The following is a 57,671-nucleotide window of genomic DNA, read 5'->3' on the forward strand; positions in this document are numbered from 1 at the left end:
GATGCCGTTCATCCTGCGCCACGACCGCAAGGGCCGGCTGTGGCTGGGCAGCAGCCAGGGCCTGGACATGCTGGAAAACGGCCACTGGTCGCGGGCCACGCGCACCGAAGGCCTGTTGTGGGACGACATGTCGGCCAATGCATTCTTCGAGGACGTGGATGGCAGCATCTGGCTCGGCAGCAGTCGCGGCGCCACCCATCTGATCGATCCGTTGCGCGTGTTCGCCGCACCGCCATTGCGCGCGGACATCCTGCGCGTGCGGCGTGGCAACCAGGCGATCACTGCGGGGACACAGGTCGATTGGTCGCAGGTGCCGCTGGATGTGGACATCAGCGCACCCGGCGCCGAAGGCGGCCCGGACCGCATCGGCTTCCGCTACCGGGTGGAGGGCCACCAGGCGCGCTGGACCACGACCTCGCTCAGCCACCTCACCTATCCCCTGCTGCCACCCGGCGCCTACACGCTGGAAGTACAGGCGCTGGACGCCTACCAGCGCAGCGCCAGCCCGGTGGCGCGGCTGCCTTTCGTGCTGCGCCCACCGTGGTGGCGCGGCGCCCCGGCAATGGCCGGCTACGTGCTGCTGGGCATTGCGGCGGTGATTGCGTTGCTGCGCTGGCGCACGCGCAAGCTGCTGCGACGCAAGCGCGAGCTGGAGCAGCTGGTGGCCGAGCGCACCGCCGAGCTGGAGCAGGACAAGCGCGAGCTGGAAGCGGCGCGCGCCGAACTCGCGCTCAAGGCCACCCATGACGAATTGACCGGGCTGCTCAACCGCGCCGGCATCCTGCACGCGCTGCGCGGCATGCTGGCCCATGCCGATACCAGCGCGCAGCCGCTGGCGGTGGCGCTGATCGACCTGGACCACTTCAAGCTGGTCAACGACCTGCATGGCCACCTGGCCGGGGATGCGGTGCTGGCCGAGGTCGGCCGGCGCCTGGATACGCTGGTGCGCGGCGACGACCGCATCGGCCGCTACGGCGGCGAGGAATTGCTGGCGCTGCTGCCGGGGCTCGGTGCCGAGGCCAGCCATCGCCTGCAGGCGCTGCATCACGGCATCTGCGGCCACTACCCCATCGATGGCGGCGTCTTGCCGGTGACCTGTTCGGTGGGCGTGGCCTGGTTCCAGCCGGGCGAAACCCTGGAACAACTGCTGGCCCGGGCCGACGCCGCGCTCTATCGCGCCAAGCGCAGTGGACGCAACCGCATCGATTACGACCAGGTGACCTACCACGCGGCGGCCAACGGCTGAACCTGCATTGCCACGCAAGCTGAAAAGCAGTGCCAATGCTGGGATCTGCAAACCGGCCGGGGCACGCAGCGCGCCTTACCGACGCATCGCCGACAACGCCATGTCTGCTGCCCAATGGAGGCCTGGGCGCGAGCAGCACGCAGCCGTTGCGCAACCGGCATCAAGCAATCTGCGTGATGGCGCCTGCAGCGACAGTGCGCGGTTCGGGAACAACAGGCCACTTATATGGCGGTGCCCGCTGCGCAATCACGCCACCATGCCTGCTCACGCATTAAAGAAACACACGTGAACAGCCGCTAGTCGGTTTACTGCGGCCTACGATGGGGGCCGCCCATGGCAAGCGTGAGACACCCGCGCGAAGGGCGCGGGGCACGCAGGCCGACGCGTGGGAGAGTGCAACGCCCGTGGGGTCTGAGTACCGCCAATGCAGGTCGTCACACCGGTGTGCACCGTTGCTGGCGGTGCTGCTGCTGGGATTGCTGTTGCTGGCCGATCTGGCTGCCGCGCAGAGCGCGAGCATTCGTCGCTATGCCCACGACCAGGGCCTGCTCGGGCTTGCCGGCACCTGCCTGCTGCAGACCCGCACCACGCTGTTGTGGGTGTGCACCGAAAGCGGCCTGTATCGCTACAACGGGCGCAGCTTCCAGCAGGTCGAGCTGGATGGCCTGCGCAACGAACCGATTGCCTCGATGAGCGAAGCCGCCGACGGGCGGCTGTGGGTGGCCGGCTTCCAGGCGCTGTTTGTCGGCGACGAGCACGGCTTTCGCAAGCTGGCCCCCGATGAGGCCGAACATCTGCAGGAAGACATGCTGCTGGCCAGTCCCTCCTGGGGCACGGTGCTGGCCAATGGCGGCACGCTGGAGCGGTTGAGCGCACGCGGCAATGGCCGCTGGCATAGCGAACCGTTGCTGGACACCGCCACCCGGGTGCGCGTGCCCGAACTGGCCAAGGTGCTGAGCCTGTCGGTGGAAGGCGACACCTTGTGGGCCGGCTGCGCCAGGCGGCTGTGCGCCATCGATGCGCAGCGCAAGGTGCAGGTCTACGGGCCGGACCAGGGCGTGCCGGAAGATCGCTGGTACAGCGTGTTGCGCGACCATGACGGCGCACTGTGGGTGCGTGGCACCGGCAACCTGCTGTATCGCGCGCCGGGCGCAAGCAGATTCAGTGTGCGGCCGCTGCCATTGCTCGATGGCAGCACCATCGGGCGACAGGCGCCGTTGGTGCTGGACCGCGAAGGGCGCGTGCTGGTCCGCCGCAACGACGGTCTGGCGCGCTGGGAAAACGGCCGCTGGCGCAGCTTCGGTGCCGGCAACGGGCTGCCGCCCGGCAGTAGCGATGCGATCCTGGTGGACCGCGATGGCGATGTCTGGATGACCGTCGATGGCGAAGGCCTGGTGCGCTGGGCCGGCTACGAATGGATCGAGAACTGGGACGCCTCGCAAGGCATGCCGGCCGCCCCCACCTGGTCGATCGGCCGCGACGCGCAGGGGGCGCTGCTGGTGGGCAACGAACACGGTGCCGGCCGCCAGGCCGATCCCGGGGGGCGGTTCGTTCCGGCCTTGCCTGCCTCCGGGATCCAGATCATTGGCATGCAACGCAGTGCCGACGGCAGCCTGTGGACGCTCAATTCGGCCGGTTTCCTGCGCCGCACCTGGCCGGATGGCCGCAGTGCCCAGGTCGCCAAGCTGCCGCGTACCGCGCGCCGCCTGCTGATCGACCGGCAGGGGCGGATGTGGATGCTCAGCGCGGGCGGGCTGTTCGTGATCCGGCGCCCGCTGGAAGGCGGCACGATGGAAGCGGTCGCCGACATGCCCACGATCGCCTACACCGACATCCAGCAGACCGCCAACGGCACGCTGTGGGTGTCCACCGCCAACGGCCTGTTCCGCCTGCAGGGCGCGCGCTGGTCCAGGGTCGAGGTGCTGGTCAACGGCGGCACGTCCGACCCGTGGATCAGCAAATTCCACATCAGCGATGGCGGCGAGGTGTGGCTGGCGTTCTATCGGCCCGGTCTCTGGCACGGCATGCTGCTGGGCGACCGGCTGGATCTGCAGGCGATCAGCGACGAAGCGCTGCGCGAGGTCGGCGTCTACCTGATGCGTGGCGACAGCCTCGGCCGGGTCTGGGTGGGCCACGCACGCGGGGTGGAGGTCTACGACGGGGAGCGTTGGGCGCATCTGTCGCAGTCGCAGGGCCTGCTGTGGGACGACATCTCCGAAGCGGCCTTCGCCGAGGATCCGGATGGATCGGTCTGGATCGGCACCTCGCGCGGCGTGAGTCATCTGCTGGATCCGGCGCAGCTGTTCGATGCGCGCCAGCCCAGCGTGCGCATCGACAGCGTCAGCCGCGGCGGCGTACCGGTGCAGCAAGGCCAGTTGCTGGGCTGGAGCGACAAGCCGCTGCATATCGAGCTGTCCACGATGGAGGTGTACGACGACCCGAGCCGCCTGACGGTGCGTTACCGCCTGCGCGGCCTGCACGACGCATGGATCCAGAGCGAGGACCTGTCGATCGACCAACCGCCGCTGCCCTCCGGGCATTTCCGCCTGCAGGTGCAGGTCCTGGACCGCTACCGCCGCACGGCCTCGCCGATCGCCGAGCTGGCGTTTGCGGTGGCGCCGCTGTGGTGGCGCAGTCCGCCGGCGATCGCGTTGTATGTGCTGATCGGCAGCGCATTGCTGGCCGGCCTGTGGCGCTGGCGGCATCGCCATCTGGTTGCACGCGAGCGCATGCTCGCCGAACTGGTGGCCGAGCGCACCTACCAGCTGGAACACGAAAAACGCGACCTGGAAAGCGCGCGCGCAGCGCTGGCCCTGAAGGCCAGCCACGATGCCCTGACCGGCCTGCTCAACCGCTCCGGCGTGCTCGACGCCATGGCCGAAGAACTGCAGGCCTGCGCGCACGGCGGCCATCCGCTGGCGGTGGTGCTGATCGATCTGGACCACTTCAAGCTGGTCAACGACCAGCACGGGCACCTGGTCGGTGATGCGGTGCTGGCCAAGGTGGGTGCGCGCCTGACCAGCTGCCTGCGTGACTCGGACAGGGTGGGCCGTTATGGCGGCGAGGAACTGCTGTTGCTGCTGCCGGGCATGTCGCGGCACAGCCAGCACCGGCTGCGCGCCATCCACGAAAAGCTCAGCCTGGCACCGTACGAGGTCGGCACCACCCGGCCGCTGCAGGTGACCTGTTCGGTGGGCGTGGCCTGGTTCCGGAGCGGCGACAACGCCGCCACGCTGCTGGCGCGTGCCGACGAAGCGCTGTACCGCGCCAAGCGGCATGGCCGCAATCGCATCGAACCGGAAGAGCCCGAATCGTCGGTGGCATGAGCATGCGCGCCGCCGCTCGGGCGTAGGTCGGTTCGACACCCACGTACGGATCCTGCTTCCGATACACGGCACCCACGCGTGCAGTGACGCCGACCCGCCTGCCGATCACAGGTGCGGCAGCATCGTCGCCTTGCGCAGAAACTGCATGGCTGACGCGCCACATCACCGCATCGCCTGCCGCCCGCGCCAGGCCGATCAGCGCATGCGCGTTGGATCGCTTCTGGCTGCCCGCAGGCGCTCAAGAACTGGCGCCCGGGGTCGCTACGTGCTTGAGCAAGCGCGTCCTTCGGCGCTGGAAGTGGATGGGTGGTCGGAACCTACAACCCTGGCATGGTGATGCTGTCGCTGGTGGTGGCCGTGCTGGCCTCCTATACCGCGCTGCATCTGGCCGCACGTGTGACGGCCAGTCTTGGCAGCGATGCCGTGGCCTGGCTGATGGGCGGCGCGGTGGCGATGGGCATCGGCATCTGGTCGATGCACTTCGTCGGCATGCTGGCGTTTCGCCTGCCGATTCCGCTGGGCTACGACCTGGCGCTGACCACTTGGTCGATGCTGGCGGCGATTCTGGCCGCAGCCCTGGCGCTGTGGTTGACCTCGCGTGCGAACCTGCCGTGGCCGCGGCTGGGCCTGGGTGCGGTGCTGATGGGGCTGGGCATTGCGTTGATGCACTACATCGGCATGGGCGCGCTGCGCATGTCCCCGGCCATCAGCTACGACCCGCTGCTGTTCGGGCTGTCCATCCTCATCGCCATCGGCGCCTCGGCAGCGGCGTTGTGGATCGCCTTCCGGCTGCGCCACGGCGGCCGCCGCTACAGCCTGCGGCTGATCGCGGCGATGATCATGGGCGTGGCGATCGTGGGCATGCATTACACCGGCATGGCGGCCGCGCGGTTCGCGCCCGGCAGCCTCTGCGGTGCGGCGGCCGGTGCGCACCTGCCGCTGCCCTGGCTGGCGGCCGTGGTGGTGCTGGTCACGCTGGCGCTGCTGGCGCTGGCGTTGGTGATCTCGGTACTGTCGCGGCGGTTCCAGCAACGCACCGACGTGCTCTCCGCATCGTTGGCGCAGGCCAATGCCGAGCTGGTGCAGGCGGCCCTGTACGACCCGCTCACCCGCCTGCCCAACCGCGTGCTGCTGCACGAGCACGTGCTGCAGGGCATCGACCGCGCCCAACGCGACGGGCAACGCTTTGCGGTGATGCTGATCAACCTGGATGGATTCAAGGCGATCAACGATGGCTACGGCCACCCGTTCGGCGACCAGTTGCTGGTGGCGGTGGCCGAGCGCATGCGTGCACACCGGCGCGCCCACGGCAGCCTGGCGCGTCTGGGTGCCGACGAGTTCGTGCTGGTATCGGCCATCGCCGACCCCGAGGATGCCGCCGCGATCGCCGCGCATCTGCTGCAGGCACTGGCGGTGCCGTTCCTGGTCGCCAACCAGGAATTGCGCCTCAGCAGCAGCGTCGGCATTGCGCTGTATCCGGAGGATGCCGGCAGCGAGCATCAGTTGATGACCCATGCCGATGCGGCGATGCGTCACGCCAAGCAGGCCGGCCGCAACCGTTACAGCTTTTTCGAGCGCTCGATGACCGGCACCACCCGCGAACGCCTGCAGCTGCTGCAGGATCTGCCGCGTGCGCTGGAACTGGGCCAGTTCGTGCTGCATTACCAGCCCAAGTACTGCGCCGACGACGGCCGCCCGATCGGTGCCGAGGCGCTGATCCGCTGGCAGCACCCCGAGCGCGGCTTGGTGCCGCCGGACAGCTTCATCCCGCTGGCCGAGCGCAGCGGCATGATCGGCCCGCTCGGCAGCTGGGTCCTGCAGCAGGCCTGCCGGCAGATGCGTGACTGGCGCGAGGCCGGACATGGGCACTGGCGTGTGGCGGTCAACCTGTCGGCCACGCAACTGGCCTCGCCCAGCCTGCTGGACGAGGTGGCCACCACCCTGGCCGACTACGCGATCCCGCCGGCCCAGCTCACCCTGGAAATCACCGAGAGCATGGCCATGCGCGATGCCGAAGCCTGCCTGCGCACGCTCGGCCAGCTCAACACGCTGGGCGTGCGCATCGCCATCGACGACTTCGGCACCGGCTATTCCAACCTGATGTACCTGCGCAAGCTGCCCGCGCACGAACTCAAGATCGACCGCAGCTTCGTGCAGGCCCTGGACAACGGCCCGGAAGACATCGCCATCGTCGCCGCGGTGGTGGCGCTGGCGCACACCATGCGCCTGCAGGTGGTGGCCGAGGGCGTGGAGACCGCCGCCCAGCGCAACACCCTGGAACGGCTGGGCTGCGACCAGCTGCAGGGCTATCTGCTGGGCCGGCCGATGGACGCCGAGCACTTCATCGCGGTGGTGGTCGCCCAACGCGACGGCGCAACTCGCCCGACCCGTTAAGCGAAAGGCGTCAAAACGACCGCCGCCCCGGCATCTGCCATCACTCTCTGACCCGCCAACCAAGCCAAGCACCAGCCTGCACTGGTCCGCCGCCCCCCATTTCCTGCCTGCGGCCTCCCCCGCGCACGCGGCGACCTGCGCGCCTTCCAACTGCAACAGCCGTCGCAGGCGCGCAGGCGCGCAGGCGGGGCGATCTACCGCGATGGCAGCGCCATCCACAGAGCCCGGCGTGCGCTTGCTCACCACCAGCCACAACGCCCCGCCAGCGGCTCCACGCACGGCCGCTGCTCTTCCGATTCCCCAATCCCGATTCCCGATTCCCGGCCACCATCTGGAACGCAGCTTGCATGAGACCAGGCTGATCCCCCACCGGCATCTCCATGTCCGAGTCCGAAGACGGCGGCGAACGCACAGAGCTTCCCACCGAAAAACGCCTGCGCGAAGCCCGCGAGCAGGGCAACATCCCGCAATCGCGCGAGTTGTCCACCGCTGCGGTGTTCGGCGCCGGCGTGTTCGCGCTGATGGCCCTGGCCCGCGGCATCGGCGATGGCGCCAGCGTGTGGATGAAGACCGCGCTCAGCCCGGACCCGAAGATGCGTGAAAACCCGATGGCGCTTTTCGGCCATTTCGGCGACCTGCTGCTGCAACTGCTGTGGGTGATGCTGCCGCTGATCGGCATCTGCCTGGCCGCCGGCCTGGCCGGCCCGTTGCTGATGAGCGGGCTGCGGTTTTCCGGCAAGGCGATCATGCCCGACCTCACCAAGCTCAACCCGATGAACGGGATCAAGCGCATGTGGGGCAGCAACAGCCTGGCCGAGCTGGTCAAGTCGGTGCTGCGGCTGCTGTTCGTCGGCCTGGCCGCCAGCCTGTGCATCTCCAAGGGCCTGCACGGCCTGCGCTCGCTGGTGAACCAGCCGCTGGAACAGGCCGTGGGCAACGGCCTGGACTTCACCAAGAGCCTGCTGTTCTACACCGCAGGCGCGCTGGTTCTGCTGGCCGCCATCGACGCGCCGTACCAGAAGTGGAACTGGCTGCGGAAGCTCAAGATGACCCGCGAAGAGATCAAGCGCGAGATGAAGGAAAGCGAGGGCAGCCCGGAGGTCAAGGGCCGCATCCGCCAGATGCAGATGCAGATGTCGCAGCGCCAGATGATGGAAGCGGTGCCCAAGGCCGACGTGGTGCTGATGAATCCGACCCACTATGCGGTGGCGCTCAAGTACGAAGGCGGCAAGATGCGCGCCCCGATCGTGGTGGCCAAGGGCGTGGACGAAATGGCCTTCCGCATCCGCGAAGCCTGCGAACAGCACCGGGTGGCGATCGTCACCGCCCCGCCTTTGGCACGCGCCTTGTATAGAGAAGCGCAAATTGGCAAGGAAATTCCCGTGAGACTCTATTCGGTCGTGGCCCAGGTGCTGTCCTACGTCTACCAGCTGCGTGGCTGGAACGGCGGCCCGATGCCGGAATTGCCGTCGCTGGACGTGGATGAGTTCGGCAAGGGAGCCAGCGCATGAGCGCCCAACCCGCCCCGATGAACGCCCGGCGCATCATGGAGTTGCTGCGCAACGGCCTGGGCGCGCCACTGGCCCTGATGGCCATGCTGGCCATGCTGATGGTGCCGCTGGCCGCACCGGTGCTGGATGCCCTGTTCACCTTCAACATCGCCATCTCGCTGATGGTGCTGCTGGCGGTGGTGTACGTGCAGCGCCCGCTGGAATTCACCATTTTCCCGATCGTGTTGTTGATGACCACGATGCTGCGGCTGGCGCTGAATGTGGCCTCCAGCCGCGTGATCCTGATCAACGGCCAGGACGGCCATGCCGCGGCCGGCAAGGTGATCGAGGCGTTCGGCCAGTTCGTCATCGGCGGCAACTACGCCGTGGGCATCGTGGTGTTCGCGATCCTGACCATCATCAACTTCGTGGTCATCACCAAGGGTGCCGGGCGCGTGTCGGAAGTGACCGCCCGCTTCATCCTGGACGCCATGCCCGGCAAGCAGATGGCCATCGACGCCGACCTCAACGCCGGTTTGCTGACGCGCGAGGAAGCCAAGGCCCGCCGCGAGGAAGTCCGCGAGGAAGCCGACTTCTACGGTGCGATGGACGGTGCCAACAAGTTCATCCGCGGCGACGCCATCGCCGCCATCCTGATCCTGTTCATCAACCTGGTCGGCGGCATGGCCGTGGGCATGTTCCAGCACGGCATGAGCTTTGTGGATGCCGCCTCCACCTACACCCTGCTGTCGATCGGCGACGGCCTGGTGGCACAGCTGCCGGCCCTGCTGGTGTCGTCCTCGGTGGCCCTGCTGGTGACCCGCGCCTCGCGCGCGCAGGACATGCGCGGCGCCATGATCAGCCAGGTGTTCGGCCAGCACCGCGCCCTCGCGGTGGCTGCGGCCATCCTGGGCCTGGTCGGCCTGGTGCCGGGCATGCCCAACGTCGCGTTTTTGACGCTGGGCCTGATCCTGGGCGTGATCGCCTGGAAAATGTACAAGCGCAGCCTGGTCATCCCGCCGACCGGCGACCCGGCCACCGACCCCAAGGCCGCCGCGGCGGCCACCGCCGCCCAGGCCAGCTCCGAGCTGAGCTGGGACGAGCTGCGCCCGATCGACCCGCTGGGCCTGGAGGTGGGCTACCGGCTGATTCCGCTGGTGGACAAGAACCAGGGCGGCGAACTGATGGCGCGCATCAAGGGCGTGCGCCGCAAGCTCACCCAGGACATCGGCTTCCTGGTGCCGCCGGTGCATATCCGCGACAACCTGGAGCTGTCGGCCAACGCGTATCGGCTGCTGGTGCACGGCGTGCCGGTGGCCACCGCGGAAATCTATCCCGACCGCGAACTGGCGCTGGACCCGGGCGGTGCGCTCGGCCAGCTCGACGGCATTCCCGGCAAGGACCCGGCGTTCGGCCTGGATGCCACCTGGATCCAGCCGCATCAACGCGCCTATGCCGAATCGATGGGCTACACCGTGGTCGACCCGGCCACCGTGGTCGCCACCCATCTGTCGCACCTGATCCGCGAACACGCCCCGGAACTGCTCGGCCACGAGGAAGTGCAGCAGTTGCTGGCGACCCTGGCCAAGACCGCGCCGAAGATGGTCGAGGACCTCACGCCGAAGGCGCTGCCGCTGTCGGTGGTGGTGCGCGTGCTGCAGAACCTGCTGATCGAGCGCATCCCGGTGCGCCAGCTGCGCAAGATCGTCGAAGCGCTGGTCGAGCACGCCCCGCACAGCCAGGACCCGACCACGCTCACCGCCGCGGTACGCACCTCGCTGGGCCGCTTCATCGTGCAGGAGATCGCCGGCATGTCGGCCGAGCTGCCGGTCTACACGCTGGCCCCGCAGCTGGAGCGCGTGCTGCAGGAATCCACCCACGGCAACGGCGTGGCGCTGGAACCCGGCCTGGCCGAGCGCCTGCACCAGAGCCTGGCCGACTGCGTCGGCAAGCAGGAAGCCCGCAACGAACCGGCGGTGGTGCTGGTGCCCGGCCAGGTCCGCGCCGCGCTGGCCCGCCTGGTCCGCCACAGCGTCCCGAGCCTGTCGGTGCTGGCCTATAGCGAAGTGCCCGAAGACAAGCGCCTGAAGCTGGTCGGCACGATCAGCTGAGGCGTAGGAGCGCACCCGGGCGCGACGGGCTTTCCCAGGACAGCCCCATCGCGCCCAGGTGCGCTCCTACGACGCGCCGGGTATCCGACGGCACGCCGCAAACCAGGACACCCCTGTAGGAGCGCACCTGGGCGCGACGGGCCTTACCGGGACAGCCCCGTCGCGCCCGGGTGCGCTCCTACGACGCGCCGGGTAGCCGACGGCACGCCGCAAACCAGAACACCCCTGTAGGAGCGCACCTGGGCGCGACCGGCGTTACCGGGACAGCCCGTCGCGCCCGGGTGCGCTCCTACGAAATCGTCAGGCCGTTGTGCCTCCGCCACGCCGACCGGCAATGCGTTCAGACCGACCGCCACACCCGGCGTCGGAAAGCCGCCACCGGTCCGGCCATCCAGTCGATTGCACGCTGCCGGCCGTTTCGAGGCGTTCCGGGCACTGCAGTCCCGGCGCCCGCACCGCCAGCGCATCCGCCCGCACGGGCAATGCCAACACCGTGCCGGCCCGGAGAAAAGTCAATCAATCCATTGACTTGAACCTCCCAATCCGGACCAGACGCACAGCCGCCGCCCCACCCCGACCGACCAGGGTCCCCGCGCCGGAACCCTGGCACCACGTTTTGGCACACCACATGCATTAGCTCTGGCGAGACCGCAGCCAGCGTCACCGCTGCGGGGCGAGAGCAGCACTTGGAACAACCGAACGGGACAGGCACCTCATGACGCTGGCAACGCACCCACATTCATCGCGCACCCGTCCGGCGTCCGGCGGGTCCCGTTCCTGGAGGCACTTGGCATGAAAATCAAACGCTTCGTTGCCCCGGACATGCGCACCGCATTCCGCATGGTGCGTGAAGAACACGGCCCGGACGCCGTGATCCTGTCCAATCGCCGTACCGCCGAAGGCATCGAGATCGTCGCTGCCAGCAACTACGACGAAGAACTGGTGCAGCGCGCCCTGGAAACCGCCCGCTCCGAGACGCCGGCGGTTGCCGCCGCGCCGATCCCGTCGGCACCTGCCCAGCAGGCCCCGGCCCCGCAAGCCGCGGCCGCGCCGGTCCACGCACCGCTCGCGCCGGCTGCCGATGCCGGTACGAGCCAGCGCCAGCGCGTTGCCAGCGCCGCCGAAGACATGATCGCCGCGATGGCGCTGCGCCAGCCGGTCAACGTGCCGCGTCAGGCCCCGGTCGCCGCACCGGTCCGTACCGCCGCCGTCCCCTCGCCCGCCGCCCAGGCCCTGGCCCGCGCCGTTGCGGTGTCCGCCGCGCCGCGCCAGGAGCACGCGTTGTCGGCGGTGCCGGAACAACTGTTCGCCGACTTCCTGACCACCGCCCCGGTGCAGCGCGCCGCCGTGCAGGCCGCCCCGGTGCAGGCGCCGACGCCGATCATGGCCGCCGCCGCCGCCCCTGTGCAGGCCGGCTACGACCAGGACGAAGACGCGCTGGCTGACGACGCCGACTTCGACCTGGACGCGCTGCCGCAGATCCTGCCGCCGGCCGCGTTGCCGCCGCTGGTGGCCGCCCCGCCGGCGCTGGCCGCGGTGCCGGCCGCTGCCGTCCCGGCGCCGCAGAACGACGAAGAACTCAAGCAGTTGCGCGGCGAGCTGGCGCTGATGCGGCAGATGATCGAGCGCGAAATGAACCGCCTCACCGACGAGCGCCTGCGCGGCTCACCGGTGCGTGCGCAGGCCCTGGAGCTGATGGACGACTATGGCTTCGACGCCGGCCTGATCCGCGATGTGGCGCTGCAGATCCCGGCCGATACCGAATTGCACCGCGGCCGCGGGCTGATGCTGGGCCTGCTGTCCAAGCGCCTGCCGGTGGCCCCGGTCGACCCGCTGGAACGCGGCGGCGTGATCGCCCTGGTCGGCCCGACCGGTGCCGGCAAGACCACCACCATCGCCAAGCTGGCGCAGCGCTTCGCCGCCCAGCACGCCCCGCGCGACGTGGCCCTGGTCACCACCGACACCCAGCGCGTCGGCGGCCGCGAGCAGCTGCACAGCTACGGCCGTCAGCTCGGCATCGCCGTGCACGAGGCCGACAGCGCCGAGAGCCTGCTGGAACTGCTCGAGCGCCTGCGCGACTACAAGCTGGTGCTGATCGACACCGCCGGCATGGGCCAGCGCGACCGCGCCCTGGCCGCGCAGCTGAACTGGCTGCGCGCCGCGCACCAGGTCACCTCGCTGCTGGTGCTACCTGCCAACGCGCACTTTTCCGACCTCGACGAGGTCGTGCGCCGCTTCGCCCACGCCAAGCCCCAGGGCGTGGTGCTGACCAAACTTGACGAGACCGGCCGCTTCGGTAGTGCGCTGTCGGTCGTCGTCGATCACCAAATGCCCATCACCTGGGTGACTGACGGACAGCGGGTCCCCGACGACCTGCACCGCGCCAATGCCGCCAGTCTCGTTCTTCGCCTTGAAGATTTGCGGCGCGCTGCCGATAAGCCCTGTACTCCGGAGCACAACCATGCAGTCGCGTGAATACGCCAAGCTGACCAACGCCTTCCCCCTGTCGGCGACCCGTCCCGAGCCTTTGGGCCCGGTGCGCACCATTGCCGTGACCGGTGGCAAGGGCGGCGTGGGCAAAACCAACATCTCCGCCAACCTGGCCGTGGCGCTGGCCGACATGGGCAAGCGCACCCTGCTGCTGGACGCCGACCTGGGCCTGGCAAACCTGGACGTGGTGCTGGGCCTGTCGCCCAAGTACACCCTGGCCGACCTGATCGCCGGCCGCTGCACGCTGGACGAGGTGATCATCGAAGGCCCCGGCGGCGTGCTGGTGGTCCCGGCCGCCTCCGGTCGCCGCCACATGGCCGAACTGGCCCCGGCCCAGCACATCGGCCTGGTCAACGTGTTCTCCGAACTGGAGCGCGACCTGGACGTGATGGTCATCGACACCGCCGCCGGCATCACCGACAGCGTGCTGACCTTCTGCCAGGCCGCCCAGGACACCGTGGTGGTGGTCTGCGACGAGCCGGCCTCGATCACCGACGCCTACGCGCTGATCAAGGTGCTCTCGCGCGAACGCGGCGTAGACCGTCTGCAGATCATCGCCAACATGGTGCGCGACCCCAACGAAGGCCGCCTGCTGTACGACAAGCTGTCGCGGGTCTGCGAAAAATTCCTCGGCGACGTGTCGCTGAACTACCTCGGCCACGTGCCGCAGGACGACTGGTTGCGCCTGTCGGTACAGCGCCAGCAACCGGTCATCAAGGCCTACCCCGCCAGTCCGTCGGCGCAGGCCATTGCAGAAATCGCTCGCCGTACCTCGCGCTGGCAGGCCCCGACCGTGTCCCGCGGCAACGTCGAATTCTTCGTCGAACGCATCATCCAACGGGGAGTGGCCGCATGAGCACCGCTACCGCAACCACGGCCACCGCGCAGTACCGTGCCGTGCAGCGCAACAACGCCAATGACATCGTCACCCAGCACGCCGACCTGGTGCGCCGCATCGCCCACCATCTGGCCGCGCGCCTGCCGGCGAGCGTGGAAGTGGACGACCTGATCCAGGCCGGCATGATCGGCCTGATCGAAGCCTCGCGCAGCTACGATTCCGAGCAGGGCGCCTCGTTCGAGACCTACGCCTCGATCCGCATCCGCGGCTCGATGATCGACGAGATCCGCCGTGGCGACTGGGTACCGCGCTCGGTGCACCGCCGCGCACGCGATGCCGCCGCGGCCGTGCGCAAGATCGAGCAGCACACCGGCCGCGCCGCCGCCGCCACCGAGGTGGCCGCCGCGATGGAGATGCCGCTGCCGGACTACCTGCGTCTGATGGAAGATGCCGCCCGCGGCCAGGTGCTGAGCCTGGAGTCGCGGATCGAGGATCACGGCGAGCTGGACACCACCGCCAAGGGCGGCCCCAATCCGCAGCAGATGATGGAGCGCGGCGAGTTCGGCCGCGAGCTGGGCAAGGCCATCGGCCAGTTGCCCGAGCGCGAGCAGCTGGTGCTGTCGCTGTACTACGAACAGGAATTGAACCTGAAAGAAATCGGCGCCGTGCTCGGTGTCAGCGAATCGCGCGTGTGCCAGATCCATGGCCAGGCGGTGGTGCGTCTGCGCGGCCGCCTCAAGGTCTTCGAACTGGCCGATGCCGGTGTCGAAATCGACGAATGATTTTTTCGCGTATTTTTTAGTGTTAGGAGCTTGATGTGAACAAGAACATGCGGATTTTGATCGTGGACGACTTCTCGACGATGCGGCGCATCGTCAAGAATCTGTTGGGCGATCTTGGCTTCACCAATACCGCAGAGGCCGAAGACGGCAACAGCGCATTGGCAGCGTTGCGGGCCGGCCCGTTCGATTTCGTGGTCACCGACTGGAACATGCCCGGCATGACCGGCATCGACCTGCTGCGCAACATCCGCGCCGACGCCAAGCTCAAGCACCTGCCGGTGATGATGGTGACCGCCGAAGCCAAGCGCGAGCAGATCATCGAAGCGGCCCAGTGCGGCGTGAACGGCTACATCATCAAGCCGTTCACCGCGCAGACGCTGGAAGAGAAGCTGGGCAAGGTGTTCGAACGTCTGGCGGCGACCGCCTGATGAACGCCACCGTGGACACCAATGCCGAACGCGCCGCGTTGATCGACCGCCTGCAGGGCGCGCTCGATGCACTGGAAAGCGGTGACGAAGCTGCGTGGAAGCGCGAGGTCGACCACCTCGCCGCCCTGCGCACGCGCCCGATGATGCAGGGCCTGAGCCGGCTTGCACGCGAACTCGGCCAGGCGCTGGGCGAGTTGCCCACCGTGCCCGAGGAAGCCGGCGAGCTGGACGATGCGTGTTCGCGCCTGGACCACGTGGTGGAGATGACCGAGAAGGCCAGCCATCGCACGCTGGATCTGGTCGAGGAATGCCGCGAGCTGGCCAACCAGCTACGCGACGGTGGGCTCAATCAGGACCAGGGCGCGCTGATGGACAAGATGCGCCACAACCTGACCGAGCTGTCGCTGGCGCAGAGCTACCAGGACCTGAGCGGGCAGATCATCCGTCGCGTGGCCGGCATCGTCCGGCGCGTGCACGAGGGTTTCGGTGCGCTCGGCCTACCGCCGAAGAATCCAGAGCCGAAGAAAGACGACGGCGGTCTTGCCGGTCCTGCAGTCAAGGGCCTGGACCGTCACGCGGTGTCGCAGGACGACGCCGATGACCTGCTGTCCGGATTGGGGCTGTAACCATGAGTGCTGTTCCAGACGATATTGCTGCCGATTTCATCGTCGAGGCCCAGGAAATCCTGGATCGCCTCGGCGAACAGCTGGTGTCGCTGGAACAGGCACCTGACGAAGCCGACCAGCTGAACGCGGTGTTCCGTGGCTTCCACACGCTCAAGGGCGGCGCCGGCTTTCTGGCGATCAAGCCGATGGTCGAGCTCTGCCACGCCGCCGAGGAAACCCTGGGCATGGCGCGCTCCGGCCAGGCGGTGTTGCAGGCGCATCACTTCGATGCCGCGCAGCAGTCGCTGGATTACCTGCAGGCCATGCTGGATGCAATGGGCTCGGGCGAAGCCGTGCCGCATGCACCGGCCTCGCTGATTGCGCAGTTCGATGCCAAGAGCGGCCCGCCGGCGGTCAAGGCCGCGCCCAAGGCCGCCGCCGCAGCGCCCGCACCCGACGACGCACATGGCGCCGCTGCGCCCGGCGCCAAGGCCGCGCCCAAGGCGGCGGCCAAGGGAGCCGACGCCGAGCAGACCGTGCGCGTGGACACCAAGCGCCTGGATGCCATCGTCAACCTGATCGGCGAACTGGTGCTGTCGCGCAATCGCCTCAAGACCCTGCGCACCCGCCTGCGCGACGAGGAACTGGACCGCGCGGTCAGCACGCTGGACATCGCCACCGCACGCCTGCAGACCGCGGTGATGCGCACCCGCATGCAACCGGTCAGCAAGGTGTTCTCGCGCTTTCCCAAGGTGGCCCGCGATGTCGCGCGCACCTTGTCCAAGGAAGTGGAGCTGGAGCTGATCGGCGCCGAGACGGAACTGGACCGCAACCTGGTCGAGGCCCTGGCCGACCCGCTGGTGCACCTGGTGCGCAATGCGATCGACCACGGCATCGAATCGCCGGCCCTGCGCGAAGCCACCGGCAAGCCGCGTAGCGGCCATGTGCGGTTGTCCGCGCAGCAGGAAGGCGACTACGTCAGCATCGAGATCCAGGACGACGGCGCCGGCATCGACCCCGAGCGCCTGCGCGAGATCGCCCGCAACAAGGGCCTGATCGACGCCGAAGCAGCCGCCCGCCTGAGCACCGACGAGTGCCTGCATCTGATCTTCATGCCGGGCTTTTCGACCAAGGCCGAGGTCACCGACATCTCCGGCCGTGGCGTGGGCATGGACGTGGTGCAATCGCGCATCCGCGAACTCAGCGGGCAGATCCAGATCCAGTCCGAACTGGGCCGCGGCAGCCGCTTCATGATCCGCGTGCCGCTGACCCTGGCGATCCTGCCGACCCTGCTGGTGCAGGCCGGCGAAGCGGTCTATGCGCTGCCGCTGGCCCGCGTGGTCGAGGTGCTGCACGCACCGCAGACCTCGCTGGGCTGGTTCGACGGCCGCGCCGTGCTGGATCGCCGCTCGCACACCCTGCCGCTGATCGACCTGCGCCGCTGGCTGGGCGTGCCGGCCGAGCAACCGCCGCTGCTGACCGTGGTGCTGCTGCAGGCCGGCGAAACCCGCTTCGGCCTGGTGGTGGACCAGGTCCGCGGCCGCGAGGAAGTGGTGATCAAGCCCCTGCCCCGCGCCCTGCGCGGCCTGCCCGGCTACGCCGGCGCCACCCTGATCGGCGACGGCCGCATGGCGCTGATCCTGGATGTGGATGGGCTGCGTTCCAGCGATCATTGAAGTATCGCGGTAGTGCGGCCAACGCAGCCCAGGCCGACTGTGGAAGATTTAAACGACCAGCGTGTGCAAACAGGGCCACGATGGCCGAGCGCGCTGCCTTCAGACGTTTCGTCCGGGCCGCTCAGTCATCCATCCGGGAGTCAAGGGTACGGGTAAGCCCCATACCACCAACAGCTCCCGGATGGATGGTGTTTCCGTCACGTAAGCTCGGCATGCTTGACGCTCACGCTGATCCGCTGCCAATACGGACCGTCACTGCGCGAGCAAGACCACATCCGGAAGCTTGCTCATCAACAGCTCTCAGATCGGGGTATAAAGGCAAATTTGGCGTTCGAACTCAGGCAGGTAGCCATCCACCGTTTGGCCTGCCCCATTGAACGTGCATAAGGTAAACCTTCCCCACTTGCCAGAGAAATCCGACGCAGTGAAGTGTGGTGGACAGGCTGCGAACTGTCCGGCGACACGATAGGTTTTGGCCGAGATCATCTTGATCCGCCCCATTCGCTCACCGACCCAATTGGCGGCCCGGCCCTCAAAGCCATGATCCGGTTGACAGGTCACCGACTCGGACCGCTCGTGGCATGCCGACCAGCTTTTACCGCCCCCGCCGCTTAGGGAAAACGCGCCCCAGACCGGTGGAATGGGCGGCTCCCAACTTGCGCCGATGTTAAAGGACTGCTCCACACACTGGCTCGTACCCGAGGTTTCCTGCCCTTGGATGCATGCACCACCACCTCCTCTTGGGCAGGCGATGGCATTGGTGGACTTGTTGACATAGTAGGCCTTCTGCTGGTGCCCGAGCCATTGCTGAAAATTGTCTTTTATGGTCTGTGCCTGCGCAGAACCGATTGACACAAGTGACAGCGCCACAATCGCCAACATGTTTCGAAATCGTAGGCGCCGACCAGATTGGTGATGCTCAAACATAAATATGCTCCAAAAGAGGCGGAAGGATTGTTCTGAAATATCGCAAATCGCGCTGCGCGCCCAATTCAAACGCATGAGCGGAATAATTACTGCAATAATCACTTCAAAGGCAGATGCATCAGATGTAAAAATGTTTAAAACGCACTTCCCTGCCGATAACAAACCAATACCCCGGGACGCATCCGGCTATACGGACCCGCTCCACTGCATCGGCAACTCCGGAGTAGGACGCCGATTGTCGGTCATCGGTATTACCGGTTCGAACAGGTGATCAGGGTCCCTGCGAAACAACAGCGTTGTAGTGCGCCACTGCGGCTGCTGGAAGAGACCCTCGCGCGACGGCGGACGCAAGTGCTGACCTTAGTGCTGGCGTCAGCTCTACATCGCCGCTGGAGACCGAATAAAGCGTCTGATCGACCATCCACGGGTTGGCTCCATCTTTCCTGATGAAGCCGGCGGCGAGATTTGCGGCATCTTCGGGTGAGGAGAGTTGATAGATTTTTTGCGCTGCGATCCCGCGCACTGATTTATCCTGATCGTTGGATACAAGAGAACTCATTTGCGATACGGCTGCTTTGCGCAATTGCGCAGCGTCCAGCGAATCATCCTTTTCCAGCGTGCCGATGAGGTTCAACGATGCGACAGCAGTCCCGCTCCCAATGCCATGCGTACTGAGGCCGGCAATGGCATCGACGATAACCGGCTTGGGGGCCTGGCCCGGAAAGCCCGAATAGGTTTCGTACATGTGCTGGTATGACTCCTTGTCCTTGCTGTCCCATATCCGCTTGGCCTCGTCCAGCATGACTGCACGACCTACAGGCCCAACTGCGAGCATGTTCCGCATGATGTCGCGCCGCATCGCCTTGTCGGCCGGGATTTGACGGTAATACTCAGAGACCGCCTTGCGGGTGTTCTTATCGCTTTCGAGCGCCAATGCAAGCCGATAGGCAAATGCGTCCCGCTCTGCCAGCGTCATTGTCCGATCCGAGTAGAGCCTTGAAAAAAACCCATTGAGATGTGACACGACATTGCCCGCCGTGAAAGATTGATCGCTCGCTGAAAGTTCTGAAAAATCAGATGCATCCCATTGCCCATTGGCGTTGCCATTAGGAGAAATGCTTTTAACCATTGGACGATCCTCACCGGAGGATCTTGCAACTCCAGGCATGGTCGATCCGCTGGTTTGCGCGCCATGCGCAACATAGAGAGCAGCTGCGGCAAACAGCCCCGCAATGACAACCAAAATAAAGACCGACCTCGTTGAACCAGACATCAATTCACCCTCCTGCTCTCGATTCAAGACTGACTATGGACGCCAAATTCCACCAAGTCGCGATAATATACCTAGTTATCAATTCACTCGCACCAGCATCTATACACATGTAAATATCCAGATTTAGATCCAACCCCCTCCGGGCATTTAAGGTAAGCGACTGCCTTTAAGCTTTTATGTCGCGCGGTGACAAAAAAACAAAATCATTCCAAAATTATTTTGATAAAACAGGAAAATAATATTCCAAGTTTCTTGCCGGAACAGGCTATTGGCAAATCGAATTGCCCGCCCTGCGGGATGCCACTAACAGGCGGTGTTCGCCTGTCCGCGCGGCAGGAATGCGACTACGTCAGTATCAAAATCTAGGACGACGGCGCCGGCGTCGATCCCGAGCGTCTGCGCGAGATCGCCCGCAACAAGGGCTTGATCGACGCCGAGGCCGCCGCCTGAGCACCGACGAGTGCCTGCATCTGATCTTCATGCCGGGCTTCTCGACCAAGGCGGAGGTCACCGACATCTCCGGCCGTGGCGTGGGCATGGACGTGGTGCAATCGCGCATCCGCGAACTCAGCGGGCAGATCCAGATCCAGTCCGAACTGGGCCGCGGCAGCCGCTTAATGATCCGCGTGCCGCTGACCCTGGCGATCCTGCCGACCCTGCTGGTGCAGGCCGGCGAAGCGGTCTATGCGCTGCCGCTGGCGCGCGTGGTCGAGGTGCTGCACGCCCCGCAGACCTCGCTGGGCTGGTTCGACGGCCGCGCCGTGCTGGACCGCCGCTCGCACACATTGCCGCTGATCGACCTGCGTCGCTGGCTGGGCGTGCCCGCCGAACAACCGCCGCTGCTGACGGTGGTTGTTGCTGCAGGCCGGCGAAACCCGCTTCGGCCTGGTGGTGGACCAGGTGCGCGGCCGCGAGGAAGTGGTGATCAAGCCCCTGCCCCGTGCCCTGCGCGGCCTGCCCGGCTACGCCGGCGCCACCCTGATCGGCGATGGCCGCATGGCGCTGATCCTGGATGTGGATGGATTGCGCTCCAGCGATCATTGACGTTGGGGATTCGGGATTCGGGATTGGGAGAATCGGGAATCGGGAATCGGGAATCGTCAAGACGATCCTGGTTGCCTGATCTAACGACAACGGCCGCGTACTGCGGCCGTTGTCGTTATCTCGTTGCGAAACACTCAGCGCGTCATCGACGGACCAGCCTGGCTGACGGATTGCTGGGACTGCTCCAGCGCCTGCTGCTGTTCGCGCGCCTGAGCCTGAGTCTGGTTGATTACCTGCAGGCGATCGAACGACTGGGTCTCTGGTGTCTGCACGGCGTCCATGGTCGACATATGGGCACGCTGGTGAGCCGGGTCGTTGAGGGCGCCCTGAACGACGAAGACCTTCTCGCCGCCCGCCAGCTGAGCCGTTGGGTTGTTGAGCACCACATGATCCACCCGCGACAACCCTTCCTCTTTTGCCAGCGACAGCAAGCTGGCCGTCATGCGCTGGCTCGATGCATCCCACTCCCTGCCATGCTGGGCATCGAGCTTTTGCACCCCATCCCTAATTTGCTGGTAAAGCGAGTGATCCGCGTGGCCAGGGTCTGATGGAAGGAGCTGAGCTGATGAGCCTGGCAGCTGGGGATCGCGTTCCCGCAGTTCCTGTTCCAGTTCGCGTGCAGTGATGGGCGAGACGTGCAGGTGCGTATTCTTGCTGTGCTGGAACAAGCCGGGCGTCGGTGGCTGCGTGCTGCTGTCGAGGTAAGGCATGGGGCGGGTATTGCTGCCCAGGTCGATGCCGTTGCGCTCCAGGATCTCTTCCTTCAATCCCAAGCGCTGCATGTCCAGGATCATCGGCTGTTCCGGGTCTCCTGGCTTTGGCTTGTTGTAGTGGCGCTCGTAGATGGCAGCCGTTCCAACCACCCACGGGCCGTAGTGGTTGGCGTAGTCGGACTGACCCGTATAGCCGATGCGAGTGCTCTTGGCATCCTTGTCGAAGAAGTTTGCACCCATTGCCTCGACGTTGGCAGGAGTGACGGGCATCGTCATATCTGCGTTCAAGGTAAGGTTGGACTTGAGGGCGTAATTGAATCGCGGCATTCCGCCAGTTCGATCAATGAAGTCGTGCATACGGCCGGGTGCTTCCCGAAAGATATCTTCCAGGGAGGCATCCGGCTTTGCTTGCTTTACCCTACTGACGGTTGCATTCCAGCCTGCAATTTCTGCGCTTGCTTCATCTACACGGTTGCTTGATAAAACCTTCTCCGCTGCGTCCGAATAATCGTGCGTTGTCTTGGCTATCTGCACCGCTGCGGTTTCGAACGCCTTACGGGAAGCAGCTGCAGTTGGGCTGTACATGGCGTGCTGTAGTTCATGCCCCAGCACAAACGTCATGTCACCGGAATCAAGCAACTTTCCGCCAGGCCCATTGGAAAGCCTGGACAGCGGCAGCCGGATGGAATTCTCATCCGGCGTAAACGTCCCGCCTGCATTCGGATCAGTCAGAGGTTTTAGACTGAGTACGCTTTGCTTGGCAACCGCATCATTGAATTGGTCAAGCAGAACCGGCGATGCGGCAAGCACACCCTGTAGATTGATGACATGTTCGGGGGTGACGCCTAGCTGGCGGCCGAAGTCATCAACAATGGCTTGCGCCTGTGGACTCAAAGGCATGGCCGTTCCTTGGGTTAACGGATGTAGATCCATTCAACGCAGTGGTGCTCCACCCGCTCCTGCGGTGCATCGGCCTCACCTCGTGGAAACACCTCCACCCGCATGCCTGGGCGGCTGAAGAAGTCACTCATCCATCGCCCGTCTTCCACCATGTTGCGTTGGCGTACAAACCCGATGTTTTCCAGCTTCTTGGTAAACGTATCGAAATCGATCCCGCAGATCTCCGTCATGGACGGGGAAGCACCCGCTTGCGCTGGAATAAAAGTGAACTCGAACCAACGCCCCGCAGTAGGCGTCTGATCCATCCCAAAGCTGTAACCCCACTCATTGGTAAGCGGAGCACTGGCGCCATAACGCTTGGGATCAGCTGCCGCACGCGTCACCGGAACCCCCATTTTGGACTGCAGGTAGTCGGGTGTCAGATCGTCCAGTCCGTGAATTGCTTGAATCAATGCAAGCATGCGGGTGAGCGCATCCTCTGCCGTTCGTATCGGCCCGCTGGGTTCGCTGCCAACAGGAGTGACTTTGGATTCGGCTGAGGAATTCATGGCGGATGTCTCCGTGACGGTTGCCGGAGCTGCGCCGCCCGCCGCGTGGGCGCAAGCTCCCAGAGCCAGGGTGGCGAGCAAGGCGTAGAGGGGGCGCGCGATCATGAAGCGTCCGTTGTGCGCTGGTGTGGCGGGGACGCTAGTGGCATCCGGCACCGAGGTCAATCGCAAGGGGTCTGGCAGCCGCAGCATCATCGCCGCACGCTGCGCGCCTTGGCCGGCACCTCCACCGGCAGCAACACCTCCATCAGCAGCTGCCCCGCGCTGGCGGTGATGCGTAGCTTGGTGCCGATGGCAAAGCCCAGTTGTTCCAGCCATAGGCCGCTGAGGCGGACGTGGGGCACGTGCTGGTCGCCGGCGTGGTCGTGGGCACCGGGGTAATGGGTGTAGCTGACGGTGCATTGGCGCGGGCGGCGGGCGCGGCGGGGTGCGCGCAGCGTGCCGGGGCCTTGCGGAGAGGCGTCCGGGTCGGGTGGCAGCATCGGTGGCAGCTTGGTGCGTTCGGGCTCCACAACCACCCACTGCACCCGCTTGGGCGGCGTGGGGCGCGTGCGGGTGCGGGCGGGTCGTGCGCTGGCAGATGCCGTAGGTGGGCGGCGGCGTGTCATGGCGCCTCCGGGTGGTGGTTGGTGGATGCGGCGACGCGCTGCTGCAACGCCACGGCCCTGCGTGCGAACCGGTCACGCGAGTTGTGCGGCAACACAGCGAGCTGGCGACTCAGCGGATGCGCGGGATGGGCGCTCGCCTGCTCAACAGCCGCGCGCGCGTCGAGCCGGCGCAGCACCTCGACCACATCCCACCGCAGGCGGTGAGCGGAAGCTGGCAACAGATCAACCGGCACAGATGCCGGCATGGATGATGCGGTAGACATGGCAACGCCCTCCTGGAACAACCCAAGAACCGCCGCCAACGGCGACGGGATGTCGGGAGGTTCGAAACCGCTAGTAGCCGGCGGGCGTATTCCCCTTGCGGGTGTTGTATTAGCCGCCCTCCCGACACAGGCATTGCGTCGGCTTGTACCTGCGGAATGCAGGCACAAAAAACCCACCGGTTTGACGGAGGTGGGTACCGCTACTAGAGGAGTTTCGACGCTCCTTGGGCCTAGATTGCAAGCACACGGTCTGGCGTGTCAATACACGCTGTCGGGTCTCGCGCGGCTGCGTGCGCCGCTGGCGCAGTTCCATACGAGCCACGCAAGCCGAGCGCCGTTGCCTGATAAGTGCTCCTGACCCCATCACGGTCGAGGCCATGCTGCGTGGAAGTGAACCTGGAACCGTTACTTCTCGCCAAGGATCGCCCACTGTTCGTCGGTGAAGATGGCGATTTGCTGACCAGGTCAGGCTTCAACACCTCTTGGCAGCGCCTGATGAAGAACTCTATTGCGGACCAGGTGATTACCGTTGCAGAACGGTTTGCGATGCATGGACTCAAGCACCGCGGCGTCACCGATACAAAGGGCGACAAAAAGCTAGCGAGCGGTCACAGAACAGACGCAATGGTTCATGTTTATAACCACGAACTTGCTCACGTTGAGCCCGCCGACGACAATTGACTGACAAATGCTCATTAAAACGTGACAAACTGGCCCGTACGCTTGGCTAGTGACTATTCCACCCTTACATACACGCCCGTAATCTGAGCACATAGATGAACGTTGTCGATTCAAACGCAATTGTAGAGTTCGCAGAGGCCGCGTTGGCGGCCGACTACACAAGGCTCCGCAGGGTGGGTCAGAGACTCGCTCGGGAGCTAGACGCCTGCGATGTAGAGGGAGCGCGCCGTCTACGCTCAGCACTAAGCAAGAAGGGTGTGCCACTTCAAGCCTCTGGCTTCACTGAAATGTTGCCGGTAGATGCAAAGTCTCGCCTGCCGTTGGTGGAAGAACATAGTTGGCCCAGCGCACCAACTTTTTTGTCGCAACCTGCTCGGGAGCAGTATGAGAACTTCCTAAGTGATGCCGAAAACTATTCTTTATTAGCAGCAAAGGGTATTGCTTCTCGCTTATCCCTCCTATTATCAGGGCCACCAGGAACTGGCAAAACACTTATCGCCGGCCAAATAGCAGCCCAAATGGGCCGCAAGCTCTACGTCGCCAGGTTAGATTCTGTCATTTCATCCATGCTTGGTGACACGGCCAAAAACATCCGCGCCATCTTCGACTTTGTGGCCGGGAAAAACGCGGTATTGTTTCTTGATGAGTTAGATGCCCTAGCAAAAATGCGTGACGACAGAAATGAACTTGGGGAATTGAAGCGAGTCGTCAACACCGTCATACAAGGCATAGATAGTTTAGATGCAGAGGCCGTGGTAATAGGGGCGACCAATCACCCTCAGATGCTTGATGCTGCAATATGGCGACGATTCTCATATAAAATAAACTTCGGCCTCCCCGACTTTGATCTACGTCAAGCATTATGGGCCTACTTCTTAGGAGATAACGAAGACCTCAGTGGGAACGCGAATATACTCGCCCACCTCTCCGAGGGATTGACTGGAGCAGATATCGAACAGCTCGCTTTAGCGTCAAGACGACGCGCGGTGGTCGAGTCAAAGGAAATCGATTGGATGGCTCTAGCTTTACGTACACTGCAGGAGAACCGTGCAAATAGTGATATGGCGGCAACGAATGCAACAGATGCTCGCAAGCTATTGACCCAAGAACTTGTAAACAGGTTTAGAGCAGCACAATCAGATGTCGCACGCTTTTTGAAAATCAGCAGACAGACAGTCTCCGCCTACCTGAAAGGATGATCAAGTGGCTACTGATATTAGACCCGTACTCAATCCGGTACTCACCCTCAAGCGCGACCCACGTAGAGCGACTGTTACCGGCCGGAGTCCGACTGAGGCACATATAAAAAGCGACCGTCTGGATCAGCAACGCATTGTTTTGGGGGAGCAGTTCGAGGAGATCTCTCGGCGAACTACGGGTATACACGCCGGACGGTCTCTCGTAGCCGTCAAGATGTTTGACGACTCACTAGCACCTTCGCATGAGCCCGACGCTCTATTTCGCGCTGATTTGGGAAGCCAACTTGTTGCTCCCTTTCGTGGTGGCTACCTTGCTGAAGTTGATCTAAACGCATCGGAAGCGATATCGACAATTGTCAAAACAAGTGCGCGTACTGATGTACGTATTGCAATTTCAAGAATTAGCTCTGTAACGTCGCTGGGCGATAGTGACGTTCTGGGTGGCCGAACCACCAACTCCATTTGGGATGCAGCAACCCAGATCGATAGCGGGAGGCTGTTTACTGTTTGGCTAGCACCATTCTTTGAAGCAGAGGCTAGGACTAGCGTTGTCGCATCCATAACTAAGTTGCAAGAAGACAATTTAATAAGCGGGATTAACGATCTTGTCGGCATAACACGCGAACCAGGATCAGACGCTGATCAGCTTCAAATACAAACCGCCAACTCAGCTAACAGCCTTGCCCGAGCAACACGGGAATATCGGCAGAACCCTTTCACACGTTTGAATATTGCTGCTCGCGACGTCAATTCTCTCAATGCATTAATAGCATCCGGGAGCGTTTTCAGAATAGATCCGATTCGTCAGATCCAGGCCACCCAGGCACCCACCGCTCCAGATCCAGAACGACCGATCCCCGACGAGCAATGGCAGCCAATTGTCGGGGTTATAGACGGCGGTTTGTTTGCGAACAGCTATAAACCTATGGTTGCCTGGGAAGCCCCTTCACTAGTTGCGGATGTCTCAGCAAATAGAGCCCATGGAAACCGCATTGCGTCACTCGTAGTACACGGCTCAGCTTGGAACACACATCTAAAAATTCCTGATTTAGTGTGCAGATTGGGCATAGCTCAAGCTATCGCTACTTCGGATCCCGGCAGCCCGGCCAGGCTTGCTTTCCAGAGCTACCTTCGTTCGGTCATCGCACGCCATCATGGGGACACGAAGGTATGGAATTTGTCATTCAATGAACCAGTTGAACCAGGCTCACCTCATGAGATGAGCGTTCTTGGCCATGATATCCATAAGATTGCACGCGAGTATGGAATTTTGCCTGTTATTTCAGTTGGTAACGTAGACCACTGCTCTGAACTGCGTCCATGTCCACCCGCAGACTGTGAAGCAGCTTTAACTGTTGGTGGGCGAATAGCCGAAGCCGATCTACCTGGAACCGCTTGTCCGGCTTGCCTTGGTGGTCCAGGACCCGAGGGATTGATGAAGCCAGAGCTCTCATGGTTTTCCACCCTCAGAGGCTTAGGGGGCAATCAGCTCACCGGCAGCAGCTTTGCCACTGCCCTAGTCTCGAGCCTGGCTGCCCACACATTTCACAATCTCAAAGCCCCAACTCCCGATCTGGTCCGTGCACTTCTAATCAATACCGCAGACAGAAATGCCTATGAGCCAAGGCTCGGCTGGGGATCTCCATGCATGAGCCACGACGTACCTTGGAAATGCAACGATGACTCCGTGACATTATTATGGACCTCGGAGCTCAAGGCTGGTCAGTGGTATTACTGGGAAGACATTCCAATTCCGCCCCAGCTGATCTTCAATGGAAAGCTTAAAGGCCGTGTCTGCTTAACAGCAATCTTGACCCCGAAGGTATCGGAGCTCGGTGCTGCCAACTACTTTTCAACACGACTTCAGGTTGCATTGCAGTACACAACTGCGAAAGGAAAGATGGGCAACCTTGCCGGGTCGATGAAAGAGGATACTGATCCAGAGTTGAAAGCTCGCTCGGAGCATGCGAAGTGGAACCCTGTACGCCACCACGCAGAAAATATTCCCACCGGAAAGTCGTTCAGCGGAACAACTATGCGAGTATGCGCACGCATATTCGCCAGGGATCTATATCAATTTGGCATAACAAACAACATGGAGATCGAAGCTAGCCAAGTTGCCTTCGTACTGACCTTAACTGGCACAACTGGTCAAGACGGATCCATCTATGACTCAGTAGCAACTAGCTTGGGCAACTACGTAGAGAGCGCCGTCAACGACGTTGAAGTCTCGATCCAAACTGAATGATTAACGTTAAGTAGCCGCTGGCGATTACGAAGCGGCTTCTTACATTTGGGATTTTAGGGAGAAATTTAGGGAGTGAGCCTCAGATTAGCCCTCAGCCCTTGCTACTAATGGCGCGCCCGACAGGACTCGAACCTGTAACCGCCGGCTTAGAAGGCCGGTGCTCTATCCGGTTGAGCTACGGGCGCCCGGACCGAACTTCGCATTCCCACGCTGTCAAGAGCTCGGAATGGTCGGGGTAGAGGGATTCGAACCCCCGACATCCTGCTCCCAAAGCAGGCGCGCTACCAGACTGCGCTATACCCCGGCGGGACCTTTCAATCCCGAAGGCTGGAAAGGTCGGCTATTTTGGGCAAATAACGGTTCCAGGTTAACTTCTTTACCATCGCGCCCATACTGTCCGCCACGCGGCAGGCATGGGCGCGACACGCTGGCACCTAGAACTTGTAAGTCAGCCCGAGGTACGCCAGCCGGCCTGCGTAGCCGCCGGTGTAGAAGCGGGCGCGGGTGTCCTCGCCCAGGTGCGCGCGGGACTCCTGCTTGGTCAGGTTCAGCACCGAGGCGGTGAGGCTGAGCGCGGGGGTGATGTTGTAGGCCGCGTTGACATCGATCTGGTAGTACGGCTCCTCAAAGACGTTCAGGCCATTGACCAGGCCTTGCACCAGCTCACCGCGACGGTTGTACGAGGCGCGCAGCAGCAGGCTGTCGGTTTCGTAGAACACGGTGAGGTTGGTCTGGTTCCTGGCGCTGCCCGGCATGGAGGTCTTGCCGGCCTCGGTGCCGTCCTCCAGCCGCACCGCCGCCTTGCTGGCATCGTTGTAGGTGTAGTTGAACTGCGCACCGAGGCCAAACGGCAGCGTGTGCTGCGCGTACAGCTCCACACCCTGCGACACCGCGTCCTGGCCGCCGGCCTGGGTGCTGTAGTTCTGCACGGTGACCGGTTGCCCGTCGACCATCATGTTGACGTCGCTGATCACGTCGACCGCGAAGTTCTCCACGTTCTTGCGGAACAGCCCCACACCCGCCACCGAACCCGGGTGGAAATACCATTCCAGCCCTAGGTCGAACTGGTTGGCCTTGTACGGCTCCAGGTTCTTGTTGCTGCCCGAGCCGTACCAGCCCTGCTCGCTGGCGCCGCCGGTCAAGCGCCGGTCGGCCACGTACTCGGGACTGTAGAACTCCAGGCTGCCGGGCGCGGCAATATCGTTGTAGCTTGGGCGTGCAATCACTTTCGAAGCTGCCGCGCGCAGCAGCAGGTCTTCGGTCAGGTCGTAGGCCAGGTTGAAACTCGGCAGCACGTCCGTGTAGTTGCGGTCCAGTCCGCTGACCACGAACGACTCGGTGCGTTGCACGCTGTCGGCCAAGCGCCAGTAACCTTCGGTGCCGCAATAGGTGTCGGCCGGGGCGCCGCCGGGCATGGCGGCACCCTGCTGGCAGGCCAGCGGATTGCCGTCGGCGCCGTCGAAGAAGTAGTCGTTGTAGGCGGTCACCTTGTCGGTGGAATCGGCACGCTGGCCGGTACGCGCCACCCGCACGCCGACGTTGCCGCGCAGCCGCTCGGTGTGGAAGTTGAGCTGCAGATAGCTTGAATAGATCTCTTCGTCGACGTTGTAGACGAAGTTGTCTTCGTTGCGGGTCTGCATCGCGCCGTAGGTTTGATTCAAGTAGCCGATGTAGCCCGGGAAGTTGATCGCCGGGAACGCGTTGGCGTTGACGCCACCGGCCAGGTTGTCCTGCGCGAACAGCAGGCCCGGGGAGAACTGCGTGGCGATGGCATTGCAGCGCCCGTTCCAGTAGCGGTTGTCGTAGTCGCCCGGGTCGGTGCCCGGGCACACCCAGTAGTTGTTGCCGGTACTGCGGTGGATGCCGCCGTCGCGCCGTTTGATGCCGAACTGCAGCGAGTCGAAGACCTCGCCGTCGAAATGCCAGGTGGTATCGATCTGCGCGTACTGCTGCTGGTTGGTGTTGCGGGTCCAGGACGAGCCGGTCGAGCCCAGGTCGACCTGCAGGATGCCGTCGCGCAGGTTCTGCATCAGCGCTGGCGAGAACGTCATGGACGGCGTGCCGGTCAGGTCCCAGGCGCTGGCGAAGTTGGCGTTGGTCCAGCTGCCGTCGGCGTTCTGCAGGCGCGGCTTGATCGGCAGGGAAAACTGCAGCTCCGGCCCGCCCTTGGCCCAGGTGCGGCCGGCCTTGAACGCCACGTCCACCTGCTCGCCACGCCATTCGCCGCCCAGGTCCACAGTCTGCGACAGCGATTTTTCGATGTTGTAGCTGCCGGTGATCTGCGGCGTGGGCACCGTGCAGTCGTCCGAGCCCCAGCCGCCCGGCGGCAGGCCGGCCGCAGCGGCCTGCGCCTCGTTGCAGTAGTAGGTCTTGCCCGGGCGCAGGCTGTAGGCGGCGCCAGTGACGATGGTGCCGCTGGGATCGAACTGCAGCCGGTCGAGCAGACGCCCGCCGCGCCAGTTGCCGTCGCCGTTGTAACGGGCAATGTTCCACTCGGGAATCTTGATGGTATTGGTCTGCGAGTCCTGCGACAGGTCGAAGCGGAAGTAGTTCGCGGTCAGCGTCAGGTCGTCGGTCGGCTTGAACTGCAAGGTCAGTTGCGCGCCCTTGCGCTCGCGCTCCTCGCGTTTGGCGCCCAGGCTGACCGCCGTCGGCATCATGAAACCAGTGGAGTAATCGCCGTCCTGGGTCCAGAAACCGGTCCCGCCCCACCAGTTGGCGTTGAAGTCGGACGGATTGCCGTTCACGTCGACCGCCGGGCCGCCTTCGTCGCGCCCGTACCACTGCCAGCTCTCGGTGCTGGCATCGAGTGTTCGTGCGGTGCGCTTCTGCTGCGTGTAGCCGACGAAGACGCCGAAGCGGTTGTCCTTGTCGTGCCACGAGTACGAACCGGAGAACTGGCCGTCGGTCTTCTTGCTGGTATCGGACCAGGTGCCCTCGGCAGAGACGAAGCCGGAGTTTGGCTCCAGTTCCAGCGGGCGCCGCGTCTGCAGGATCACCGTGCCGCCGATGCCGCCTTCGTCGATGCGCGCTTCCGGTGTCTTGTACAGCTCCGCGCTGCCCAGGAGGTTCGACGGCAGCAGCGTGTAGTTGAACGAGCGCGTCGGGTCGCCGTTGGACTCGGCGGTGGCGATGTAGTTGCCGTTCAATTCGGTCAGCACCAGCTCCGAGGACAGGCCGCGCACACTGACGTTCTTGCCCTCGCCGCCGTCGCGGCTGATGACCACGCCGGGCACGCGCTGCAGCGCATCGGCCACGTTCTTGTCGGGGAACTTGCCCACGTCCTCGGCGGTGATCACATCGACCACGGCGTTGGCGTTGCGCTTCTGCTCCAGGCTTTTTTCGATCGCGTAGCGGTAGCCGGTCACCGTCACTGCGTCCAGGTCCGTGGCCCGCACCTCGGCCTGGCCCGTGGGCGCCGGCGTGCCGTCGGCCTGCTGGGCGGCGGCGGTGGAGGCGGCACTCGCGAACAAGGCGATGGCGATACCGGCGGACAGCGTGCTGCGGTGGCGTGCGAATGGCATGCAGTTCATTTCGATCATGCTCTCCCAAAGGTGATTGGCTTCGGCGGATTTCTGTCGATCCAGCGATCGGCCAGGAACGCTGCGCGAAGTGACACAAAAACGATCCGTCGCCGTTGCGGCAACCTGCCCCCTCCTCTTGCGTCCGCTTCCACGCAGATGCGATTAGATCGTTCTAATGCCGTGGAAAGCTAAGTAGCACAGCCCAAGCGGCAGCGCATTCTGCCGCGCAACAGACCAGCGGCGTTGCAAGGCATCCACGATGGGCGGCCGGCCCGCTACGCTTGCACGCGGCATGACACGGCCTACCGCGCCGCCGGCTGCAGCAGCGTGATCGCTGCAAGCAACACACCCTCGCTTGCAACCGGACGCAAGCGGTTTGCCGAAGCGCCAGCACACACCTTGTTTAAAACCGAGCTCAGCAAGAAACTGGATCGAGCTGAGGGCATCGCCCACCACACGCCGCGTGGCGGCCATCGCCAACGCGGTCGCCACACCGAACATGCCCGCGCTTGTTGCTTGCGTGCACGCGCAAGGGGGGCGGGCCTGCTGCGGCATTGATGACACGCCTTGGTCGGGAGCGCATGCGCCGATGACCTGTCACCCCTGCATCGACGCCAGCGTGGAAGCGGCCCATGCCGCAAAACGACAACTTTCTGGCGCTCTCGACCATCTGCTCTATCAAGTCCGCCGCGCTCGCGCCGATATCGCTTCCATGGACAGACTCAGCATTATCGGACTGGTGCTCGCGATCGTGGCGATCGTGGGCGGCAGCGTGTTGAAAGGCGCCGGCATTTCGTCGCTGTGGTCGCCGGCTGCCTTCGTGATCGTGATCGTCGGCACCGTGGCGGCGATCCTGCTGCACACCTCGCCGGCGGTTTTCCGGCGCGCCTTCAAGATCCTGCGCTGGGTGATCCAGCCGCCGGCCAGCGACCGCCCGCAGTTGCTGGCGCGCATCGTCGAGTGGAGCAACATCGCCCGCCGCCAGGGCCTGCTGGGCCTGGAAGACCAGCTGCCGCGCCAGGACGACGCGTTCCTGCGCAAGGGCCTGCAGATGCTGGTCGATGGCGTGGAGCCCGAATCCATGCGGCATATGCTCGAGATCGAAATGGACAACCAGGAGCGGCAGGATCTTGCCGCGGCCAAGGTGTTCGAAGGCATGGGCATCTACGCGCCCACGCTGGGCATCATCGGTGCGGTGCTCGGGCTGATGGCGGTGATGAAGAACTTGGCCGACCCGGCCATGCTCGGCCATGGCATCGCCGCGGCCTTCACCGCCACCATCTACGGCATCGCCTCGGCCAACCTGCTGTTCCTGCCGGTCGCCGCCAAGCTCAAGAGCGTCATCCATTGCAGCACCAACGAGCGCGAAATGGCGATCGAAGGCTTGATCGCGATCGCCCAGGGCGAGAACCCGCGCAACATCGAGTCGAAACTGGCAGGCTACTTGCATTAGTCCCGTCATGGCCCGCCGTCGCAAACATCACGAAGACCATGGCAACCACGAAGCGTGGGCGATTCCGTATGCCGATCTGATGACGCTGCTGCTGGCGTTCTTCGTGGTGATGTATGCAATCTCCTCGCTCAACGAGGGCAAGTACAAGGTCATGGCACAAGCGCTGACCACCGCCTTCGGTGGCGCGTCCACCGCCGCCAGCCCGGTGCAGGTCGGCAGGACCCAGACCCTGGGTGCCGATTACGACCGCCCGTCGGTGATCAAGGCCGGCGCGCCGATGGCCGCGTCCAGAGGACCGACCGACCCCACCCTGCTGCCGTCGATGGCCGCGCAGATGCGCATGCCGGTGTCGCTGCGCAACCAGGCGCAGCTGGCGCGTGCGCAGCGGCAGATGGACGCGGTGGCCCAGCAATTGGGCAAGACGCTGGCGCCGCTGATCGACCAGAAACTCATCACCATCCGCCGCAACGATCTGTGGATCGAGGTGGAGATCAACAGCGACATCCTGTTCGGTACCGGCTCGGCGGCATTGGCTGGCAGCGCCCGCGGCACCCTGTCGGCGCTGGCCGCGGTGCTGCGCGATGCGCCCAACGGCGTGCGCGTGGAGGGCTATACCGACAATCAGCCGATCGCCACAGCACTGTTCCCCTCCAACTGGGAGCTGTCGGCCGCGCGCGCCGCCAGCGTGGTGCACCTGTTTGCCGATGACGGCATCGCCCCGCAGCGATTGGCGATGGTGGGCTATGGAGAATTCCGCGCACGTGCCGATAACAGCACTGAGGCGGGACGGAATGCGAACCGGCGTGTGGTGTTGATCATCCTCGCTGACTCGGCTGGCTCACTCGCACCCGATCCGCCATCGCAGCTGCATGCGACCGCCGCCGGGGCGCCCAAGCTTCCCAAGTCTGACGGCGGCCAAACGGCCGTCACCACCGAAAGCGGCACAAGTTCCGTTCCCGCCGTAATTCAAGGAGTGCAGTGAGATGCGTATCTGGGCAATCGCCAACCAGAAGGGCGGCGTCGGCAAGACCACCACGACGCTGGCATTGGGTCGTGGCCTGGCCGCGCTCGGCCACCGGGTATTGTTGATCGACCTCGATCCGCACTCCTCACTCACCCGCGCGTTCGGTGTGGCGATCGACCCGCCGCCGCGCGGGGTGCTGGACCTGTTCGGCACCCCGCCGAGCGACCTGGCCAGCCTGGCCCACGAAAGCGCCATCCCCGGCCTGTCCTATGTCTGCGCGCAAGCCGCACTGGCCACGCTGGAACGCCGCAGCGCCAACCAGCCCGGGCTGGGCCTGGCCCTGCAGAACGCGATGACCCGGCATGCCGGCCAGCACGACTACATCCTGCTCGACTGCCCGCCCACGCTCGGCCTGCTGATGATCAACGCGCTGGCCGCCTGCGACCGCGTGGTGGTGCCCACCCAGGCCGAGCCGCTGGCGCTGCATGGCCTGGCCAGCATGGTGCGTACCGCCGACATGGTGCAGCGTTCGCGTCGCCGCGCACTGCCGGTGTCGATCCTGCCGACCCTGTTCGACCGCCGCACCCGCGCCGGCACCGAGACGCTCAAGGAGATGCAGGACACCTACGGTGCCGTCGTCTGGGAAGACGCAGTGCCGGTGGATACCCGAATCTGCAATGCCGCCGCACTGACCGTCCCCGCCACCGGCGGCGACTACCAGGGCCGCGGCCTGTCCGCCTATCGCCGTGCGCTGGAATGGGTGCTGGCCGATGACGCGGTGCGTATGGAGCAAGCCGCATGAGCAACCACACCGCCAACGGTGAGCTGGACGATTATCTGGAAGGCCTGCTGCACGATGCCGGCGTCGAGCCCACTGCCCCGGCTACCGGTGCCACCCTCGCGGCGGCACCGGCAACTGCCGAGGCAGACCTCACGCTGGCCGAAGCGCCGGTGCAGGCCGACGCGGCCCCCGAAGCCGCCGCTGTCTCCGAAGCGGCCACTTCCAACGCGATCGCCGCGGTGCTCAGCGCCGATGCGATCGCCGCCGATTTCCTTGCCGAAATGGATGCCGACCCGGCCTTCGGCCCGCCGGTGATCGCCGCGCCCAGCGCCGCAGACATCGCCGCCGATTTCCTCGCCGAAATGGATGCCGACCCGGCCTTCGGCCCGCCGGTGGTCGCCGCGCCCAGCGCCGCAGACATCGCCGCCGATTTCCTCGCCGAAATGGATGCCGACCCGGCCTTCGGCCCGCCGGTGGTCGCCGCGCCCAGCGCTGCAGACATCGCTGCCGATTTCCTCGCCGAAATGGACGCCGACCCGGCCTTCGCCACGGCGGCGCCCAGCCCGTTCATGAGCACTGCCGACCTGATGGCCGAAATGGACGCAGACCCGGCCTTCGCCAGCGCTGCCTCCGGCGCCGACCTGCTGGCCGCCGATCTGCTGTCGGAGATGGATGCCGACCCGGCCTTTGCCGATGCCGCACCCGCCGCGCCGGCACCTGCGCGGCCTGCGCCGGCACCGATGCAGGCACCGCACCGCGCGCCGCCGTCGCCGATCTATCCGCAAGGCCTGCAGGCACTGCTGGCCCCCGGCCAGGCCGAGCACATCCAGGCCGAGCGGCGCGCAGCCGAACGCAGCACGCGCTGGCTGCGCCTGCGCTGCGGCGAACAGACCTATGCGCTGGAATTGCTCAAGGTGCAGGAGGTGGTACTGCCGGTGCCGCTGCTGCCACTGCGCGGCACCGCCAGCGCGATGCTCGGCATCATGAACCTGCGTGGCCAGGTGGTGCCGGTGATCGACCTGGGCATGCATCTGGGCTCGGCGCCGATCAACATGGATCTGCAGACGCGCGTGGTGGTGCTGGAGGAAAACGGCGAGACCATGGGTCTGCGCGTGTCGGCGGTGGAAGACGTCACCAGCCTGACCGATCAGCAGATCGAACCACCGGACAACGCACGCCTGTGCCGCATTTCCAACAACCTGTTCCGCGGCGTCGCGCGGCTGGGCCATCAGCCGATGATCCTGCTCGATGCCAGCCATTTGCTGCATTGATCCGGCGCTCAGCTGACGCGCACCTGCACGCGCAACGATTCACCGTTAAAGCTTTCCCGCCGCCCGCCGTTAGTACGCATAGAACCATCCGTTCGGAGCAACAATGAGCACAGTGACATTGGGTGAGGATCTCGGCATCGAGACCAGCGCCGACCTCAAGCAGAAGCTTGCCGCGTTCCTGGCCCAGGACGGCGAGGTGGTGCTCAATGCCGGCGACGTCCGGCGTATCCATACCGCCAGCGTGCAGTTGCTCTGTGCCTTTGTGCAGACCCGCCGCCAGGCGGGGTTGCATACCGAATTCGATGGCTGCAACGACACTTTTAGAGATGCGGCCCGTCTGCTCGGCGTCACCGACGCGCTCGGACTTTCCGCATCCAATGACAACCTGAAATCTGTGGAGAACGCCGCATGAGCGCACGTATCTTGGTGGTGGACGATTCGGCGTCAATGCGCCAGATGGTCTCTTTCGCCCTCACCTCTGCCGGCTTTGCCGTCGAAGAAGCCGAGGACGGCGCCGTGGCGCTGGGCCGCGCGAAGGGCCAACGCTTCAACGCGGTGGTGACCGACGTGAACATGCCCAACATGGACGGCATCTCGCTGATCCGTGAGCTGCGCCAGCTGCCGGACTACAAGTTCACCCCGATGCTGATGCTCACCACCGAGTCGGCGGCCGACAAGAAGTCCGAAGGCAAGGCCGCCGGTGCCACCGGCTGGCTGGTCAAGCCGTTCAACCCGGAACAGCTGATCGCCACCGTCCAGAAAGTTCTGGGTTAATTCCACTTGCCTCACCATCGGATGTCACGCCCATGAGCATGGACCTGCAACGTTTCCACGCCACCTTTTTCGAGGAAAGCCGCGAAGGGCTGGACGCGATGGAGGCCGGGCTGTTGTCCCTTGAAGAGGGCAACCGCGACCCGGAAATCATCAACTCGGTGTTCCGCGCCGCGCACTCGATCAAGGGCGGCGCTGCCACCTTCGGTTTCGAAGCGGTCGCCGGCCTGACCCACGTGCTGGAGACGCTGCTGGACGAGTTGCGCTCCAACAAGCGCCAGCTCGAGCCCAATGCGGTCGATGCCATGCTCGGCTCGGTCGACGTGCTGCGCGCACTGCTGCGCGAAGCCGAACACGGCACCCCGGCCGACCCGGCCGCGGTCAAGGCCGTGCATACCCGTTTGAACGCGGTGCTGGCCGGCGAAGCGCCGACCGCCGCGGCGGTGGCCAAGCCGAAGGAAGAAGAACCCGAAGCCTGGCATATCGGCTTCACCCCGGCGCCGTCGCTGTTCATGAGCGGCAACGACCCGCTGCGCATCATCCGCGAGCTCGAGCACCTGGGCCCGCTGCAGATTGCCGCGCGCCTGGAGCGCATGCCGGGCTTTGAGAACATCGACCCGCTGGAAGCCTACCTGGCCTGGGATCTGGGCCTGATCGGCAAGATTCCGCGCAGCAAGATCGAAGACACCTTCGCCTGGGTGGTGGACGATTGCGAGCTGGAGATCCGCCCGATGGCGGTGCCCGGCCCGCCGCCGAGCCTGGCCGTCGAAGCCGCCGCTGCGCCTGTCGCCGTCGCTGCGGCACCTGCCGCCGCTGCCGAACCTGCCGCCGCCGCTGCCACGCCGGCCAAGGCCGCCGCAGCCGAAGCGGAAACCTCGATCCGCGTCAGCGTCGACAAGGTCGATGCCCTGATCAATCTGGTCGGCGAGCTGGTCATCACCCAGGCCATGCTCAAGCAGGTCTCCACCGGCCTGGATCCGGCGCATGCCGAACAGCTGTTCGCCGGCCTGGATCTGCTCGAACGCAATACCCGCGACCTGCAGGAAGCGGTCATCGGCGTGCGCATGCTGCCGGTGGACGCGGTGTTCCGTCGCTTCCCGCGCCTGGTCCGCGACCTCTCCAGCCGCCTCGGCAAGCAGGTCCGCCTGCGTACCATTGGCGAAGGCACGGAACTGGACAAGGGCCTGATCGAAAAGATTGCCGATCCGTTGGTGCACCTTGTGCGCAACTCGATCGACCACGGCCTGGAAATGCCCGATGCGCGTCGCGCCTCCGGCAAGGACGAAACCGGCACGATCACCCTGGCGGCCTCGCACCAGGGCGGCCACATCGTGATCGAAGTCAGCGACGACGGCCGCGGCCTCAATCGCGCCAAGATCCTGGAAAAAGCCGCCGAACGCGGCATCGCCGTGCCGGACAACCCGACCGACGCGCAGGTGTGGGACCTGATCTTCGCGCCGGGCTTCTCCACCGCCGACGCGGTGACCGACCTGTCCGGTCGTGGCGTGGGCATGGACGTGGTCCGCCGCAACATCCAGGGCCTGGGTGGCGAAGTGCAGCTGGAAAGCAACGCCGGCAGCGGTACCCGCGTGCTGATCCGCCTGCCGCTGACCCTGGCCATCCTGGACGGCATGACCGTCTCGGTCGCCGGCGAAACCCTGATCCTGCCGCTGGCCTACGTGCTCGAGGCACTGCAGCCGGCGCCGGAAGACATCCGCTCGATGGCGGGCGACGGTCGGGTGCTGCGGGTGCGCGGCGAGTACCTGCCGATCCTGTCGCTTACCGACTACTACGGCTTCGGCGGGCAGCAGTCCTCGCAGGAACCGCTGGTGGTGGTGGTCGAAGGCGACGGCCAGAAGATCGCGCTGGAAGTGGATGAATTGCTCGGCCAGCAACAGGTCGTGGTCAAGAACATCGAGAACAACTACCGCCGTATCCCGGGTGTCTCAGGCGCCACCATCCTGGGCGATGGCCGGGTCTCGCTGATCGTGGACATCGGCGGGCTGGTGCGCTCGCTGCGTGTGCCGCAGGCCGCGTAACACGCCAGGCCACGCAACAAGCGCGGTGTGGCTCCTTCTCCCGCGGGAGAAAGGCCGCAGATTATGTGCGGTCACGACAAAGCCCTGGCAGCGATGCCGGGGCTTTTCATTTCTGCCAGGCACCGCAGTGCCCGGCGCAGTCCTGCAATTGCGCACCTGCCCCGCGACGCGTGCCGCATGGCCTGCAGCCGCTGCCCCGGCGTGTCGGAACATGTCCGGCGCAGCGCCTATCCACGCGCGCAGGGCCAACCACGACGATGCTCAACACGCCCCGATCCTGCCGGGGCGTTCTGCCATTTGGCAGCGACCGACAGACGCACGCGCTTCGTAATACCCGCTGCGTTTCCCCGCAAACGTGCCGTCCGTCGAAAGGTGATCAAGCCCGCGCCGCGGCGGCCGATACAGGGAGCAATGAGGGCTGCCTGGCCCGCGCCACGTCGAAGGAAGTCCGCATGCCCACCGTCAACTCACCACGCGCTGTCCGCCACCTGCTGGGCTCGGTGTGCGCCGCCGCGCTGCTGGCTGCCAGCATCTCGTTGCCGCCGTCCTTCGCAGCACCGGCCGCGCCGGTGTCGGTCCTGCTGGACAACGTGCCGGTGAACGCGCTGCAGTCGCTCGCCATCGACCTGGTGCAGTTGCGCGACGAGCAGCGGGCGCAGCTTGCCGCAGCGCATGACCCCGCCCGCATCGAGGCCTACGACGAGCGCCTGGGCAACCTGCGTCAACGCATCGCACGGCATGCGGGCTACGTCCAGGCCAGCGCGCCACAGGGTGAGCAGGCGCGCCAGTTTGCGCTGGTGCAGCAGCAACTGGGCCAGTATCTGGCGCAGCAGCGCCAGGCCAACCGCGCCCTGCATGCCGGCGACCTGCAGGCTGCGCAGGCCTTGTCGCTGGACCATGCAGGCGACGCACGGCTGTGGACGCAACTGCACACCCTGCAGCAATCGATGGCCAGCGTGGGCACAACGCAACGCCACTGAGCATTGCCCGCCTCGCGACCGCGATGGTCGCAGCGGCGTCGTAGGCTCTCCAGCCAGCCAGCCCCGCGCTGCGCGACGTGCGCCGAAGCGCCGGCCTGCGCTGCAGGTCCTATCGCCCTCGTGCGCACTGCCTTTGCCAGCGGGTCCACGGGCCGCGTGCCCTGCCCGGCCCGCCCTCACGCCGGCTGTCGCGCACTGCTCAACATTTTGGGGATCAGGTCGCTATTCGACTTACCTCGGTCACATTCCTTTGCTGGATACCTGCCATGACCTTCAAGACCACGATTGCAAACACGCTGGCCAACGTACCGCTGAAGCGCAAGTTTCTGGCGCAGACCGCGCTGGTGGCGCTGGGCATCATCGTGCTGGCGGTGATCGCCGCACGCTTGCAATACGTGGATCTCACCGATACGCGCCGCGACGGGCTCAAGAGCCAGATCGAAATGGCCATCGCGGTGGTCAATGGCTATGCCGAGCGCGCCGAGAAAGGCGAGATGGATGTGGACAGCGCCAAGAAGGCCGCGCTGCATACCTTGTCCACCATGCGCGCACGTGGCGGCGTGGATTACATCTACGTCACCGACCAGACGCCGGTGATGCTGATGCACCCCACCCGCCCGGACCTCATCGGCAAGCCGCTCAACGATGTGCTGAGCCCTGACGGCAAGCGCATCTTCCCGGCCTTCGTCAGCGCGGCGCAGGCCGGCGGCGGCTACGTCGATTACGCCTGGGCCAAGCCCGGCGAAAAGGAGCCGGTGCAGAAGACCTCCTACGCCTCGCTGTACAAGCCGTGGGGCTGGGTGATCGGCACCGGCGTGTATCTGGACGACACCCAGGCGCAGGCGCTGGTCTTCACCGGCATCGTCACCCTGGCCGGCGGCGTGCTGGTGCTGCTCAACCTGCTGGTGGGCTGGCTGATCGGCAATTCGGTGCTGGAGCCGGTGTCGCGCGCGCTTGCCGCCATCAAGGGCGTGGCGCGTGGCGATCTGAGCGTGCGCACCGCCCAGCATGGCAGCGATGAAATCGGCCAGATGCTCAAGGCCACCGACGACATGGTGCATACGCTGGAGCGCTTCTCCGCGCAGACCAAGGTGATGATGCACATGCACGCCGGCGAAGACGTCAGCCACCGCATGCCCACCGATTTTCCCGGCGTCTACGGCGAGCTGGCCGGCGGCATCAACACGATGATCTTCGAACACCTGGACGCCATCATCGATGCGATCGGCATCCTCAACGAGTACGCGCAAGGCGATCTGTCGCGCGACGCCGCGCGCCTGCCCGGTACCCGGGCGGTGCTGCACGAAGCGATGGATGCCGCCAAGGCCAGCCTGCTGGCGATCAACACCGAGATCAAGCGGCTGGCCCAGGCTGCGGCCAATGGCGACTTCAGCCAGCGCGGCGATGCCACGCGTTTCAGGCACGACTCGGCACGCATGATCAACGACCTCAACGCGATGATGGACGTCAGCGACCGCAACCTGGGCAAGCTCTCCGAGCTATTGGCCGCGCTGGCCGAGGGCGACCTCACTGCGCGCCTGGACGGTGAGTTCCACGGCGTGTTCGCGCGCATGCGCGATGACGCCAACACCACCGCCACGCAGCTGGCCGGCATCGTCGGGCGCATCCAGCAGGCCGCCGGCGCCATCACCGGGTCGGCCAGCGAGATCGCCGCCGGCAACAACGACCTGTCGCAGCGCACCGAACAACAGGCAGCCAACCTGGAAGAAACCGCCGCCTCGATGGAAGAGCTCACCTCCACGGTCAGGCAGAACGCCGAAAGCGCCCGCCAGGCCAACCAGCTGGCAATCGGCGCGGCATCGGTGGCCTCGCAAGGCGGCCAGGTGGTCAGCCAGGTGGTGGACACCATGTCCGGCATCCAGACCTCGTCGAAGAAGATCGCCGAGATCATCTCGGTCATCGATGGCATCGCCTTCCAGACCAACATCCTGGCCTTGAACGCGGCGGTGGAAGCGGCCCGTGCCGGCGAACAGGGCCGCGGCTTTGCCGTGGTTGCCTCCGAGGTACGCACGCTGGCGCAGCGCTCGGCCGGCGCGGCAAAGGAGATCAAGCACCTGATCGACGACTCGGTCGGCAAGGTGGCGCAGGGCTCGGCGCTGGTGGATCAGGCCGGCAAGACCATGGCCGAGATCGTGTCCTCGGTGCAGCGCGTGACCGACATCATGAGCGAGATCTCTGCCGCCTCGCAGGAGCAATCGGCCGGCATCGAGCAGGTCAATCTCACCGTCACCCAGATGGACGAGAGCACCCAGCAGAACGCCGCGCTGGTGGAAGAAGCCACCGCCGCCGCCAACGCCATGCAGCAGCAGGCGCAGCAGCTCGACGAGGCGGTGTCCAGCTTCCGGGTGACCGCGGCCTCGCCCGTGCAGCGCGGCCCCGGCCGTGGTGCCGCGCGCGCGGAGGCCCTGCGCGTCGCCAGCTGATCGCCACCAGATCGCTCTCCCGTACCACCTCCTCACTTCGAAGCCACGCCCATGCCCTCGCCCCCCACGCAATCCCGCTCCGGCGGCAGTCTGGCGTACCGCCTGATGCTCGGCACCGCGGTCGCTGCATTGCTGTGCTTCGGCCTGACCGCGGCGATCAGCTACTGGCAAAGCAGTCGCGCGCTGATCGCGTCGGCGCAGACCACGATGCAGAACGCGGCGCGCTATCAGGCCGAGCAGATCGGCAGCGAGCTGGGGCAGGCATTCACCACTGGCCAGTCGCTCGCCAGCGCCCTGCTGGCGCAGCGTGCGCATGGCGGGGTGAGCCGCGAGGCGGCGGCGGCGATCGTGCACGACGCGTTGCAGAACCATCCCGAATGGGTGGGCATGGGCACCTTGTGGGAGCCGCAGGCCTTCGACGGCAAGGACGGCGACTATGTCGATGCCCAGGGCCACGACAACACCGGCCGTTTCATGACCTACTGGGCCTACAACGGGCAGTCGCTGATCCGCGAGCCGTTGGTCGGCTACGAAAAGCCCGGCGACGGCGACTGGTACCTCAAGCCCCGCGAGCTGGGCCGGCAGATCGTGGCCGGCCCCTACGATTACCAGATCGGCGGCAAGCCGGTGCTGATGACCACCTTGTCCACGCCCATCCTGGACCAGGGCAAGTATGTGGGCGTGGTGTCGGTGGATTTCGCCCTGGCCGCATTGCAGAAGCGCCTGAGCGCGTTGCGCCCGATGGACGATGGCTATGTCGAGCTGATCTCGCCGGCCGGGGTGATTCTGGCCTCGCGCGACGCTGCGCGGATCGGCAAGCCGGCCGACGGTGCCGACTATCGCGCGATGCTGGCGGCCACCAGGGCCGGCAAGGACTATCTGGACTTCACGCCGGACGCCGCCGGCACGGTCAGCGCCTATGTGCCGTTGCAGATCGGCCACGCGCAGGAGCGTTTTGCGCTGGGCGTGGTGGTGCCGTATGCGGCGATCATGCAGCAGGCACATCGCCTGTTGTGGACCATCCTGGCGGTCGGCCTGGGCTCGGCGCTGGTGCTCAGCGTTGCGCTGTTCGCACTGTTGCGCCGTCAGGTGGTGGGCCCGCTGGATGCCGCTGCAAAGGTGGCAGGTGCCATTGCCTCCGGCAAGCTGGACAACCAGATCGCCGCGCAGCGCCAGGACGAGGTGGGCCGCCTGATGGGCGCCATGCAGCGCATGCAGACCGACCTGCGCCAGCGCATCGAACGCGATGCGCAGATCGCCAACGAAAACCTGCGCATCCGCACCGCGCTGGAACATTCGGAGATGGAAGTGCTGCTGGCCGACGAGCAGCACACGGCGGTGTTCATCACCCAGGCGCTGCACAACTCGTTGAAGCGCAGCGAAGCGGCGTTTCATGCCAAGGGCCAGGAGGGCTTCAGCGCCGATGCGGTGGTCGGCAACCCGCTGGACTATGTGTTCGGCACCGATGCCGACGGCAAGGCACGCATGCAGCGCCTGCAGCAACTGCAGTCCACCACATTGGAGCGCTACGCCTTCGGGCCGGTGACGCTGGATCTGAGCATGACCCCACTGTACGCCGCCGATGGTCATCGCAGCGGCAGCATGCTGCTGTGGCGCAATGTCAGCGCCGAGGTCAGCACGCAGGCAGAGGTCGCCGCGCTGGTGCAGTCGGCGCTGATGGGCGACTTCGGCCAACGCCTGGCATTGGACGATAAGCACGGCTTCTATCTGGAATTCGGCCGTCAGCTCAACGGCCTGCTGGAAACCACCTCGCAAGGCCTGGAACGTATTTCCCGCCTGCTCAGCGCGCTGGCCGAGGGCGACCTCACCGTGCGCATGGACGGACAGTTCCAGGGCGTGTTCGCCCGCATGCGCGACGATGCCAACGCCACCGTGGCGCAACTGACCGGCATCGTGGCGGGCATCCAGACCTCGGCCACGCAGATCAACGCGGCCGCCAGCGAGATTGCCGCCGGCAACAGCGACCTGTCGCAACGCACCGAACAACAGGCCGCCAACCTGGAGGAAACCGCCGCCTCGATGGAGGAGCTCACCTCCACCGTCAAGCAGAACGCCGAGCACGCGCGCCAGGCCAACCAGCTGGCGATCGGCGCGGCCGATGTCGCCTCGCATGGCGGCGCGGTGGTGGCGCAGGTGGTCACCACCATGTCCGGCATCGAGATCTCCTCGAAGAAGATTGCCGAGATCATCAGCGTGATCGACGGCATCGCCTTCCAGACCAATATCCTGGCCTTGAACGCGGCGGTGGAAGCGGCGCGTGCCGGCGAACAGGGCCGTGGTTTTGCCGTGGTCGCCACCGAAGTGCGCACGTTGGCGCAGCGCTCGGCCGGCGCGGCCAAGGAGATCAAGCACCTGATCGACGACTCGGTAGGCAAGGTCGCGCAGGGCGCGTCGCTGGTGCAGCAGGCCGGCACCACCATGGCCGAGATCGTGGCCAGCGTGCAGCGCGTGACCGACATCATGGGCGAGATCTCCGCCGCCTCGCAGGAGCAGTCCAGCGGCATCGAGCAGGTCAACCTCACCGTCACCCAGATGGACGAAGCCACCCAGCAGAACGCGGCACTGGTGGAAGAAGCCACCGCCGCCGCACGCGCGATGGAAGAACAGGCCGGCCAGCTGACCGATGCGGTGGCGGTGTTCAAGCTCAGCCACGTCGGCAGGCCGGCGGCGATTGCCGCTGCCGCCACACCCGGCGTCAGCCCGGTTGCGCCCTCCACACGGGCACCGACCGGCAACAAGCGCGCTGCCATGCCGCCGCGTCCCCCTACCCGCAGTGCCGCCGGCAACGACAGCCAGTGGCAGGATTTCTGAGTGCAGCGGCGCTGCCCTGACCGGGGCGGCTCCCGTGCACCTTCAGCGCCACCGGCGGGCGCACCCTGCCCGCCACGGCCGCGTTGCCGGCGGCTGATCGCCGCACACACCGGCCGGCGGCCCTACCGTTCGTCCTTCAAAAATAAAGAATCATCCCGGGCGGCCGTTAGCGTGCTGGAGAGCGTCCCTGCGCAATGTCCCGGAGTCACTGATGAACAAGTTCAACGATTGGCCGATCCGCCGCAAACTGATGGTTGCCTTCTGCCTGAGCGCCGTGCTCACCGCCTTGCTGGGCGGCCTGGGCTATTCACGCATGCGGCAGATGCAGCAGCAGGCAGTGCTGATCAATGAGGAGGTCGTCCCGATCCTGAGCAAACTCTCGGAGCTGCGTGCCTTCGGTGGCGAATTCCGTATCTACGAATCCGGTCAGTTCGTCAATCTCGAGGATCCGGAACGCTATGCCTACTTTCTCACCCGCATGGATGATATCCAGGGCAAGTACGCGCAGACACAAAAGGCGCTGGCAGCGAAGATCGACGCTGCGTCGCCGCTCAAGGCCGCGTACACCAAGCTTGCCGAACAAAGCGCGAGCTACTTTCAAGCCAACAAGACGCTGCGTACGCTCTACAAGCAGCCCGACTATGCGGCGGCAGTGCTTGCAAACAAGCAATCCGGTGACATTCGCAAGGAATTGTTCGAGACGATCGACAAAATGTATGCCGAGCAGTCGACCGCGCTGGCCAACATGGTTGCCGCCAGCAGCGCCTCGTTCAAGCTGACCAGCGCGGTGTTGCTGCTGGGCACGCTGTTGATGGCGGCGCTGTCGGTGACCTTCGGCTGGCTGATCGCACGCAGCATCACCAATCCGCTGTCCAAGGCGCTGGGCGCCATCAAGGCGGTCTCGCGCGGCGACCTGAGCGTGCAGGTCCACAAGACCAGCAACGACGAGATCGGCCAGATGCTCGAGGCCACCAGCGGCATGACGCAGATGCTGCGCCGCTTCAGCGACGAGACCGCGCGCATGTCACACCTGCATGCGGCCGAAGACATCACCCACCGCATGCCGGAGGATTTCCCCGGCGTGTACGGCACGCTGGCCGGCGGCATCAACACGATGATCTTCGAGCATCTGGATGCCATCACCGACGCGGTGCGCATCCTCAACCAGTACGCACAGGGCGACCTGACCCAGGACGCACGCCGCCTGCCGGCCAGCCGCGCGATCCTGCATGAAGCGATGGATGCGGCCAAGGCCAGCCTGTTGTCGATCAATACCGAGATCAAGCAGCTGGCGCAGGCCGCAGCCGCCGGCGACTTCAGCGCACGTGGCGACGCGGCGCGCTTCAAGTACGACTTCGCGGTGATGGTGGCGGATCTGAACTCGATGATGGAGGTCAGCGACCGCAATCTGGGCAAGCTGTCGCAGCTGCTCGGCGCGGTGGCCGAAGGCGACCTGACCGCACGCATGGACGGGCAGTTCCACGGCGTGTTCGCGCGCCTGCGTGACGATGCCAATGCCACCACCCAGCGCCTGACCGATATCGTCGGCCGCATCAAGCACTCCACGCTGGCCATCAACACCGCTGCCGGCGAAATCGCCGCCGGCAACAACGACTTGTCGCAGCGCACCGAGCAGCAGGCCGCCAACCTGGAAGAAACCGCCGCCTCGATGGAAGAGCTCACCTCCACGGTGAAGCAGAACGCCGAGCATGCGCGCCAGGCCAACCAGCTCGCCATTGGTGCGGCCGACGTGGCCTCGCACGGCGGCGCCGTGGTCAGCCAGGTGGTGGACACCATGTCCGGCATCCAGACCTCGTCCAGGAAGATCGCCGAGATCATCTCGGTCATCGACGGCATCGCCTTCCAGACCAATATCCTGGCCCTGAACGCAGCGGTGGAAGCGGCGCGTGCCGGTGAACAGGGCCGCGGCTTTGCGGTGGTCGCCAGCGAAGTGCGCACGCTGGCGCAGCGTTCGGCCGGCGCCGCCAAGGAAATCAAGAGCCTGATCGACGACTCGGTCAGCAAGGTGGCCGAAGGCTCGGCGCTGGTGAACCAGGCCGGCAGCACCATGAGCGAGATCGTCTCCTCGGTGCAGCGCGTCACCGACATCATGAGCGAGATCTCCGCCGCCTCGCAGGAACAGTCGGCCGGCATCGAGCAGGTCAACCAGACCGTCACCCAGATGGACGAGGCGACCCAGCAGAACGCCGCACTGGTGGAAGAAGCCACCGCCGCCGCACGGTCGATGGAAGAACAGGCGCAACAGCTCACCGAGGCGGTCGCCCTGTTCCGCCTGTCAGCCGAGCTCGAAGCGGTGACCCGCGCCACGCCGGTGGTGCGCCAACTCGCTGCCAAGCGGCCTGCCGCCGCCAGTGCACCGGCGCCTAGGCCGCAGGTCGCCAGGCCGGCGGCACGTGCTGCCGTGGCATTGGCTCCGTCCAACGAATCGGACTGGGCCGAGTTCTAGGCCACGCCGCAGCGGCCGCTGCACTGGCCGCCGTCAAACGCAAGCCGCGCTCTCCAGAGCGCGGCTTTTTTTATGCCGCGCCACGCTTTTTAAAAGGCGCATCAACCCGATAAGGAATAAAACAGCATTCGAATAACTTTTTATTTATGTAGCAATACGATTATTGTCGAGTCCGCCGTCATCCCCCGCCGATAACGATTACACAAACCGATCAATTCCATTCTCGCGATTTATTATTTTTCACAAGCCTGACCGCGTTATATATTTTTTTGATATCGAGGTATTCAGCGATGCTGTCGTGCGCCGTTACTGCGCATAGCGAGATGTGACGCAGACACTGTTCGGCGTCACCTGATCGCTCCCATCCATTGCGCACCGCCTGCCGGGAATTGATCATGACTGCATTTCTTCAACGCTATAACGTCGGCCCCCGACTGGCGGCGGCATTTGCCGTGCTGATCGTTCTCTCCGCCCTCATTGCCATTATCGGCTATCGCGGGCTGAGCTCGGCACGCACCCTGGTCGACGATCTGGTGCACCAGAACATGGTGAAGATTCGCCTGTCCAACGACATGATGAATGCCAACTACATTATTGCGATGCAGATCCGCAATGTGGTTTTGCCAACCAGCAGCGAAGATAATCTCAAGTTTATCGAGACCATCCAGGCTGCGCGCGCCGACTACTCCAAGGCACGCGAAGCGCTGTATACGATTCCACCGTCTGACCAGGGCCGGGAGATCCGCGCAGAAATCGATCGCCGGCGCGCCGTGGTCAAGGCATTGAACGACCAGGTCATGGACCTGGTCCAGACCGGCCATAGCGATGAGGCCCTGCCCTTGCTGCTGACCAAGGCCGCACCGGCGATGCAGCAGTGGCAGGACAAGATCGCCGAGAACATCGCGCTGCAGAACACGCTGTCGGCCGAGGCCTCCGCCGTTGCGCTGCAATCCATGGACGACTCGCGCAAGCTGCTGATCGCCGGCTCGCTGCTGGTGGTGCTGCTGAGCGGCGTGCTGGGCCTGCTGATCACCCGCAGCCTGACCCAGCCGCTGAGCCGGGCCACCCGCGCGGCCGAATCGATTGCCGGAGGCAAGCTGGACAACGACGTCGACACCCAGTTCAACGACGAAAGCGGCCGCCTGCTCAAGGCGATGAGCAAGATGCAGCTACAGTTGCGCAACCTGCTCGCCGCCCAGACCGACATGGCCAAGCGCCACGACGATGGCCAGATCAGCTTCCGTATCGATGCCGACGCCTTCCCCGGCGAGTACGGCCGCATGGCGCATGACACCAATATGTTGGTGGGCTCGCACATCGCGGTGAAGATGCGCCTGGCGCAGATCATGGGCCGCTATGCGATCGGCGATTTGTCCGAGGACATGGAAAAGCTGCCTGGCGAAAAGGCCGTGCTCAGCGAGACCATGGCGCAGGTCAAGGTCAACCTCGGCGCGATGAATACCGAGATCAAGCATCTGGCCGTGTCGGCGGCCAACGGCGACTTCAGTGCCCGCGGCGATGCCGAGCGCTTCCAGTACGACTTCCGCCTGATGGTGGAAAGCCTCAACAACCTGATGGCGACCGCCGACGGCAATCTGCAGTCGCTGTCCAGCCTGCTGCAATCCATCGCCGCCGGCGACCTCACCGCGCGCATGAGCGGCGACTTCCGCGGCGTGTTCGCGCAGATGCGCGACGATGCCAACGCCACGGCCACGCAGCTGGCCGAGATCGTCAGCGGCATCAAGGCCTCGGCGGTGTCGATCAAGGGCGCCGCCAGCGAGATCGCGGCCGGCAACCAGGATCTGTCGCAGCGCACCGAACAGCAGGCCGCCAACCTGGAGGAAACCGCTGCCTCGATGGAAGAGCTCACCTCCACCGTCAAGCAGAACGCCGAGAGCGCACGTCAGGCCAACCAGCTCGCCATCGGCGCGGCCGGTGTGGCCTCGCAGGGCGGCGAGATCGTCAGCAGGGTGGTCGAGACCATGAGCGGGATCGAAGCCTCCTCCAAGAAGATCGCCGACATCATCTCGGTCATCGACGGCATCTCGTTCCAGACCAACATCCTGGCCTTGAACGCCGCGGTGGAAGCGGCGCGTGCCGGCGAACAGGGGCGCGGGTTTGCCGTGGTCGCTTCGGAAGTGCGGACGCTGGCGCAACGCTCGTCGGCGGCCGCCAGGGAGATCAAGGGGCTGATCGACGACTCGGTGCAGCGTGTCTCCGAGGGGTCGGTGCTGGTGCACAGCGCCGGCAAGACCATGGGCGAGATCGTGTCCAGCGTGCAGCGGGTCACCGACATCATGGGCGAGATCTCCGCCGCCTCGCAGGAGCAATCCTCGGGCATCGAGCAGGTCAACCAGACCGTCACCCAGATGGACGAGACCACCCAGCAGAACGCCGCGCTGGTGGAAGAAGCCACTGCCGCCGCACGGGCGCTGGAAGACCAGGCCACCCAGCTCACCGACGCCGTTGCGGTGTTCAAGACCGATGCCCATGCCTATGCCAAGGCACCGGTGCGCACCGTGCCGCCGCGCCCGGTGGTGACTCCCGCGCTGAAGGCCAAGGTGGCAGCGGCCGGACGCACCGCCGCGGCCAGGCCGCGCATGGTCGCCACCGCGCCCAGCAACGACACCAGCTGGCAGGAGTTCTGAGCCAAGCGGGCACAACAGTCTGAATGGAGCCGGCCGGCGCGACACCGGCCGGCTCAAGGCACAACGGTGATCGGCCGATAGGCTGCGTACGCCTATGAGACGCATCCATGATCACCTCGCCCGTGCCGTCGCCACCGACCGCCCCACGTTCTGCGCATCGCTGGAGCAGCCGCTGGGATGATCTGGCGATCGCCAGGAAGCTTGGTGTGATCGGGATGCTGGCGCTGGCCGGCCTGGTCATTCCGGTGCTGCTGTACAGCGGCAAGCTCAATGAAAGTGTGGCCATCAGCAGCAACGAGTTGCGCAGCTATGCGCCGCTCGACCAGATGCTGGGGCTGATCACCGATCTGCACGCGGCCCACGTGGACAGCGGCAGCACCGCCCGCGCCGCGGCCGAGCGCGCCGAGCGCGATCTGCAGCGCCTGCTGGCCACCACGGCAACCATGCCGGGCTTCGAACGCAGCCAGAAGGCCCTGCTGGGCCTGCAGCAACGCCACGTCGCCGCTGCCGCTGCAAACGGCTACGCCGCCGTCAGCGAACAGGCGTTTGCCGCACTCGACGCCCTGCGCGACGACAGCCAGCTGGTCTACACCCCGTATATCGAGAGCTACCACCTGGTGGTGGCTACGCTGATCTACAGCCCCGATGCCACCGAGTCGCTGACCCGGCTGGATGCGGCCAGCGACCCGTCGCAGGCGGCCGGCAGCCGCGCCATGCTGCGCGAACAGCTCAACCAGCTGGCCCGCAGCCACCGGCGTTTCCGCCACGAGCTGGACAAGGCGATCGGCCTGCTGGAACAGCCCGACCCCGCGCTGGCCGATGCCGCCAAGGCCGAAACCGCGCGTGCGAACGCGGCGCTGGCCGCACTCGGCACCGCGCTGGACGGCAACGACGCCAGCGCCGATCTCCAGTGGAACGCTGCGCTGGACGCGCTCGGCCAGGCCATGCAAGCGCTCGGCAGCGTCTCGCTGCAGGCCTTGCAGCGCCAGTCCGAACGTCACCTGGCCGATGCCCGCAACGCGATGTGGCAGGCCATTGCCGGATTGTCGCTGCTGGCCGCGCTGATCGCGGCGCTGGGCTGGTCCACCCTGTCCAGACTGACCCGCAATGTGCGCCGCGCCGCTGCGGTGGCGGCCAATATCGCCCAAGGCCAGCTCGGCGAGCCTATCGCCGCGCCCAGCCGCGATGAAACCGGCCAGCTGCTCGACAACATGCGCCGGATGCAGGAGCAGCTGCAGCGCGTGCTGGCCGCGCAGAGCGAGATGGCGCAACGCCACGATGCCGGCCAGATCAGTTACCGCATGGACGCCGAGACCTTCCCTGGCGCCTATGCCACCATGGTGCGCGACACCAACGCCCTGGTCGGCTCGCATATCGCAGTGAAGATGAAACTCGCCCAGATCATGTCGCGCTATGCAATCGGCGACCTGAGCCAGGACATGGACCGCCTGCCCGGCGAAAAAGCCGTGTTCAGCGACACCATGGATGCGGTCAAGGCCAACCTGTCGGCAATGAACAGCGAGATCAAGCTGCTGGCGCAGGCCGCCGCCAACGGCGATTTCAGCGTGCGTGGCGATACGCAGCGCTTCCAGCACGACTTCCTGGCCATGGTCGACAGCCTCAACCAGCTGATGGCCACCGCCGACGGCAATCTGGGGGCGTTGTCCGGCGTGCTGCAGGCTATCGCGGCAGGCGACCTCACCACCCGCATGCAGGGCGACTTCCACGGCGTGTTCGCGCAGATGCGTGACGATGCCAATGCCACCGTGGCGCAGCTGGCCGATATCGTCGGACGCATCCAGCGCTCCACCGATGCCATCAACGCTGCCGCCAGCGAGATCGCCGCCGGCAACCAGGAGCTGTCGCAGCGTACCGAGCAGCAGGCCGCCAACCTGGAGGAAACCGCCGCCGCGATGGAAGAGCTCACCTCCACCGTGCGCAGCAACGCCGCGCACGCGCGGCGCGCCAGCGAGCTGGTGACCGGCGCCGCCGCGGTGGCTTCGCAAGGTGGCACGGTGGTGGGCGACGTGGTCGGCACCATGGCCGACATCCAGGCCGCGTCCCGGAAGATCGCCGACATCATCTCGGTCATCGACGGCATCGCGTTCCAGACCAATATCCTGGCCTTGAACGCGGCAGTGGAAGCGGCCAGCGCCGGCGAACAGGGGCGCGGCTTTGCGGTTGTCGCCTCGGAAGTGCGCACGCTGGCGCAGCACTCGGCCGGCGCGGCCAAGCAGATCAAGCAGCTGATCGACGATTCGGTGAGCCGGGTCGAGCAAGGCAATGTGCTGGTCAGCCAGGCCGGTCGCACCATGCAGGACATCGTCGACTCGGTGCGCAGCGTCACCGAGATCATGCACGAGATCAGCGACGCCTCGCAGCAGCAGTCGCAGGGCATCGAACAGGTCGGCCAGACCGTCGCACAGATGGACCAGGCCACCCAGCAGAACGCCGCGCTGGTGGAAGAAGCCAGCGCCGCCGCACGCGCGATGGAACAGCAGGCGCAGCAGTTGCGCGATGCGGTGTCGGTGTTCCAGCTGCACGCCGCCGTGGTGCCGGCCCGACGCGTGCGTGCCGCCTGACGCCCCTGCGTGCGGAGTTGGGTACGCGCGCGGTGGGCGACGCCGCGCGCATGGGGGCAGTCACACCGTGCACTCGTGCTGCGCGGTCACTGGCCGCGGTGTCTGCTACGTGGTCGCCGGCCGCGGTGTCTTGACCGAGACTGGCTGAGCCACCCCGCCTGCGCCTGCGATCGCGCATTGCACCCGGGTCGCAACCGAGGCAGTGGCGCCACCCCGCCGTTGCGGACTCGCTTCAACTGCCCAGCGCAGGTTCGATTCCTGCCGCAGGCAATACTGCCGCAGCCAATAGCCCCGCCTGCGCATACGGCGCCAGGGTCACCAGGCTGCTGCATCGCTCCAGCAGCCGGTGCCGTCCGCCCGTCTGTCCTTGCAACCGCAACGGCGCATCACGCTCGAACGAGTGAGCCAGATGTGAATCCGCCGGTCGATGCAACTGCGTCGATGGCACGCACATCGACGTTTCCGGTCCATTTCTGCACATGCGCGTCACTTCGGTGACGGCCGCCCATACGCAGCGCGGCTGACCAGTTCAGTCGCTCAACCACGGGCCGTTACCTTCCACGGCACGCTTACCAGCCTTGTCATCGCCGGGGTCTCCCGCTGTTGCCCGCGCGATGGATCGGCTGGATGCCTGCCTTGCCGTACCTGCATCAGACCCACGCGTCCGCGCCGACGCGTTTTGTCCTTTCTTGCCCCACTGCCTCGAGACCCCCAAATGATCGCTCTTCTTCAACGGTACAACGTCGGCAAGCGCCTGAGCTTCGCCTTCGGCACGCTGATCCTGTTGTCGTGCGCACTGGTCGCTGCCGGCCTCTACACGCTGGCGCAGGCCCGCGACCGCATGGACACGGTGGTCAACCGCAACATCACGATCATGCAATACGCGCAGGACATGACCAACGCTACCTCGGTCATCGCCGTGCAGCTGCGCAATATCGTGTTGCCCACCTCGCAAGAAGACAATCTGCGTTTCTACGCTGTCATCAAGGACCAGCTGAAGGACTACGAGGAGACCCGCCGCAAGCTGTACGCGTTTTCTGCCTCGCCCCAGGCCACCCAGATCCGCGACCGCATCGACCTGGCCAGCGACCAGGCCCGCAAGACCAACGACGCGGTCGCGCAGCTGGGCCTGACCGGCAAGCCTGACGAAGCACTCAAGCTGCTGCTGGAGAAGGCCGCACCGGGTACGCAGCATTGGCAGAACGCGTTGACGGAGTATTCGGACCTGCAGCGCCAGCGCACCCGCGAAGCCTATGTCGCCACCACGGAGGAAATGGCACGTGGCCGTGCGATGTTGATCGGCGGCGGGCTGGCGGTGGTGCTGTTCAGCGCCCTGCTCGGCTTCCTGATCACCCGCAGCCTAGTACGCCCGCTGACCCAGGCCACCCGCGCCGCCGAAGCGATCGCCAACGGCAATCTCGACAACGACGTGCGCACGCAGTCCAACGACGAAACCGGCCGTCTGTTGCAGGCCATGGATCGCATGCAGGGCCAGGTACGCAACCTCATCACCGCCCAGCTGGACATGGCTAAGCGCCACGACGAGGGCCAGATCAGCTTCCGCATGGATGCCGGTGCCTTCCCCGGCGACTTCGGCCGCATGGCCAAGGACACCAATGCCCTGGTCGGCTCGCATCTGGCGGTGAAGATGCGCCTGGCGCATATCATGGGCCGCTATGCGATCGGCGACCTGTCCGAGGACATGGAAAAGCTGCCCGGCGAAAAGGCCTTGCTCAGCGACACCATGGCGCAGGTCAAGGTCAATCTGAGCGCAATGAATACCGAGATCAAGCACCTGGCGGTGTCGGCGGCCAACGGCGACTTCAGCGCCCGCGGCGATGCCGAGCGCTTCCAGTACGACTTCCGCGTGATGGTGGAAAGCCTCAACAACCTGATGGCGACCGCCGACGGCAATCTGCAGTCGCTGTCCGGCCTGTTGCAGTCGATCGCCGCCGGCGACCTCACCGCACGCATGAGCGGCCAGTACCAGGGTGTGTTTGCGCAGATGCGCGACGACGCCAACGCCACCGCCGCACAGCTGGCCGGCATCGTGGGCCGCATCCAGAGCGCTGCCGACGCGATCGGCCTGGCCTCGGGCGAAATCGCCTCCGGCAACCAGGACCTGTCGCAGCGCACCGAGCAGCAGGCCGCCAATCTGGAGGAAACCGCCGCCTCGATGGAAGAGCTCACCTCCACCGTCAAGCAGAATGCCGAACACGCCAGCCAGGCCAACCAACTCGCCATCGGCGCGGCAGCAGTGGCGTCGCAAGGCGGCGACGTGGTGGCCAAGGTGGTCACCACGATGTCCGACATCCAGGGCTCGTCGAAGAAGATCGCCGAGATCATCTCGGTCATCGACGGCATCGCCTTCCAGACCAATATCCTGGCACTGAACGCAGCGGTGGAAGCGGCGCGTGCCGGCGAGCAAGGCCGTGGCTTCGCGGTGGTCGCCTCGGAGGTACGCACCCTGGCGCAGCGTTCGGCCAGTGCGGCGAAGGAAATCAAGCAGCTGATCGACGACTCGGTCGACAAGGTCACCCAGGGCGCCACCCTGGTCGATCAGGCCGGCACCACCATGGCCGAGATCGTGGCCAGCGTGCAGCGCGTCACCAACATCATGGGCGAGATCTCCTCCGCGTCGCAGGAGCAGTACTCCGGCATCGAGCAGGTCAACCAGACCGTCACCCAGATGGACGAAACCACCCAGCAGAACGCCGCGCTGGTGGAAGAAGCCACCGCCGCCGCACGTGCGATGGAAGAACAGGCCCAGCAGCTCACCGAAGCGGTCGCCGTGTTCAAGGTCGCAGAGCACGCACCGGTGGCGCGCCAGTTGTCGGCCATTGCCAATGCGCCCGCCAATGCCCGCGGCACACCGCGTCCGATCGCCCGCACCAGCAGTGCCGCGCCGTTGCGGCGCAGCGCCGCAGGCGCATCCGCGACGGCAACCGAGGTGGGCGACTGGCAGGAGTTCTAAGCGGCACTGACCGCTGTCGGCACGTCCGCAGGGCGTACATGCCGGTTCTGCAACGCGCGTGTCTGTGCGCGAGGGACACACCACGCCCAGGCACGCGGCCATGTAATCCGCATCAGCAGCATCTTTATCACGGCACCGCACACGCGGTGCCGTTTTGCGTTGTGCACGACCATGCAGCTGTCCGCACGCCGCTATGCACCGTGGGCAGCGTGAAATCGCACTTCACATCGTCCAGGCCGGCCTGCGCCGGCACACCCCCAAAACCGCATTCAAGCGGGGTTTTCTAGGGGTATTCCCCACACTCCCCCACCGATTCCCTACCCCGCATACACATGGCAGTCACGTGCCTGAGACCCGGCTTTACCGACCGGTCCAGCCTGCCTCAATGCAGCAGCGCTAACGCCGTTATCTGACCGACGCATCACACAAGGGATGACGTGCAACGCACTGCTCCAGCACTGCGCTGCATGCCACTCCATCCAACGGCACATTCGCTCAGGTCACTCCATGAACTCCTTCCTGCACCGCTTCAACGTCGGCAAGCGCCTTTCCCTGGCCTTCGGCGTCTTGATCCTTCTCTCCTGCGCGCTGGTGGCCGCCGGTCTGTACACGCTCAGCCAGGCGCGCGAACGCCTGGACACCATCGTCAACCGCAACATGGCGATGATCCAGTACGCCACCGACATGCTGGACGCCAATGCCACCATCTCGTTGAATCTGCGCAACATCGTGCTGCCGACCACTGCCGAGCAGAATCGCCAGTTCGGCGAAGTGATCGACGCCCAGCGCATCCGCTACAAGGAGCTGCGCGACAAGCTCTACGCATTTCCCGCCGACGCGCACGATCAGGAACTGCGCAACGCGCTGGATTCGACCCGCGAGCAGGCACTGGCGCATAACCAGCAGGTGCGCGAACTGGGCACCGCCGGCAAGGTCGACCAGGCCATGCCGATCCTGCTCGAACGCGCCGCGCCGGCCACCCAGCGCTGGCAGGATGCGATCCGTACCTACTCGGACGCGCAGCGCAAGAGCAGCCAGCTGGCCTACGACCAGGCCAATGCTTCGATGGCGCGTGGCCGCAGCATGCTGATTGGCGGCGGCCTTGCGGTGGTGCTGCTGAGCGCCCTGCTGGCCTGGACGATCACCCGCAGCCTCACCGGCCCGTTGAACCGCGCCACCCGTGCTGCCGAGGCGATCGCCGACGGCAAGCTCGATAACGCCGTGCACAGCGAGGCCAGCGACGAGACCGGCCGCCTGCTGCAGGCGATGGACAAGATGCAGTCGCAGGTGCGCAACCTGATCACCGCGCAGCTGGACATGGCCAAGCGCCACGACAGCGGCCAGATCAGCTTCCGCATGGATGCCGACGCCTTCCCGGGCGACTACGGCCGCATGGCCGGCGACACCAACGCGCTGGTCGACAGCCACGTCCAGGTCACGCTGCGTCTGGCACAGATCATGGGCCGCTACGCGATCGGCGACCTCAGCGAAGACATGGACGCGCTGCCGGGCGAAAAGGCCAGGCTGACCGACACCATGGCGCAGGTGAAGACCAACCTGTCCTCGATGAATCAGCAGATCAAGCAGCTGGCCCAGTCCGCCGCCGACGGCGACTTCGGCGCACGCGGCGATGCGGCGCAGTTCCAGTTCGATTTCCGCGTCATGGTCGAGAGCCTCAACCAGTTGATGGCCACCGCCGATGGCAGCCTGCAGTCGCTGTCGGGCATCCTGCGGGCGATTGCGGCGGGTGACCTGACCGCGCGCATGGACGGCGAGTTCAAGGGCGTGTTCGCACAGATGCGCGACGACGCCAACGCCACCGCGACCCAGCTGTCCGGCATCGTCGGGCACATCCAGCACTCGGCCACTTCCATCAACGCCGCCGCCAGCGAGATCGCCGCCGGCAACCAGGACCTGTCCCAGCGCACCGAGCAGCAGGCCGCCAACCTGGAGGAAACCGCTGCCTCGATGGAAGAGCTCACCTCCACCGTCAGGCAGAACGCCGAAAGCGCTCGCCAGGCCAACCAGCTTGCCATCGGCGCCGCCAGCGTGGCCTCGCAGGGCGGCGAGGTGGTCAGCAAGGTGGTCGACACCATGAGCGGCATCGAGGCCTCGTCCAAGCGCATTGCCGACATCATCAGCGTCATCGAC

The 57,671-nt window shown here is 65.3% G+C and carries 37 protein-coding genes, 2 tRNA genes and 2 pseudogenes (2 of these 41 running past the window's edge); 31 read left to right on the forward strand and 10 right to left on the reverse strand.

Features of this window, described 5'->3' with window-relative positions; translation table 11 throughout:
- The 12 genes and pseudogenes from CPBF1521_RS12255 to CPBF1521_RS12310 all read left to right on the forward strand — a co-directional run.
- A protein-coding gene (locus CPBF1521_RS12255; protein WP_115677174.1) for a diguanylate cyclase domain-containing protein crosses the window boundary here: on the forward strand, nucleotides 1-1,246 show its final stretch. It extends 1,631 nt beyond the left edge of the window; the window shows 1,246 of its 2,877 coding nt (coding positions 1,632-2,877); the start codon falls outside the window, past its left edge; it ends in the stop codon at nucleotides 1,244-1,246.
- A 404-nt stretch (nucleotides 1,247-1,650) separates the two neighbouring features.
- Complete coding sequence (locus CPBF1521_RS12260) at nucleotides 1,651-4,572, forward strand: ligand-binding sensor domain-containing diguanylate cyclase (RefSeq protein ID WP_181901218.1); 2,922 nt, start codon at nucleotides 1,651-1,653, stop codon at nucleotides 4,570-4,572.
- A 306-nt stretch (nucleotides 4,573-4,878) separates the two neighbouring features.
- The gene (locus CPBF1521_RS12265) at nucleotides 4,879-6,966 is read left to right on the forward strand and encodes a putative bifunctional diguanylate cyclase/phosphodiesterase (protein WP_115677176.1); all 2,088 of its coding nucleotides are present in this window, start codon (nucleotides 4,879-4,881) and stop codon (nucleotides 6,964-6,966) included.
- A gap of 123 nt (nucleotides 6,967-7,089) precedes the next feature.
- Nucleotides 7,090-7,207 (forward strand): annotated as a pseudogene (locus CPBF1521_RS21895) (LysR substrate-binding domain-containing protein); the annotation flags it as partial.
- Between the two features lie 139 nt (nucleotides 7,208-7,346).
- Nucleotides 7,347-8,477: a flagellar biosynthesis protein FlhB gene (gene flhB / locus CPBF1521_RS12275; RefSeq protein WP_039521450.1), complete on the forward strand. Its 1,131-nt coding sequence runs from the start codon at nucleotides 7,347-7,349 to the stop codon at nucleotides 8,475-8,477.
- A 17-nt stretch (nucleotides 8,478-8,494) separates the two neighbouring features.
- Nucleotides 8,495-10,567 carry a flagellar biosynthesis protein FlhA gene (gene flhA, locus CPBF1521_RS12280; protein ID WP_024937671.1) on the forward strand — a complete coding sequence of 691 codons (2,073 nt, stop codon included), beginning with the start codon at nucleotides 8,495-8,497 and terminating at the stop codon, nucleotides 10,565-10,567.
- A gap of 792 nt (nucleotides 10,568-11,359) precedes the next feature.
- Nucleotides 11,360-13,042, forward strand: a complete 1,683-nt coding sequence (gene flhF / locus CPBF1521_RS12285) for a flagellar biosynthesis GTPase FlhF (RefSeq protein WP_115677177.1) — start codon at nucleotides 11,360-11,362, stop codon at nucleotides 13,040-13,042.
- The gene (locus CPBF1521_RS12290; RefSeq protein WP_047125416.1) at nucleotides 13,029-13,913 is read left to right on the forward strand and encodes a MinD/ParA family protein; all 885 of its coding nucleotides are present in this window, start codon (nucleotides 13,029-13,031) and stop codon (nucleotides 13,911-13,913) included. Before flhF ends, CPBF1521_RS12290 begins: the two co-directional genes overlap by 14 nt.
- Nucleotides 13,910-14,677 (forward strand): RNA polymerase sigma factor FliA, encoded by a 768-nt coding sequence (locus CPBF1521_RS12295; protein ID WP_047125417.1) that lies wholly within the window; start codon nucleotides 13,910-13,912, stop codon nucleotides 14,675-14,677. The genes CPBF1521_RS12290 and CPBF1521_RS12295 overlap by 4 nt, the downstream gene beginning before the upstream one ends.
- A gap of 35 nt (nucleotides 14,678-14,712) precedes the next feature.
- Nucleotides 14,713-15,105, forward strand: coding sequence for a chemotaxis response regulator CheY (gene cheY, locus CPBF1521_RS12300; RefSeq protein ID WP_002813536.1), 393 nt, complete (start codon nucleotides 14,713-14,715; stop codon nucleotides 15,103-15,105).
- Nucleotides 15,105-15,731, forward strand: coding sequence for a protein phosphatase CheZ (locus CPBF1521_RS12305; RefSeq protein ID WP_104585132.1), 627 nt, complete (start codon nucleotides 15,105-15,107; stop codon nucleotides 15,729-15,731). Before cheY ends, CPBF1521_RS12305 begins: the two co-directional genes overlap by 1 nt.
- A gap of 2 nt (nucleotides 15,732-15,733) precedes the next feature.
- Nucleotides 15,734-17,386, forward strand: coding sequence for a chemotaxis protein CheA (locus tag CPBF1521_RS12310; protein ID WP_104585130.1), 1,653 nt, complete (start codon nucleotides 15,734-15,736; stop codon nucleotides 17,384-17,386).
- Nucleotides 17,387-17,686: 300 nt separating this feature from the next.
- Here the strand turns inward: CPBF1521_RS12310 and CPBF1521_RS12315 are convergent, their stop codons facing one another.
- Nucleotides 17,687-18,268, reverse strand: a complete 582-nt coding sequence (locus CPBF1521_RS12315) for a hypothetical protein (RefSeq protein WP_147295457.1) — start codon at nucleotides 18,266-18,268, stop codon at nucleotides 17,687-17,689.
- A gap of 316 nt (nucleotides 18,269-18,584) precedes the next feature.
- Nucleotides 18,585-19,586, reverse strand: a complete 1,002-nt coding sequence (locus tag CPBF1521_RS12320) for a hypothetical protein (RefSeq protein ID WP_146099245.1) — start codon at nucleotides 19,584-19,586, stop codon at nucleotides 18,585-18,587.
- A 294-nt stretch (nucleotides 19,587-19,880) separates the two neighbouring features.
- Between CPBF1521_RS12320 and CPBF1521_RS12325 the strand changes: the two are divergent.
- Nucleotides 19,881-20,630: pseudogene (locus tag CPBF1521_RS12325) on the forward strand (chemotaxis protein CheA); the annotation flags it as partial.
- A 134-nt stretch (nucleotides 20,631-20,764) separates the two neighbouring features.
- Here CPBF1521_RS12325 and CPBF1521_RS12330 read toward each other — a convergent pair.
- The 4 genes from CPBF1521_RS12330 to CPBF1521_RS21685 form a co-directional block, all read right to left on the reverse strand.
- Nucleotides 20,765-22,243 (reverse strand): XVIPCD domain-containing protein, encoded by a 1,479-nt coding sequence (locus tag CPBF1521_RS12330; RefSeq protein ID WP_047125420.1) that lies wholly within the window; start codon nucleotides 22,241-22,243, stop codon nucleotides 20,765-20,767.
- A 14-nt stretch (nucleotides 22,244-22,257) separates the two neighbouring features.
- Nucleotides 22,258-22,896, reverse strand: a complete 639-nt coding sequence (locus tag CPBF1521_RS12335; protein WP_115677200.1) for a hypothetical protein — start codon at nucleotides 22,894-22,896, stop codon at nucleotides 22,258-22,260.
- Between the two features lie 86 nt (nucleotides 22,897-22,982).
- Nucleotides 22,983-23,399 carry a SymE family type I addiction module toxin gene (locus tag CPBF1521_RS12340; RefSeq protein ID WP_115677178.1) on the reverse strand — a complete coding sequence of 139 codons (417 nt, stop codon included), beginning with the start codon at nucleotides 23,397-23,399 and terminating at the stop codon, nucleotides 22,983-22,985.
- Nucleotides 23,396-23,662, reverse strand: a complete 267-nt coding sequence (locus tag CPBF1521_RS21685; RefSeq protein ID WP_235858445.1) for a hypothetical protein — start codon at nucleotides 23,660-23,662, stop codon at nucleotides 23,396-23,398. Before CPBF1521_RS21685 ends, CPBF1521_RS12340 begins: the two co-directional genes overlap by 4 nt.
- A gap of 384 nt (nucleotides 23,663-24,046) precedes the next feature.
- Between CPBF1521_RS21685 and CPBF1521_RS12355 the strand changes: the two genes are divergently transcribed.
- The 3 genes from CPBF1521_RS12355 to CPBF1521_RS12365 all read left to right on the forward strand — a co-directional run bounded on the left by CPBF1521_RS12355 (nucleotide 24,047) and on the right by CPBF1521_RS12365 (nucleotide 27,790).
- Nucleotides 24,047-24,343, forward strand: a complete 297-nt coding sequence (locus tag CPBF1521_RS12355; RefSeq protein WP_181901220.1) for a site-specific integrase — start codon at nucleotides 24,047-24,049, stop codon at nucleotides 24,341-24,343.
- A gap of 257 nt (nucleotides 24,344-24,600) precedes the next feature.
- Nucleotides 24,601-25,542: an AAA family ATPase gene (locus tag CPBF1521_RS12360; protein WP_201798633.1), complete on the forward strand. Its 942-nt coding sequence runs from the start codon at nucleotides 24,601-24,603 to the stop codon at nucleotides 25,540-25,542.
- Nucleotides 25,543-25,546: 4 nt separating this feature from the next.
- Nucleotides 25,547-27,790: a S8 family peptidase gene (locus CPBF1521_RS12365; RefSeq protein ID WP_115677181.1), complete on the forward strand. Its 2,244-nt coding sequence runs from the start codon at nucleotides 25,547-25,549 to the stop codon at nucleotides 27,788-27,790.
- A 108-nt stretch (nucleotides 27,791-27,898) separates the two neighbouring features.
- Here the strand turns inward: CPBF1521_RS12365 and CPBF1521_RS12370 are convergent.
- The 3 genes from CPBF1521_RS12370 to CPBF1521_RS12380 form a co-directional block, all read right to left on the reverse strand.
- A tRNA-Arg gene (locus CPBF1521_RS12370) sits at nucleotides 27,899-27,975 on the reverse strand.
- 42 nt (nucleotides 27,976-28,017) lie between these two features.
- A tRNA-Pro gene (locus CPBF1521_RS12375) sits at nucleotides 28,018-28,094 on the reverse strand.
- A gap of 130 nt (nucleotides 28,095-28,224) precedes the next feature.
- Nucleotides 28,225-31,377 (reverse strand): TonB-dependent receptor, encoded by a 3,153-nt coding sequence (locus tag CPBF1521_RS12380; RefSeq protein WP_181901223.1) that lies wholly within the window; start codon nucleotides 31,375-31,377, stop codon nucleotides 28,225-28,227.
- Nucleotides 31,378-32,026: 649 nt separating this feature from the next.
- Here CPBF1521_RS12380 and CPBF1521_RS12385 point away from each other — a divergent pair.
- The 11 genes from CPBF1521_RS12385 (at nucleotide 32,027) to CPBF1521_RS12435 (ending at nucleotide 47,316) form a co-directional block, all read left to right on the forward strand.
- Entirely contained in the window at nucleotides 32,027-32,767 is a 741-nt protein-coding gene (locus CPBF1521_RS12385) for a flagellar motor protein (protein WP_026064871.1), read from the forward strand.
- Nucleotides 32,768-32,774: 7 nt separating this feature from the next.
- Nucleotides 32,775-33,749: a flagellar motor protein MotD gene (gene motD / locus CPBF1521_RS12390; RefSeq protein WP_115677182.1), complete on the forward strand. Its 975-nt coding sequence runs from the start codon at nucleotides 32,775-32,777 to the stop codon at nucleotides 33,747-33,749.
- A 1-nt stretch (nucleotide 33,750) separates the two neighbouring features.
- A complete protein-coding gene (locus CPBF1521_RS12395; RefSeq protein ID WP_016904758.1) occupies nucleotides 33,751-34,533 on the forward strand; it encodes a ParA family protein in 783 nt (260 codons plus the stop codon).
- The gene (locus CPBF1521_RS12400) at nucleotides 34,530-35,783 is read left to right on the forward strand and encodes a chemotaxis protein CheW (RefSeq protein ID WP_115677183.1); all 1,254 of its coding nucleotides are present in this window, start codon (nucleotides 34,530-34,532) and stop codon (nucleotides 35,781-35,783) included. The genes CPBF1521_RS12395 and CPBF1521_RS12400 overlap by 4 nt, the downstream gene beginning before the upstream one ends.
- A 103-nt stretch (nucleotides 35,784-35,886) precedes the next feature.
- Nucleotides 35,887-36,195: an STAS domain-containing protein gene (locus CPBF1521_RS12405; RefSeq protein ID WP_026064926.1), complete on the forward strand. Its 309-nt coding sequence runs from the start codon at nucleotides 35,887-35,889 to the stop codon at nucleotides 36,193-36,195.
- On the forward strand, nucleotides 36,192-36,557 hold the full coding sequence (locus CPBF1521_RS12410) for a response regulator (protein ID WP_002806565.1): 366 nt from the start codon (nucleotides 36,192-36,194) through the stop codon (nucleotides 36,555-36,557). The genes CPBF1521_RS12405 and CPBF1521_RS12410 overlap by 4 nt, the downstream gene beginning before the upstream one ends.
- 32 nt (nucleotides 36,558-36,589) lie before the next feature.
- Entirely contained in the window at nucleotides 36,590-38,593 is a 2,004-nt protein-coding gene (locus tag CPBF1521_RS12415; protein ID WP_104648668.1) for a chemotaxis protein CheA, read from the forward strand.
- 452 nt (nucleotides 38,594-39,045) lie between these two features.
- Complete coding sequence (locus CPBF1521_RS12420; protein WP_047125429.1) at nucleotides 39,046-39,573, forward strand: hypothetical protein; 528 nt, start codon at nucleotides 39,046-39,048, stop codon at nucleotides 39,571-39,573.
- Nucleotides 39,574-39,839: 266 nt separating this feature from the next.
- Entirely contained in the window at nucleotides 39,840-42,017 is a 2,178-nt protein-coding gene (locus CPBF1521_RS12425; RefSeq protein WP_115677184.1) for a methyl-accepting chemotaxis protein, read from the forward strand.
- 51 nt (nucleotides 42,018-42,068) lie between these two features.
- Nucleotides 42,069-44,849 (forward strand): methyl-accepting chemotaxis protein, encoded by a 2,781-nt coding sequence (locus CPBF1521_RS12430; RefSeq protein ID WP_181901221.1) that lies wholly within the window; start codon nucleotides 42,069-42,071, stop codon nucleotides 44,847-44,849.
- Nucleotides 44,850-45,060: 211 nt separating this feature from the next.
- Nucleotides 45,061-47,316 (forward strand): methyl-accepting chemotaxis protein, encoded by a 2,256-nt coding sequence (locus CPBF1521_RS12435; protein WP_115677186.1) that lies wholly within the window; start codon nucleotides 45,061-45,063, stop codon nucleotides 47,314-47,316.
- A 211-nt stretch (nucleotides 47,317-47,527) separates the two neighbouring features.
- On the opposite strand, the gene CPBF1521_RS12440 is transcribed toward CPBF1521_RS12435, so the two are convergent.
- Nucleotides 47,528-47,713: a hypothetical protein gene (locus tag CPBF1521_RS12440; RefSeq protein WP_147295458.1), complete on the reverse strand. Its 186-nt coding sequence runs from the start codon at nucleotides 47,711-47,713 to the stop codon at nucleotides 47,528-47,530.
- Here CPBF1521_RS12440 and CPBF1521_RS12445 point away from each other — a divergent pair.
- From CPBF1521_RS12445 to CPBF1521_RS12460, 4 genes are all read left to right on the forward strand, one after another.
- Nucleotides 47,712-49,964 (forward strand): methyl-accepting chemotaxis protein, encoded by a 2,253-nt coding sequence (locus CPBF1521_RS12445; RefSeq protein ID WP_115677203.1) that lies wholly within the window; start codon nucleotides 47,712-47,714, stop codon nucleotides 49,962-49,964. The two genes, CPBF1521_RS12440 and CPBF1521_RS12445, sit on opposite strands and share 2 nt — an antisense overlap.
- A gap of 107 nt (nucleotides 49,965-50,071) precedes the next feature.
- The gene (locus CPBF1521_RS12450) at nucleotides 50,072-52,546 is read left to right on the forward strand and encodes a methyl-accepting chemotaxis protein (RefSeq protein WP_115677187.1); all 2,475 of its coding nucleotides are present in this window, start codon (nucleotides 50,072-50,074) and stop codon (nucleotides 52,544-52,546) included.
- Between the two features lie 715 nt (nucleotides 52,547-53,261).
- Entirely contained in the window at nucleotides 53,262-55,520 is a 2,259-nt protein-coding gene (locus CPBF1521_RS12455) for a methyl-accepting chemotaxis protein (protein WP_115677188.1), read from the forward strand.
- A 507-nt stretch (nucleotides 55,521-56,027) separates the two neighbouring features.
- On the forward strand, nucleotides 56,028-57,671 hold the 5' portion of the coding sequence (locus CPBF1521_RS12460) for a methyl-accepting chemotaxis protein (RefSeq protein ID WP_115677189.1). It continues 621 nt past the right edge of the window; the window shows 1,644 of its 2,265 coding nt (coding positions 1-1,644); the start codon lies at nucleotides 56,028-56,030; its stop codon lies beyond the right edge, outside the window.

Origin of the sequence: Xanthomonas euroxanthea, assembly GCF_900476395.1 — a bacterium.
GTDB lineage: Bacteria > Pseudomonadota > Gammaproteobacteria > Xanthomonadales > Xanthomonadaceae > Xanthomonas > Xanthomonas euroxanthea.

What these genes read in the sequence shown, in the direction of transcription:
- CPBF1521_RS12335 (WP_115677200.1), bottom strand. Translation starts at nt 22,896, where the DNA reads ATGATCGCGCGCCCCCTCTACGCCTTGCTCGCCACCCTGGCTCTGGGA.
- CPBF1521_RS12290 (WP_047125416.1), top strand. Translation starts at nt 13,029, where the DNA reads ATGCAGTCGCGTGAATACGCCAAGCTGACCAACGCCTTCCCCCTGTCG.
- CPBF1521_RS12305 (WP_104585132.1), top strand. Translation starts at nt 15,105, where the DNA reads ATGAACGCCACCGTGGACACCAATGCCGAACGCGCCGCGTTGATCGAC.
- CPBF1521_RS12330 (WP_047125420.1), bottom strand. Translation starts at nt 22,243, where the DNA reads ATGCCTTTGAGTCCACAGGCGCAAGCCATTGTTGATGACTTCGGCCGC.
- flhF (WP_115677177.1), top strand. Translation starts at nt 11,360, where the DNA reads ATGAAAATCAAACGCTTCGTTGCCCCGGACATGCGCACCGCATTCCGC.
- CPBF1521_RS12435 (WP_115677186.1), top strand. Translation starts at nt 45,061, where the DNA reads ATGAACAAGTTCAACGATTGGCCGATCCGCCGCAAACTGATGGTTGCC.
- CPBF1521_RS12410 (WP_002806565.1), top strand. Translation starts at nt 36,192, where the DNA reads ATGAGCGCACGTATCTTGGTGGTGGACGATTCGGCGTCAATGCGCCAG.
- CPBF1521_RS12415 (WP_104648668.1), top strand. Translation starts at nt 36,590, where the DNA reads ATGAGCATGGACCTGCAACGTTTCCACGCCACCTTTTTCGAGGAAAGC.
- CPBF1521_RS12400 (WP_115677183.1), top strand. Translation starts at nt 34,530, where the DNA reads ATGAGCAACCACACCGCCAACGGTGAGCTGGACGATTATCTGGAAGGC.
- flhA (WP_024937671.1), top strand. Translation starts at nt 8,495, where the DNA reads ATGAACGCCCGGCGCATCATGGAGTTGCTGCGCAACGGCCTGGGCGCG.
- CPBF1521_RS12295 (WP_047125417.1), top strand. Translation starts at nt 13,910, where the DNA reads ATGAGCACCGCTACCGCAACCACGGCCACCGCGCAGTACCGTGCCGTG.
- CPBF1521_RS21685 (WP_235858445.1), bottom strand. Translation starts at nt 23,662, where the DNA reads ATGTCTACCGCATCATCCATGCCGGCATCTGTGCCGGTTGATCTGTTG.
- CPBF1521_RS12310 (WP_104585130.1), top strand. Translation starts at nt 15,734, where the DNA reads ATGAGTGCTGTTCCAGACGATATTGCTGCCGATTTCATCGTCGAGGCC.
- CPBF1521_RS12445 (WP_115677203.1), top strand. Translation starts at nt 47,712, where the DNA reads ATGACTGCATTTCTTCAACGCTATAACGTCGGCCCCCGACTGGCGGCG.
- CPBF1521_RS12395 (WP_016904758.1), top strand. Translation starts at nt 33,751, where the DNA reads ATGCGTATCTGGGCAATCGCCAACCAGAAGGGCGGCGTCGGCAAGACC.
- CPBF1521_RS12315 (WP_147295457.1), bottom strand. Translation starts at nt 18,268, where the DNA reads ATGTTGGCGATTGTGGCGCTGTCACTTGTGTCAATCGGTTCTGCGCAG.
- CPBF1521_RS12455 (WP_115677188.1), top strand. Translation starts at nt 53,262, where the DNA reads ATGATCGCTCTTCTTCAACGGTACAACGTCGGCAAGCGCCTGAGCTTC.
- CPBF1521_RS12340 (WP_115677178.1), bottom strand. Translation starts at nt 23,399, where the DNA reads ATGACACGCCGCCGCCCACCTACGGCATCTGCCAGCGCACGACCCGCC.
- CPBF1521_RS12405 (WP_026064926.1), top strand. Translation starts at nt 35,887, where the DNA reads ATGAGCACAGTGACATTGGGTGAGGATCTCGGCATCGAGACCAGCGCC.
- CPBF1521_RS12425 (WP_115677184.1), top strand. Translation starts at nt 39,840, where the DNA reads ATGACCTTCAAGACCACGATTGCAAACACGCTGGCCAACGTACCGCTG.
- CPBF1521_RS12420 (WP_047125429.1), top strand. Translation starts at nt 39,046, where the DNA reads ATGCCCACCGTCAACTCACCACGCGCTGTCCGCCACCTGCTGGGCTCG.
- CPBF1521_RS12385 (WP_026064871.1), top strand. Translation starts at nt 32,027, where the DNA reads ATGGACAGACTCAGCATTATCGGACTGGTGCTCGCGATCGTGGCGATC.
- CPBF1521_RS12430 (WP_181901221.1), top strand. Translation starts at nt 42,069, where the DNA reads ATGCCCTCGCCCCCCACGCAATCCCGCTCCGGCGGCAGTCTGGCGTAC.
- CPBF1521_RS12320 (WP_146099245.1), bottom strand. Translation starts at nt 19,586, where the DNA reads ATGTCTGGTTCAACGAGGTCGGTCTTTATTTTGGTTGTCATTGCGGGG.
- CPBF1521_RS12440 (WP_147295458.1), bottom strand. Translation starts at nt 47,713, where the DNA reads ATGATCAATTCCCGGCAGGCGGTGCGCAATGGATGGGAGCGATCAGGT.
- CPBF1521_RS12450 (WP_115677187.1), top strand. Translation starts at nt 50,072, where the DNA reads ATGATCACCTCGCCCGTGCCGTCGCCACCGACCGCCCCACGTTCTGCG.
- motD (WP_115677182.1), top strand. Translation starts at nt 32,775, where the DNA reads ATGGCCCGCCGTCGCAAACATCACGAAGACCATGGCAACCACGAAGCG.
- flhB (WP_039521450.1), top strand. Translation starts at nt 7,347, where the DNA reads ATGTCCGAGTCCGAAGACGGCGGCGAACGCACAGAGCTTCCCACCGAA.